The 54,566-nt window shown below is 63.6% G+C and carries 56 protein-coding genes (2 of these 56 running past the window's edge); 30 read left to right on the top strand and 26 right to left on the bottom strand.

The genetic code is table 11. The features are described from left to right. Positions 1 to 54: the 5' end (the start) of a hypothetical protein gene (locus AC1RTA_RS01790; RefSeq protein WP_152089177.1), read on the bottom strand. 321 nt of this gene lie to the left of the window's left edge; the window shows 54 of its 375 coding nt (coding positions 1–54); the start codon lies at positions 52 to 54; the stop codon falls past the left edge of the window. A 145-nt stretch (positions 55 to 199) separates the two neighbouring features. Here AC1RTA_RS01790 and AC1RTA_RS01795 point away from each other — a divergent pair, with 145 nt between their 5' ends. Together AC1RTA_RS01795 and AC1RTA_RS01800 are read left to right on the top strand one after the other, a co-directional pair. After that, positions 200 to 883 carry a heavy metal response regulator transcription factor gene (locus AC1RTA_RS01795; protein ID WP_152089176.1) on the top strand — a complete coding sequence of 228 codons (684 nt, stop codon included), beginning with the start codon at positions 200 to 202 and terminating at the stop codon, positions 881 to 883. Between the two features lie 10 nt (positions 884 to 893). Then, a complete protein-coding gene (locus AC1RTA_RS01800; protein ID WP_152089175.1) occupies positions 894 to 2,210 on the top strand; it encodes a heavy metal sensor histidine kinase in 1,317 nt (438 codons plus the stop codon). A gap of 31 nt (positions 2,211 to 2,241) precedes the next feature. Here the strand turns inward: AC1RTA_RS01800 and AC1RTA_RS01805 are convergent, their stop codons facing one another. Further along, positions 2,242 to 4,482, bottom strand: coding sequence for a heavy metal translocating P-type ATPase (locus AC1RTA_RS01805; protein ID WP_172974687.1), 2,241 nt, complete (start codon positions 4,480 to 4,482; stop codon positions 2,242 to 2,244). 88 nt (positions 4,483 to 4,570) lie between these two features. Between AC1RTA_RS01805 and AC1RTA_RS01810 the strand changes: the two genes are divergently transcribed. The 6 genes from AC1RTA_RS01810 to AC1RTA_RS01835 all read left to right on the top strand — a co-directional run bounded on the left by AC1RTA_RS01810 (position 4,571) and on the right by AC1RTA_RS01835 (position 10,619). Continuing rightward, positions 4,571 to 4,906, top strand: a complete 336-nt coding sequence (locus AC1RTA_RS01810) for a YnfA family protein (protein WP_109041809.1) — start codon at positions 4,571 to 4,573, stop codon at positions 4,904 to 4,906. 22 nt (positions 4,907 to 4,928) lie between these two features. Beyond that, positions 4,929 to 5,393, top strand: a complete 465-nt coding sequence (gene cadR, locus AC1RTA_RS01815) for a Cd(II)/Pb(II)-responsive transcriptional regulator (RefSeq protein WP_109041810.1) — start codon at positions 4,929 to 4,931, stop codon at positions 5,391 to 5,393. A gap of 4 nt (positions 5,394 to 5,397) precedes the next feature. After that, complete coding sequence (locus AC1RTA_RS01820) at positions 5,398 to 6,681, top strand: site-specific integrase (RefSeq protein ID WP_152089174.1); 1,284 nt, start codon at positions 5,398 to 5,400, stop codon at positions 6,679 to 6,681. Between the two features lie 6 nt (positions 6,682 to 6,687). After that, on the top strand, positions 6,688 to 9,690 hold the full coding sequence (locus tag AC1RTA_RS01825; protein ID WP_109041812.1) for a Tn3 family transposase: 3,003 nt from the start codon (positions 6,688 to 6,690) through the stop codon (positions 9,688 to 9,690). Positions 9,691 to 9,765: 75 nt separating this feature from the next. Then, positions 9,766 to 10,098, top strand: coding sequence for a hypothetical protein (locus AC1RTA_RS01830; RefSeq protein WP_152089173.1), 333 nt, complete (start codon positions 9,766 to 9,768; stop codon positions 10,096 to 10,098). Positions 10,099 to 10,298: 200 nt separating this feature from the next. Beyond that, on the top strand, positions 10,299 to 10,619 hold the full coding sequence (locus AC1RTA_RS01835) for a hypothetical protein (RefSeq protein WP_014237695.1): 321 nt from the start codon (positions 10,299 to 10,301) through the stop codon (positions 10,617 to 10,619). Positions 10,620 to 10,626: 7 nt separating this feature from the next. Here the strand turns inward: AC1RTA_RS01835 and AC1RTA_RS01840 are convergent, their stop codons facing one another. Then, on the bottom strand, positions 10,627 to 10,770 hold the full coding sequence (locus tag AC1RTA_RS01840; RefSeq protein WP_492783808.1) for a hypothetical protein: 144 nt from the start codon (positions 10,768 to 10,770) through the stop codon (positions 10,627 to 10,629). Positions 10,771 to 10,833: 63 nt separating this feature from the next. Further along, the gene (locus AC1RTA_RS01845; protein WP_492783809.1) at positions 10,834 to 11,733 is read right to left on the bottom strand and encodes a class I SAM-dependent methyltransferase; all 900 of its coding nucleotides are present in this window, start codon (positions 11,731 to 11,733) and stop codon (positions 10,834 to 10,836) included. Positions 11,734 to 11,872: 139 nt separating this feature from the next. Here AC1RTA_RS01845 and tadA point away from each other — a divergent pair, with 139 nt between their 5' ends. Next, a complete protein-coding gene (gene tadA / locus AC1RTA_RS01850; RefSeq protein WP_014237692.1) occupies positions 11,873 to 12,334 on the top strand; it encodes a tRNA adenosine(34) deaminase TadA in 462 nt (153 codons plus the stop codon). Further along, the gene (locus AC1RTA_RS01855; RefSeq protein WP_492783810.1) at positions 12,331 to 12,813 is read left to right on the top strand and encodes a L,D-transpeptidase family protein; all 483 of its coding nucleotides are present in this window, start codon (positions 12,331 to 12,333) and stop codon (positions 12,811 to 12,813) included. Before tadA ends, AC1RTA_RS01855 begins: the two co-directional genes overlap by 4 nt. A gap of 114 nt (positions 12,814 to 12,927) precedes the next feature. On the opposite strand, the gene AC1RTA_RS01860 is transcribed toward AC1RTA_RS01855, so the two are convergent. The 3 genes from AC1RTA_RS01860 to ygfZ form a co-directional block, all read right to left on the bottom strand. After that, a complete protein-coding gene (locus AC1RTA_RS01860) occupies positions 12,928 to 13,131 on the bottom strand; it encodes a cold-shock protein (protein ID WP_014237690.1) in 204 nt (67 codons plus the stop codon). A gap of 330 nt (positions 13,132 to 13,461) precedes the next feature. Next, complete coding sequence (locus AC1RTA_RS01865) at positions 13,462 to 14,211, bottom strand: NRDE family protein (RefSeq protein ID WP_492783811.1); 750 nt, start codon at positions 14,209 to 14,211, stop codon at positions 13,462 to 13,464. 136 nt (positions 14,212 to 14,347) lie between these two features. Beyond that, entirely contained in the window at positions 14,348 to 15,367 is a 1,020-nt protein-coding gene (gene ygfZ, locus AC1RTA_RS01870) for a CAF17-like 4Fe-4S cluster assembly/insertion protein YgfZ (protein WP_492783812.1), read from the bottom strand. Between the two features lie 234 nt (positions 15,368 to 15,601). Here ygfZ and mltG point away from each other — a divergent pair, with 234 nt between their 5' ends. The 9 genes from mltG (at position 15,602) to AC1RTA_RS01915 (ending at position 22,517) form a co-directional block, all read left to right on the top strand. Continuing rightward, the gene (mltG, locus tag AC1RTA_RS01875) at positions 15,602 to 16,597 is read left to right on the top strand and encodes an endolytic transglycosylase MltG (protein WP_492783813.1); all 996 of its coding nucleotides are present in this window, start codon (positions 15,602 to 15,604) and stop codon (positions 16,595 to 16,597) included. 13 nt (positions 16,598 to 16,610) lie between these two features. Further along, complete coding sequence (tmk, locus tag AC1RTA_RS01880) at positions 16,611 to 17,222, top strand: dTMP kinase (protein ID WP_014237686.1); 612 nt, start codon at positions 16,611 to 16,613, stop codon at positions 17,220 to 17,222. Then, a complete protein-coding gene (holB, locus tag AC1RTA_RS01885; protein WP_130458528.1) occupies positions 17,219 to 18,244 on the top strand; it encodes a DNA polymerase III subunit delta' in 1,026 nt (341 codons plus the stop codon). Before tmk ends, holB begins: the two co-directional genes overlap by 4 nt. Positions 18,245 to 18,260: 16 nt before the next feature. Further along, complete coding sequence (locus tag AC1RTA_RS01890; RefSeq protein ID WP_014237684.1) at positions 18,261 to 18,647, top strand: PilZ domain-containing protein; 387 nt, start codon at positions 18,261 to 18,263, stop codon at positions 18,645 to 18,647. A 30-nt stretch (positions 18,648 to 18,677) separates the two neighbouring features. Then, the gene (locus tag AC1RTA_RS01895) at positions 18,678 to 19,460 is read left to right on the top strand and encodes a TatD family hydrolase (RefSeq protein ID WP_492783814.1); all 783 of its coding nucleotides are present in this window, start codon (positions 18,678 to 18,680) and stop codon (positions 19,458 to 19,460) included. A gap of 16 nt (positions 19,461 to 19,476) precedes the next feature. Beyond that, complete coding sequence (locus AC1RTA_RS01900; protein WP_152089170.1) at positions 19,477 to 20,121, top strand: ankyrin repeat domain-containing protein; 645 nt, start codon at positions 19,477 to 19,479, stop codon at positions 20,119 to 20,121. 68 nt (positions 20,122 to 20,189) lie between these two features. After that, entirely contained in the window at positions 20,190 to 21,275 is a 1,086-nt protein-coding gene (locus AC1RTA_RS01905; RefSeq protein WP_287874722.1) for a TRAP transporter substrate-binding protein, read from the top strand. Between the two features lie 8 nt (positions 21,276 to 21,283). Beyond that, positions 21,284 to 22,066 (top strand): hypothetical protein, encoded by a 783-nt coding sequence (locus AC1RTA_RS01910; protein WP_130458524.1) that lies wholly within the window; start codon positions 21,284 to 21,286, stop codon positions 22,064 to 22,066. A 1-nt stretch (position 22,067) separates the two neighbouring features. Further along, on the top strand, positions 22,068 to 22,517 hold the full coding sequence (locus tag AC1RTA_RS01915) for a ribonuclease HI family protein (protein WP_207222156.1): 450 nt from the start codon (positions 22,068 to 22,070) through the stop codon (positions 22,515 to 22,517). A gap of 47 nt (positions 22,518 to 22,564) precedes the next feature. Here the strand turns inward: AC1RTA_RS01915 and ccoG are convergent, their stop codons facing one another. Beyond that, positions 22,565 to 23,971 (bottom strand): cytochrome c oxidase accessory protein CcoG, encoded by a 1,407-nt coding sequence (gene ccoG / locus AC1RTA_RS01920; RefSeq protein ID WP_130458522.1) that lies wholly within the window; start codon positions 23,969 to 23,971, stop codon positions 22,565 to 22,567. Positions 23,972 to 24,107: 136 nt separating this feature from the next. Between ccoG and AC1RTA_RS01925 the strand changes: the two genes are divergently transcribed. Then, positions 24,108 to 24,554, top strand: a complete 447-nt coding sequence (locus AC1RTA_RS01925; protein WP_492783815.1) for an RrF2 family transcriptional regulator — start codon at positions 24,108 to 24,110, stop codon at positions 24,552 to 24,554. 170 nt (positions 24,555 to 24,724) lie between these two features. Here the strand turns inward: AC1RTA_RS01925 and fliW are convergent, their stop codons facing one another. Together fliW and AC1RTA_RS01935 are read right to left on the bottom strand one after the other, a co-directional pair. Next, positions 24,725 to 25,171: a flagellar assembly protein FliW gene (fliW, locus tag AC1RTA_RS01930; protein ID WP_492783816.1), complete on the bottom strand. Its 447-nt coding sequence runs from the start codon at positions 25,169 to 25,171 to the stop codon at positions 24,725 to 24,727. A 56-nt stretch (positions 25,172 to 25,227) separates the two neighbouring features. Next, on the bottom strand, positions 25,228 to 27,897 hold the full coding sequence (locus AC1RTA_RS01935) for a bifunctional diguanylate cyclase/phosphodiesterase (RefSeq protein ID WP_014237581.1): 2,670 nt from the start codon (positions 27,895 to 27,897) through the stop codon (positions 25,228 to 25,230). Positions 27,898 to 28,147: 250 nt separating this feature from the next. Here AC1RTA_RS01935 and AC1RTA_RS01940 point away from each other — a divergent pair, with 250 nt between their 5' ends. The 4 genes from AC1RTA_RS01940 (at position 28,148) to AC1RTA_RS01955 (ending at position 32,067) form a co-directional block, all read left to right on the top strand. After that, complete coding sequence (locus AC1RTA_RS01940) at positions 28,148 to 30,463, top strand: Tex family protein (RefSeq protein WP_152089188.1); 2,316 nt, start codon at positions 28,148 to 28,150, stop codon at positions 30,461 to 30,463. Between the two features lie 27 nt (positions 30,464 to 30,490). Beyond that, positions 30,491 to 30,838 carry an arsenate reductase gene (locus AC1RTA_RS01945; RefSeq protein ID WP_492783817.1) on the top strand — a complete coding sequence of 116 codons (348 nt, stop codon included), beginning with the start codon at positions 30,491 to 30,493 and terminating at the stop codon, positions 30,836 to 30,838. Positions 30,839 to 30,852: 14 nt separating this feature from the next. After that, positions 30,853 to 31,710 (top strand): Hsp33 family molecular chaperone HslO, encoded by an 858-nt coding sequence (hslO, locus tag AC1RTA_RS01950; protein WP_207222154.1) that lies wholly within the window; start codon positions 30,853 to 30,855, stop codon positions 31,708 to 31,710. Positions 31,711 to 31,863: 153 nt separating this feature from the next. After that, complete coding sequence (locus tag AC1RTA_RS01955) at positions 31,864 to 32,067, top strand: hypothetical protein (RefSeq protein ID WP_152089190.1); 204 nt, start codon at positions 31,864 to 31,866, stop codon at positions 32,065 to 32,067. Position 32,068: 1 nt separating this feature from the next. Here AC1RTA_RS01955 and AC1RTA_RS01960 read toward each other — a convergent pair whose 3' ends face one another. The 6 genes from AC1RTA_RS01960 to phaC form a co-directional block, all read right to left on the bottom strand. After that, complete coding sequence (locus tag AC1RTA_RS01960; RefSeq protein ID WP_492783818.1) at positions 32,069 to 33,475, bottom strand: FAD-binding oxidoreductase; 1,407 nt, start codon at positions 33,473 to 33,475, stop codon at positions 32,069 to 32,071. Further along, positions 33,472 to 34,341 carry a patatin-like phospholipase RssA gene (rssA, locus tag AC1RTA_RS01965; protein WP_492783819.1) on the bottom strand — a complete coding sequence of 290 codons (870 nt, stop codon included), beginning with the start codon at positions 34,339 to 34,341 and terminating at the stop codon, positions 33,472 to 33,474. The genes AC1RTA_RS01960 and rssA overlap by 4 nt, the downstream gene beginning before the upstream one ends. After that, positions 34,338 to 35,681, bottom strand: coding sequence for a 30S ribosomal protein S12 methylthiotransferase RimO (gene rimO / locus AC1RTA_RS01970; RefSeq protein ID WP_014237574.1), 1,344 nt, complete (start codon positions 35,679 to 35,681; stop codon positions 34,338 to 34,340). The genes rssA and rimO overlap by 4 nt, the downstream gene beginning before the upstream one ends. A 24-nt stretch (positions 35,682 to 35,705) precedes the next feature. Then, on the bottom strand, positions 35,706 to 36,269 hold the full coding sequence (phaR, locus tag AC1RTA_RS01975; RefSeq protein WP_014237573.1) for a polyhydroxyalkanoate synthesis repressor PhaR: 564 nt from the start codon (positions 36,267 to 36,269) through the stop codon (positions 35,706 to 35,708). Positions 36,270 to 36,422: 153 nt separating this feature from the next. After that, entirely contained in the window at positions 36,423 to 37,163 is a 741-nt protein-coding gene (locus tag AC1RTA_RS01980) for a beta-ketoacyl-ACP reductase (RefSeq protein ID WP_014237572.1), read from the bottom strand. A 108-nt stretch (positions 37,164 to 37,271) separates the two neighbouring features. Continuing rightward, positions 37,272 to 39,011 (bottom strand): class I poly(R)-hydroxyalkanoic acid synthase, encoded by a 1,740-nt coding sequence (gene phaC, locus AC1RTA_RS01985; RefSeq protein WP_492783820.1) that lies wholly within the window; start codon positions 39,009 to 39,011, stop codon positions 37,272 to 37,274. A gap of 223 nt (positions 39,012 to 39,234) precedes the next feature. On the opposite strand from phaC, the gene AC1RTA_RS01990 reads away from it, so the two are divergent. Next, a complete protein-coding gene (locus AC1RTA_RS01990; protein WP_492783821.1) occupies positions 39,235 to 39,528 on the top strand; it encodes a hypothetical protein in 294 nt (97 codons plus the stop codon). Here the strand turns inward: AC1RTA_RS01990 and AC1RTA_RS01995 are convergent. The 6 genes from AC1RTA_RS01995 to rluD all read right to left on the bottom strand — a co-directional run bounded on the left by AC1RTA_RS01995 (position 39,463) and on the right by rluD (position 45,049). Further along, complete coding sequence (locus tag AC1RTA_RS01995; RefSeq protein WP_014237569.1) at positions 39,463 to 40,236, bottom strand: ZIP family metal transporter; 774 nt, start codon at positions 40,234 to 40,236, stop codon at positions 39,463 to 39,465. The genes AC1RTA_RS01990 and AC1RTA_RS01995 overlap by 66 nt on opposite strands. Before the next feature lie 75 nt (positions 40,237 to 40,311). Further along, entirely contained in the window at positions 40,312 to 41,601 is a 1,290-nt protein-coding gene (locus AC1RTA_RS02000; RefSeq protein ID WP_152089192.1) for a TRAP transporter large permease, read from the bottom strand. After that, positions 41,598 to 42,083 carry a TRAP transporter small permease gene (locus AC1RTA_RS02005; protein WP_492783822.1) on the bottom strand — a complete coding sequence of 162 codons (486 nt, stop codon included), beginning with the start codon at positions 42,081 to 42,083 and terminating at the stop codon, positions 41,598 to 41,600. The genes AC1RTA_RS02000 and AC1RTA_RS02005 overlap by 4 nt, the downstream gene beginning before the upstream one ends. A 70-nt stretch (positions 42,084 to 42,153) precedes the next feature. Next, the gene (locus AC1RTA_RS02010) at positions 42,154 to 43,179 is read right to left on the bottom strand and encodes a DctP family TRAP transporter solute-binding subunit (protein WP_014237566.1); all 1,026 of its coding nucleotides are present in this window, start codon (positions 43,177 to 43,179) and stop codon (positions 42,154 to 42,156) included. A gap of 93 nt (positions 43,180 to 43,272) precedes the next feature. Next, positions 43,273 to 44,022, bottom strand: a complete 750-nt coding sequence (gene pgeF, locus AC1RTA_RS02015) for a peptidoglycan editing factor PgeF (RefSeq protein ID WP_492783823.1) — start codon at positions 44,020 to 44,022, stop codon at positions 43,273 to 43,275. Continuing rightward, positions 44,003 to 45,049 (bottom strand): 23S rRNA pseudouridine(1911/1915/1917) synthase RluD, encoded by a 1,047-nt coding sequence (gene rluD, locus AC1RTA_RS02020; RefSeq protein ID WP_492783824.1) that lies wholly within the window; start codon positions 45,047 to 45,049, stop codon positions 44,003 to 44,005. The genes pgeF and rluD overlap by 20 nt, the downstream gene beginning before the upstream one ends. Positions 45,050 to 45,185: 136 nt before the next feature. Between rluD and AC1RTA_RS02025 the strand changes: the two genes are divergently transcribed. Next, positions 45,186 to 45,983 carry an outer membrane protein assembly factor BamD gene (locus AC1RTA_RS02025; protein WP_492783825.1) on the top strand — a complete coding sequence of 266 codons (798 nt, stop codon included), beginning with the start codon at positions 45,186 to 45,188 and terminating at the stop codon, positions 45,981 to 45,983. A 70-nt stretch (positions 45,984 to 46,053) separates the two neighbouring features. Here AC1RTA_RS02025 and AC1RTA_RS02030 read toward each other — a convergent pair whose 3' ends face one another. Beyond that, on the bottom strand, positions 46,054 to 48,444 hold the full coding sequence (locus tag AC1RTA_RS02030) for a protein kinase domain-containing protein (protein ID WP_492783826.1): 2,391 nt from the start codon (positions 48,442 to 48,444) through the stop codon (positions 46,054 to 46,056). A gap of 168 nt (positions 48,445 to 48,612) precedes the next feature. Here AC1RTA_RS02030 and AC1RTA_RS02035 point away from each other — a divergent pair, with 168 nt between their 5' ends. Beyond that, a complete protein-coding gene (locus AC1RTA_RS02035; protein ID WP_492783827.1) occupies positions 48,613 to 49,833 on the top strand; it encodes a polyhydroxyalkanoate depolymerase in 1,221 nt (406 codons plus the stop codon). Positions 49,834 to 49,839: 6 nt separating this feature from the next. On the opposite strand, the gene AC1RTA_RS02040 is transcribed toward AC1RTA_RS02035, so the two are convergent. After that, a complete protein-coding gene (locus tag AC1RTA_RS02040) occupies positions 49,840 to 50,322 on the bottom strand; it encodes a DUF3293 domain-containing protein (RefSeq protein WP_492783828.1) in 483 nt (160 codons plus the stop codon). 7 nt (positions 50,323 to 50,329) lie between these two features. Continuing rightward, entirely contained in the window at positions 50,330 to 51,838 is a 1,509-nt protein-coding gene (locus AC1RTA_RS02045; protein ID WP_492783829.1) for a DNA recombination protein RmuC, read from the bottom strand. A gap of 159 nt (positions 51,839 to 51,997) precedes the next feature. Here AC1RTA_RS02045 and AC1RTA_RS02050 point away from each other — a divergent pair, with 159 nt between their 5' ends. Beyond that, positions 51,998 to 52,960, top strand: coding sequence for a diguanylate cyclase domain-containing protein (locus AC1RTA_RS02050; protein ID WP_492783830.1), 963 nt, complete (start codon positions 51,998 to 52,000; stop codon positions 52,958 to 52,960). After that, a complete protein-coding gene (locus tag AC1RTA_RS02055; protein ID WP_014237532.1) occupies positions 52,957 to 53,322 on the top strand; it encodes a response regulator transcription factor in 366 nt (121 codons plus the stop codon). Before AC1RTA_RS02050 ends, AC1RTA_RS02055 begins: the two co-directional genes overlap by 4 nt. Before the next feature lie 33 nt (positions 53,323 to 53,355). Here AC1RTA_RS02055 and gloB read toward each other — a convergent pair whose 3' ends face one another. Continuing rightward, positions 53,356 to 54,159, bottom strand: a complete 804-nt coding sequence (gloB, locus tag AC1RTA_RS02060) for a hydroxyacylglutathione hydrolase (RefSeq protein ID WP_492783831.1) — start codon at positions 54,157 to 54,159, stop codon at positions 53,356 to 53,358. A 28-nt stretch (positions 54,160 to 54,187) separates the two neighbouring features. Here gloB and AC1RTA_RS02065 point away from each other — a divergent pair, with 28 nt between their 5' ends. Further along, positions 54,188 to 54,566, top strand: the 5' portion of a protein-coding gene (locus tag AC1RTA_RS02065) for a class I SAM-dependent methyltransferase (protein ID WP_492783832.1). 350 nt of this gene lie beyond the right edge of the window; only the first 379 of its 729 coding nucleotides appear in the window; the start codon lies at positions 54,188 to 54,190; the stop codon falls past the right edge of the window.

Below are 54,566 nucleotides of genomic sequence, written 5' to 3' on the forward strand. Positions count from 1 at the left end.
TGCGCCAAAGCCGGCGCAAAGAATGGTGATGGAAAGTACTTGTTTGGTTTTCATGTCAGGTCTCCTTTTACCAAATGTCGTTTCAATAGATTTTTGCCATGCCAGTCAGTTAGCTGGCATGGCTCAACTATATGAAATGACCTCTGACAGAAGCCCAACAGGAAGTTTACAAAATTGACATCATTCGATTCGTGAAGAAATGAAACTACTGGTTATCGAAGATGAGAAAAAGCTTGCCCAGTATCTGCAGAAGGGATTGAGTACCGCCGGCTTCGTCGTGGACCTTGCTCACGATGGCATTACTGGGCTTCACATGAGTCTAGAGTTCGATTACGCGGCCATCATCCTCGACTCCATGCTACCCGGCATGGATGGGCTTTCAATATTGGCCGCTTTACGCACCAAGAAACAAACACCGGTCTTGATGCTGACCGCGCTGGGTAAAGTGGAAGACCGGGTTACCGGTTTGCAGGCCGGTGCCGATGATTATCTGGTTAAGCCATTTGCCTTTTCTGAGCTGATTGCCCGAATCCAGGGGCTGCTACGCCGGTCTGCGCCGCAGCAGCCGGACGCCCAGTCGAACCGTCTGATATTGCACGATCTTGAAATGGACCTGGTTCGTCGTAAGGTTCTCAGGAACGGTCAGCGTATCGACCTGAGCGCCAAGGAGTTTCTGCTGCTTTCTCTATTTCTCAGGAAACAAGGCGAGGTGCTGTCGCGAACCGAGATTGCCGAGCAGGTTTGGGATATGAATTTTGACAGCAACACCAACGTAGTCGAAGTTTCAATCAAGCGACTTCGCGCCAAAATGGATACACCTTTCGAGACGCCGTTGCTGCACACCGTACGCGGCATGGGTTACATCCTCGAACTACGCGAATGAGACTAAAAGGATGAGCAACCCAACGCTGAGTGGTCGCCTCATACGCTGGCTCGCTTCGCTGAGTTTGGGGGTCCTGGGATGTTTGTGCCTCGGCGTTTATTTCTCGGTCAAAGCCAACCTTGAAGCACAACAGGATCTGCGTCTTGAAAAGCTAAGTACGGCGATTCATCACCTGTTTGAAGAAACACCGGCACACCGGCAACCAGGGGCGCTTGAGCACGGCCTAGAAGACCTTCTGAAAATCAATCGGGACTCCCATCTCAAGTTAATCGATCGGCAGGGTGGGGCCCGCTTCATTTCGATGCCGAGTGCATGGCCATCAAAAGCTCGTTTTTATTCGCTTGCGCTCCCCGACAAAGCCCAGAGGACAAATTTCTCTGTTGCCGAGTTGGCGCTCGATATCGCACCCGATGAGGCGATTCTGGATCGCCTCGCAGCCATCCTCTGGGGTGCTGCATTAATCGGAAGTACCGCAATCACACTAGGTGGCTACCTGATCGTTTATTTGGGACTGGCCCCCATTCGGACGCTGGCTGAGCAAACGCACAGCCTCGCGGTCCTTTCCCTCGACAAGCGGCTAGAGACAGAAGGGATTCCTGCCGAGCTACAAATCCTCGTCGATCAATTCAACGATTTGCTGAACCGATTGGAAAAAGCTTATCAACAGCTTGAAGGGTTCAATGCCGATGTGGCGCACGAATTGAGAACCCCATTGGCGAACATCATCGCCAGTAGCGAGTTGGCCTTGCGTGGCAACGACAAGGACGAGCACCTGCGCGATTGCATCGGTTCGAATCTCGAAGAAATGCACAGGCTGTCGGGCATCGTAAATGACATGCTATTCCTGTCACATGCCGACCGGGGTGCCAAAGCCCGGCGGGTTCCTGTTCCAAGCCTTGCCCAACTCTGCACCGAAGTAGCTGACTACTACGAAGCCGTACTGCTCGATTCCGACCTCAAATGGTCTATCGAAGGTGATGCATCAGGACAGTACGACACGGCACTGCTGCGGCGAGTTGTATCCAATCTTCTGAATAATGCGGCCCGGCATGCCGATCACGGAAGTTCAATCGTGATTCGTATTGCTATGGAAAATAACGGACAGGTCAAGCTCTCGGTGATCAACCGAGGTGAGCCAATTCCAGCTATGAGCCTGGCTCATATCTTTGATCGTTTTTTCCGCGTAGATGCATCGCGTAGCCAAGGCCATCAGAATCATGGACTGGGCCTCTCCATCGTTAGCGCAATTGCCCGGATGCATGATGGGAAGGCTTTTGCAGAATCCTCCCACGGCAAGACTGAAATAGGCGTACGGCTGGCCTGCTAATGGGATCCCGCTGTCGACCACCAAAGGGGCTTTAGTCTTTGGTTTGCGGCACTGAGGTTCGTAACATACGTAAACCGTTCGCAACGACCAGTAGGCTGGCTCCCATGTCGGCAAACACAGCCATCCACATGGTTGCACTTCCAAAGAGTGCCAATCCCAGAAATACAACCTTGATTCCTAACGCCAAGGAGATGTTCTGCCAGAGTACGGCATGCGTACGTCGCGACAACCGAATCGTTTCCGGAATCCGCCGCAAATCGTCATTCATGATCACCACGTCGGCAGCTTCCATGGCCGTATCCGTTCCGGCGGCCCCCATGGCAACACCGATATCGGCTCGAGCCAAGGCGGGCGCATCGTTGATACCGTCGCCGGTCATCGCAGTCGGCCCAAGGCGGACCTGCAGTTCCTCAATCGCGGCCAGCTTGTCTTCCGGAAGCAGATTTCCTCGTGCATCATCGATGCCAGCCTGGCGGGCAATACTGGCCGCAGTCGCCACGTTGTCGCCGGTGAGCATGACCGATGTGACACCAAGGCGATGCAGATCAGTGATCGCTTCCCGAGAACTCTCCTTGATGGTGTCGGCTACCGCAAAGATGGCCAGGACCCGATCCTCGGTAGCCAGCAGGGTAGCCGTTCGCCCTTGGTTTTCATGAACGGCTAGACGCGCCTCAATCTCCGGGCTGCACAACCCGCGATCCTCGATAAGACGGTGGTTGCCCAGTATCAAGGTATATCCATCCAGGCGGGCTTCTATGCCGCGCCCGGGAAGAGCTGTGAAGTCAGTAAGGCCATTTTCGGGCAGCTTTAGGCCGGCAGCGATAGCCTTTGACACAGGATGATCCGAATGACCAGCCAAGCTGGCGGCCCAGGAAAGAACCTTCATCTCCGGTTCAGAGGAGGTCAGCACCTCCTTAGCCACTAGCCGAGGCTTGCCTTCAGTGATAGTGCCTGTCTTGTCGAGAGCGATTGCACGCAGTTTGCGGGCCTCTTCCAGATAGACGCCACCTTTGATCAGGATACCGCGCTGAGCGGCTGCGGCTAGTCCGCCGACAACTGTAACCGGCGTAGCGATGACCAGCGCACAGGGACAGGCAATCACCAGGAGAACCAGCGCTTTGTAGAGCGCCTGTGTCCACGTCCAGTCGAGCAGCCAGGGACCTCCGGTGGCCACTGCTACGGCTATCACAAAGATTGTCGGCGTATAGATGGCGGCAAAGCGATCAACAAATCTCTGGGTGGGGGCCCGCGTGCCCTGAGCTGCCTCCACGGCATGGATGATGCGTGCCAATGTTGTGTTATTGGCGGCAGCCGTCACCTCAAATTCCAGCGTGCCGGTCTCGTTGATGGTGCCGGCAAAAACAGGATCGCCGGTGGACTTGTCCACCGGAATGCTCTCGCCGGTAACCGGTGCCTGATTGACTGCGCTACTGCCTCCTGTTACCCGTCCATCCAGCGGGATGCGGGCACCAGGCTTTACCCGTGCCAGCGCTCCGATGACAACCTTGTCGGCCGGAGCTTCCAGCCAGGAGCCGTCGCTCTGGCGAATCTCAGCGGTTTCCGGAGTCAAGGCGAGCAGCCCTTTGATGGCGTTGCGTGCCCGATCAACGGAACGGGCCTCGATCAATTCGGCGATGGCGTAGAGCGCCATGACCATGGCAGCCTCCGGCCATTGGCCGATCAGGAAAGCACCGGTCACAGCGACGCCCATCAGGGCGTTCATGTTCAACTGGCCCCGACGTAATGCGGCCAGTCCTTTGCGATAGGTGGAAAATCCGGAGAAAGTGATGGCAGCCGCGGCCAACGCCATACCCAGCCCCTTGAACGGCAGGGTATCGGGTGCGAAGAAATCCAACGCCTCGGCTCCGATGGCCAATGCCAAGGCGATCAGCGCCTTGCTGATCTCGCCGAGACCCGTTGGTGTTTCAGCCTTCTGTTCCATTCCGATGGGCTGCACTTCAAAACCAAGCTGGCGAATGGCCTGTAGGGCGCTTTCCAGGGGAGGCTGCTCTCCGTCGATGGTCAGGGTCCGGGCCGCCAGTTCGAAGCGTAGTGACCGAATCCCCTCGATTCCTGCTAATACCTTACGGATATCGTTTTCTTCGTTCGGGCAGTCCATGGCGGGAATCCGAAAAGCTCGCGTATTCCCCAAGGAGGTGGATATGGCGACATCCGACATATCCTGAATGGAGGTTGTGCCGGCCGCACAGTTACCTGAACATGTGCAACGTTCAGATTCATTGGATCGGTGTTTTTCAGCATGGGTGAGCATGACAATCTCCTGGTTGTTGATGCCATTAAAAACCCTTGAGTCACTTCAAGGTCAAGCGGCTACAATAGAAAGGGCCAAGGAGAAGGGCATGTTGGAGTTCCTGAAGATATTGAGTCTTTTCATCGTCACCGCGCTGGCTGAAATCGTCGGTTGCTACTTGCCCTGGTTGGTGCTGACGCAGGGGCGACAGCGTTGGCTTCTGATCCCGGCTGCCGTGTCACTGGCTTTATTTGCTTGGCTCCTTACATTGCATCCAGGCGCCGCTGGTCGCATCTACGCTGCTTATGGCGGCGTCTATGTTGCGATCGCCTTGCTGTGGCTATGGCGGGTTGATGGAATCCCCCTGACACGTTGGGACCTGCTGGGCAGTGCCATATGCCTCGGCGGCATGGCTATCATCGCGCTACAGCCGAGCAGGGCTTGATAGGCGAACTAGGGAGGCTGCAATGAAAATTGGCGAACTGGCGCGTTTGGCGAGAAGTAATGTGGACACAATCCGCTACTATGAGCGCGAAGGATTGTTGCCGGAGCCTGGGCGGAGCGAGGGGAATTACCGTATCTATGGGTCAATGCACCTGGAGCGACTGACGTTCATTCGGCATTGTCGTGGCTTGGACATGACACTTGATGAGATTCGAACACTGCTGCACTTCAAGGAATCGCCAGAAGAAAACTGTGGTGAGGTAAACCGCTTACTGGATGAGCATATCGGGCATGTCGTCCGTCGAATTGGTGAACTCCAAGTGCTGGAAAAGCAGCTTCTTGAGCTACGCAGCCGTTGTCCCGACGACCGTCGCCCCTCAACTTGCGGGATTCTTGAAGGACTGTCTCAATCAGGAATCGGCGTGGAGCCGACGGGAAATCACATTTCCGGCGTACACGGCACCGCATTAAAGTCCCCCAAGGTATAGAGGGATGAGTCAGGTCGATCTCTACCTTGGCGCGGCCGAACGGGCCAATACCCGGCGCAGCTATGCATCAGCCATCCAGCACTTCGAGATTGAGTGGGGAGGCTTGTTACCGGCAACTATCGACTCGATTGCCCGCTACCTGGCTGCGTATGCCGAATCACTGTCACTGAACACACTGAAGCACCGCCTTGCGGCGCTGTCCCGCTGGCACCAGGATCATGGCTTTCCAGACCCGACCAAGGCTCCGAAGATTCGGCAACTCTTGAAGGGCATTCGGACCCTGCATCCGGCCCAGGAAAAGCGGGCCAAGCCGCTGGAACTGGAAATCCTCCACGGTGTTACCGACTGGCTGACGACGGCCACGGCTGCAGCTGTCCGCCAAGGAGATACTGCCGGCACCCTGCGACTTAAGCGGGATCGGGCCCTGGTTCTCCTCGGGTTCTGGCGCGGCTTCCGCTCCGATGAACTGGCCAACCTTCGCATTGAATTCATCGAAATCAAACCCGGTGAGGGGCTGACCTGCTTTTTGCCCCGCAGCAAGGGGGATCGCAACCTGGAAGGCCGGAGCTACTCTTGCCCAGCCTTGTCCCGGCTGTGTCCAGTCGAGGCGGTCGAAGACTGGCTGGCCTTGTCCCAACTGACAGCAGGGCCGCTATTCCGCAAGATTGATCGCTGGGGGCACCTATCCGAGGCCGAACTGACCCCGAGCAGCATCATTCCTATACTTCGAAGGTTATTGAGCCAGGCAGGTGTGGCCGATGCCGACGCCTTCAGCAGCCACTCGCTGCGCCGTGGCTTCGCCCAGTGGGCGGGCATGAGCGGCTGGGACCTCCGGGAGCTGATGAATTACGTGGGCTGGCGTGATGTGAAGGCTGCCATGCGCTATCTGGATGGGGTCAGCACCGATCAGAAGGTGCGTTTCGAGCAGGGCTTGGATCGGGTGCTCCCAGAAAAGCAGCCTGTTTTGCCCCCGCAACTGCCAAGCCTGCCCAAGGTCGCCCTCACAACGATCGAGGTTTCCATCGATCTGTCCGCCTTCAACGGCGGTCGACGCGGTGTCGCCAATGCCTTACGGGACATGGCGAGTACCTGCCTTGCCCGATTTCAGGCGCAACCGCTGGACCAGGATGGTCGTCGATATCAAATCTCCGTCCCGACCCCATCGACAGATGTCCTGGACGATCATCTCTACGCATTGCTCGATGAACTCCATCGTATTGCCGACACCCGTGAGTGCTTTCTGGAGGTAGTCTGCCGCGATCCGGCCACTGGCAGGCACTGGGATTGATGCTACATGACCCAGCTTCACGAGACCGCATATCCCCGCTTGAAAGCTGATCCATCGGCACAGGATCTCGCCGAGATTTATACCCTGACGCCCGATGAAATCGCTTTCATCGACAAGACCGTAAAGCGGCCCGTTGCCCGCGCAGCAGTCTTCATCTACCTGAAACTGTTTCAGCGCCTTGGGTACTTTGTCCATATCAAGGATGTGCCGGCGGCGATTCGCCAGCATATTGTGGCCCAAACGGGGCACCGACCAGCAAGGTTTGACGAACTCCGACAGTTCGACCGTACGACAACGCGCACGGCATTGATCGCAGCACTTCGACGCTACCTGAATGTTCGTCCTCTGGACGACCAAGGGCGTGCCTGGTTGCGGCATATCGCTGAAACAGCAGCAGACAGCCGGCATGTTGTAGCAGACATCGTCAACGTAATGCTTGAAGAACTGGTTCATCATCGCTACGAATTACCTGGTTTCTCCACGCTTGATCGGCTAGCCATCCAGGCCCGGGAGAAAATCCACGATGTCCATTTTGCGAGTATTACCGATCAACTTGATGCCAAGGTAAAAGCCTTGATCGACAGCCTGTTCAAGGTCAAGTCGGGCGATACCAGCAGCACCTGGAATCTACTCAAGCGAGAACCGAAGAAACCGACCAATAAGGAAACCCGCTCCTACCTTCAGCATATCCGTCGGCTCCAGCTACTGGTCGACCAACTGCCAAAACCGGATATCCCCGTCCCAAAGCTCAAGCAGTATCGCTATATCGCCCGCTCGTTGGATGCGACGGAAATGGCGGAACTGAGGCCACAGAAACGCTACGCACTGGCCGTCATCTATATCCGTTCGCAATTTGCCCAGACGCTCGACGATGCTGCCGACCTATTCGTCCGTATGCTTCAGAACCTGGATAACCAGGCACGCAACAAGCTAGGCGAATACCAGCAGGAACACCAGCAGCGGACCGACCGCCTGATCGGGCAATTGAAAGAGATGTTGCTGGCCTATCGGATCGACGGTACGGATCATCAACGCGTGGAGGCCATCGGTGGCAGCCTGATAGCCAATGTCGATGACCTGGTAGCCATCTGTGATGAGCACATGGCTTATGCGGGGCGTAATCATCTGCCGTTCCTCGTCCAACCCTATAAGGTTGTTCGTGCCCAGTTGCTAAACTGCATCGAGATCGTCAATCCCCAGAGCAGCAGCGAGGATGACACCTTGATCCGGATGATGGCAGCGTTGCAGGCGCTGCGTGGCACCCGCCATGAAATCGTCCCACTGTCCTTAGTTGGGCTGAATGCTGAGGAAGATTTCCTATGGCTACCTACGGCTTGGCGAAAACTGGTCGTCTCTGAACGTGCCGATGGACAGATCGTTGCCCTCAACCGCCGTTACTTTGAGCTGGCGGTCCTGTATGCGATCCGTGATGAATTGAAATCGGGTGATCTGTTCATCCAGCATGGCGAGCGCTACGACGACTACCGGGAGCAGCTGGTTGACGACGATACTCTGAATTCTGAGTTGGCCCAGTACGGCGAAGTGACCGGTGTCGAAACCGACCCCAGAGCCTTTACGGAGACCTTGAAGGCGGCTTTGTTGGAGACCGCCGAAGCCGTCGATGCAGAGTTTCCGGACAACGCCTATGCCGAAATCGTCGATGGCCGGCTAATCCTGAAGAAGCCACCAGCCAGCGAACTACCGCCTGGCATCAGGACAATCGACCTGCTGATCACTGAGCATCTGGAGAACATCAGCATTGTTGACGTACTGATCGACACGGAGCGCTGGCTGCAACTGCACAAGCTATTCCGTCCCTTGATGGGAACAGAGAGTCGGATCGAGGAATTGCGTCCAAGAGTAATCAGTACCTTGTTCTGTTATGGCTGTAACCTTGGGCCCACTCAGACGGCACGTTCAATTCGAGGGATGAGCCGCAAGCAGATTGCCTGGCTCAACATCAAGTACATCACGGAAGAGGTACTGGAAAAGGCCATCGTCAAGGTTATCAACGCCTATAACAAGTTCGAATTGCCCAGCTACTGGGGTTCAGGCAAGCATGCCTCGGCCGACGGCACGAAATGGAACCTCTACGAGCAGAACCTGATTTCCGAGCACCACATCCGCTACGGCGGCTATGGCGGCATCGGCTACTACCATGTCTCCGACAAGTTCATCGCGCTGTTCAGTCACTTCATTTCCTGCGGCACCTACGAGGGTACGCACATCCTCGATGGGTTGATGACCAACACCTCGGATGTCCGGCCGGATACCATCCATGGCGACACCCAGGCCCAGAGCTACACGGTGTTTGCGCTTTCCCATCTCTTAGGCATTAAGCTGATGCCGCGCATCCGTGGCATCAAGGATCTGGTGTTTCATCGGCCCGAGAGTAACAAGAGGTTCGTCCATATCGATCGTCTTTTCAGCGACGACATCAACTGGCAGATGATCGAAACCCATTTGCCAGACATGCTGCGCGTGGCTGTCTCGATCAAGCTTGGAAAGATTTCAGCATCGGCTATCCTGCGCCGCCTCGGTACTTACAGCCGAAAGAACAAGCTGTATTTCGCCTTTAAGGAACTCGGCAAGGTAGTCCGAACCATGTTCCTGCTGAAATATGTTGGTGACGTTGAACTGCGCCGGCTCATCCACGCAGAAACCAACAAGTCGGAGCAATTCAATGGCTTTGCGAAAAAACTCTTCTTCGGTGGAGAAGGGGAGATCGCCGAAAACCTGCGCCACGAACAGCGCAAGGTCATTAAATACAACCATCTGATCGCCAACATGGTCATTTTGCACAATGTGGTGGGGATGAGTCGGGTCCTAAAGCAACTACGAGCCGAAGGTTCTCTGATCAACCAGGAAGTATTGGCTGGCCTGGCGCCATACCGGCTGGAGCACATCAATCGTTTTGGTGACTATGTGCTGGACTTCCGACGTAAGGCCGCGGTACTAGATGACGGGTTCCGGATTTTGGAGGCTGAATCAGCAAACCAAGGTCAATGACTATTGATTTCTTCAGGAAAAATCCCAATATCATGAATTGCCATGCACGTGCGTGGTTACTTTTGGGAGATGCTCATGAGCAAGACACTGACCACCAATGGTTCCGTTACGATGAAGAATCTTAATGGGACCTCGGACAAGGACTGTAAGTGCGGATCTTGGTTGGACCACTGGAAGGTCTTCACCAAGGTTTCCTCAACGCCAACATGTCATGTAGCGGGGTGCAATTCACTGGCGGAGGTAGGGGCGCACGTGATACTGCCGAAGCTTGATAATGAAGCACTTCGAAAACTCAACTACATTGCACCGATGTGCAAGTCGCACAACGGCCAGCCAGACACAGAGTTCAGATCCAAGCCCGACAGCGTTTTCGTCAGCGCAAATAAGGCGCTGACCTGCGGAACCTAAGCCTCAATTGATGAGAAGAGGGTAAGGCCAGTGAAAACTGGCCTTACCCTAAACCAAGTTATTTTCCCTTCACGAACAATAAGTTAAGTTGTTTTTTTGAGGATTTCGCACGATTCCCGGCCAACCCTCGGTTACGCCCCGGGGCGGCTTTTTTGCGCCCATCGTCTATAATTTAGATAACGTTATCAAAATTAACTGCCATGGACGACGCCAATCCGGAACAACGCCCCAGCCGGGGACGGCCCCGTAGCCGCTATGCGGAACGCAGTGAGCAGGTGAAGCAGAACATGCGCCTCTACCGGGCCCGCCAGGCGGCAGAACAGGCGGCCCTGGGGCGGGCCCTGGAAGGCTTGCTGCAAGCGGTTTCCAGCGGCGACCTGCAGAGTAGCTTCGCCGCCGGCGCCGCCGTGGCCGGCATCTGGCAGGAAAGCCTGATGCGCTCCCGCTTCCTGGGGGAGGGCAAAAACAAATCGCCGAAGCGCCGGAAAAATCCGGACGGTTCGGCGACTGGGGCGGCGTGAAGCCAGATCAGGCGGTGGGCACGGCAGGCGGGGCGTCGTCGTTGGCGGCGCCTTCGCTGCCCTCAGCCGGCTCCTGATTTTCCGGAGTGTCGTCCGGCAGGCCTTCCTGCTTGCGGCGCAGCTTTTCCTCCTTTTTCCTTTTCTTGGCCAATTCCCTCTGGCGTTTTTCAAACTGAAAATTGGTTTTGGCCAACTGGATTCCTTCGCGGGTCTACTACGTTGATGATTCGGAATGTGCCGTCCGGTCGGGCACAGCGGTGAAGAAGCGGGACTGCATCTCTTCCAGTCCCAGGCTTTGCAGCAGTTCGTTGAGGCGCTCGGCGGGCTTGCGCCGGGGCAGGTTCTTGTAGGTGGCGATGATCAGCTCGTTTTTCATGGAATGCTCCCAGCCCACCAGTTCGGTCACCCGGACCTGGTAGCCGTGGGCCTCCAACTGCAGGCAGCGCAGCACGTTGGTCAGCTGGCTGCCGAATTCCCGGGTGTGGATGGGGTGGCGCCAGATTTCCGTCAGCACCGTCTGGCCCAGGGACTTGCCCTTGTTCTTGTTCAGCACCGCCGCCACTTCCGCTTGGCAGCAGGGCACCAGGACGATGAAACGGGCCTGCTTTTCCAGGGCGAAGCGGATGGCGTCGTCCGTGGCCGTGTTGCACGCATGCAGGGCCGTGACCATGTCCACCCGGGGCGGCAGCAGGGGCGAGGTGATGGAGTCGGCCACCGACAGATTGTGGAATTCCATGCCGGGAAAGCCCAGCCGTTGGGCCAGTTCCCGGGATTTGCCCACCAGTTCGTCCCGGGTCTCGATGCCGACGATGCGGGCCAGGGGGGCGCCAGACTTGAAGAACAGGTCGTACAGAATGAAGCCCAGGTAGCTCTTGCCGGCGCCGTGGTCCACCAGGGTGAATTCCGGCTTGTCCTGCAGCAGCTCGAGCAGCAGGGGCTCGATGAACTGGTACAGGTGGTAGACCTGCTTCAGCTTGCGCCGGCTGTCCTGGTTCATCTTGCCGTCCCGGGTCAGGATGTGCAGTTCCTTGAGCAGCTCGAGGGACTGGCCGGGGCGGATTTCCGGCATGGAGGCGGCGGCAGGGGCGGGCGTGGCTTTGGCTTTTGCAGGCATGGCGAAACGGGCGGCAGCATGAGGCGAAGGGGCGATTATAGGCGCTGGGCCCGCAGGCCATGAGGTAAACTATGGGCCTGCTTCGATTCGCTGCCGCCTTTTTCCCTTATTTCGCCTCTTTGCCGTCCTTTTTCCGCCCATGACCGACGAATTTTTCATGCGTGAAGCCCTGTCCCAGGCCGTGGCCGCCGGCTGCCTGGGGGAGGTGCCGGTGGGTGCCGTCGTCGTGCGGGAGGGCGTCATCGTCGGCCGGGGTTTCAATTCGCCCATCGGCGACAGCGATCCCACGGCCCACGCCGAAGTGGCGGCCCTGCGGGATGCGGCCCGCAACCTGGGCAATTACCGGCTGCCCGGCTGCGAGCTGTTCGTCACCCTGGAACCCTGCGCCATGTGCGCCGGCGCCATTATGCATTCCCGCATCGCCCGGGTGGTCTATGGCGCCCGGGACCCCAAGACCGGCGTGCACGCCAGCGTGCTCGACCTGTTCGCGGTGGACCAGCTCAACCACCACACGGAAATCGTCGGCGGCGTCCTGGCCGACGAATGCGGCCAGCTGCTCTCCCGTTTCTTTGCCGAACGGCGCAAGGCGGCCAAGGCATGAAACTGCGTATCTCCCTCGGGCGCCAGGTCCTGGAACTGCTGGACGACCAGGGCCGGGTGCTGCGCGCCTATCCCGTCTCCACCTCGGCCAGGGGCGCGGGGGAGGAGAGCGGCAGCTTCTGTACCCCCCGGGGCCGCCATTACGTGCGGGCCAAGATCGGAGAGGGCCTGCCGGCCCATGCCGTATTTCGCGGCCGCCGCTTCACCGGTGAAATCTGCACGCCGGAACTGGCTGCCGCCACGCCGGAGCGGGACTGGATCCTCTCCCGCATTCTCTGGCTCTGTGGCCGGGAGCCAGGCTTCAACCGGCTCGGCCCGGTGGATACCATGGCCCGCTACATCTACATCCATGGCACGGCGGACGAGGCCGCCCTGGGCACGCCGGCGTCCCACGGCTGCATCCGCATGGGCAATGCGGACATCGTGGATCTTTTCGAGCGGGTCCCGGCGTTTACGGAAGTGGATATCGTCGAGGATTGAGCTTTGGGGACTGGGGCCGTGCAGATGGAAATTCCAAAAGCGGTGCCACGGCCGGCGCCATGAAAAAAGCCCCGCAGTGCGGGGCTTTTTTTACAACCGTTCAGCGAACCTGGATTACAGGGGCTGAATGTTGGTTGCCTGGGGGCCCTTTTGGCCTTGACCGGCGACGAAGTTAACCTTCTGGCCTTCGCTCAGGGACTTGAAGCCGTCAGCCTTGATTTCGGAGAAGTGGGCGAACAGATCGGGGCCGCCATTGTCCGGGGTGATGAAGCCGAAGCCCTTAGCGTCGTTGAACCACTTAACGGTACCAGTTTCCATTTTGTATTCCTTAAAAACAGCTTAAAAAATGAGCAGATGCTCGAGGCGCGCAATAATCAAGGGAGACCACATGGAACAATGGAGTACCACTATGCAGAGGGACAACGATGAACTTGAATCTGGAACTTGAAGATTTAGCCCGATCCGTTATACGCACCCCCCAGGGGGCTGTCAAACGATTCTTGGAAAAATGCCGATTTATTTGATGTCGAGGCACGTCGGCATCGGCAATCGCCATCGTGGCTGCCGATGGCCCGGTGGATGGCGCCGCGCCACCAAAGGCCTTCAGCCGGCGGCGGCGGCCCCCCTTAACAAGGCGCCCGGATCATCCTAGTCAGCCTGGAAGCGCCGCTGCACTTCGCCGCTGGGGCCGGCGGCGTTGAAACTGCGCTCCGTCAGGCAGACCTCTCCCTGCCGATCCACCGTCAGGACGGTGGAGGCCCGGGTGCCGTATGCCGGTGACTGGACGAAGATGGCGGAGAGCATCCTTTCCCATTCCAGGGAGACGCCGGTATCCGGCAGGTGCTCGTCGGGCCAGCGGGTGGGATCTGCCAGCAGATGGAACAGGGGTTCGGTCTCCGGCAGGGCCTGCAGGGCCTCGCTGAAACGGGCCTTGGCCGCCACCAGCTTGGGCCAGGGGGTTTCCAGGAGATGGTTGGAAAGGCCGTAGATGCCGGGCGGAAGTTCCTGGATGCGGCCCTGCCGGTTGGAGTAGTAACAGAGGCTGTCCCGGTCGGCGAGAAACAGGTTGAAGCTGCCGTAGGCCCCGCCGTCCAGTCCGGAGAGGAAGTCCCGGGGCGAGAGGTCGCCGGCCAGATAGTCCCGGGTCAGGTCGCCCCGGGAACGCTGGCCTTCGGGAGCCTTGGGGTCCCGGTAGTTGGTGACGGCGGCAAAGCGCCGGCGCCGGTCGATGCCGAGCCAGGTGCCGCCGGCCTGCAGGTCCCTTCCGGCCAGGATGCCGGGCTGGTCGCTCCAGAAATCGGCGGCCAGGGTGGGGCGCGCATGGAATTCATCCCGGTTGGCACAAACCGCCAGGGGGTAATCCGGATGGGTCTGCCAGGCGAGGAGGATGAGACACATGGGAAACCTATAGCCACAGAGGGCACAGAGATCTCAGAGAAAAGACAGGAAGGCCGTAGGCGCCCGTAGTACGGCTATGACGGTGAAACCGTGACAGTTTCCCCTGCTGGTCTCTGTGTCCGCTGTGGCACTAGTTTTAGTAGGGCAGGGGCAGCAGTTCCAGCACCGGGCCGTCCGGGCCGCCGGCATGCACCGGGCCGCCGCTGGCGCAGTTTTCCGGAATCACCGCCAGCAGCTCCCAGCTGCCGTCGGCTGCCGGTGCCCCATTGACCACGGTGCCGCCGTGGTTCTCGTCGGCCAGGGTGGAGAAGAGGGCGTCGCCGGCCTTTACCGGGGCGGCCACCCTGGCGCGGAAGAGGGAGCGCTTGACCTTGCCCAGGTACTGGGTGCGGGCGACGATTTCCTGGCCCGGGTAGCAGCCCTTGTGGAAGCTGACGCCGCCGATGCGTTCGAAATTGGCCATCTGGGGCACGAAGGCTTCCTGGGTGGGGCCGCTGATGTGGGGAATGCCGGCCTGGATCTGCAGCCATTGCCATACCGGCGTGCCCACGGGGCGGGCACCGGCGGCCAGGGCTGCCCACAGGCTGGGTGCGGCGGCCACGGCCACGGCGATTTCGAAGCGCTCGTTGCCTTCCAGGCGGATCACCTTGCCCGCCGGCGCCTCCTGGGCTTCCAGGGGCTGGGCCGGCACCGGCAAACCTGCCTGGGCCAGCAGGGCGGCGCTGCCCGGTCCGGCCAAGCCGATCAGGGCCACTTCGTCGCTGCGACTGGTGATCTGCACCTTGGCCCGCAGCACGAACATCTGCAGGCGCTTCTGGATGGCGGGCTGCAGTTCGGCAGCCAGCTGCACCTGGTAGGCGTCGCCTTCCTTCCACAGCAGGAAGCTGGCCAGCATGCGGCCCTTGGCGGTGCACCAGGCGGAATGCTGGGCCGCTTCGGCTTTCAGGTGGTTCACATCGCTGGTCACCTGGTTGTGCAGGAAGGACTTGGCGTCTTCGCCGCCGACGGCGATCAGGCCCAGGTGGGAAAGGGGAGCCAGCACCGGTCCGTTGAGGGCGGCCTGGCGTTCGCCGGCGGCATCGCCGAAATCGGTGACCAGATCGGCGTCGAACTTGGCGCCAGCCGTTTCCAGGGTGGTTTTCCAGAGAGCGTTCATGGGGATTTCCGTGGCAATTGGGGGAAAGTTAAGGGTTTTCGTGAGTCGCTTGTCGGAAACGGTCGGCCATCGGGGGCCGGCTCGTACAGCAGGTCCGCGTCGTCATTGGCCGGCGCGGGCGTCAATAGCTGGGGAGAATACAGGGCTTGGGCTATTATATCGCCTCCTTTTACCCCGAATTCTCGGCAACGGCCAGGCCGGTGGCGGCAGCCGTTCCCCTAGACCCGCTTTCCTATGCGCTTGTTCCGCAGACTGTTGTCCCTGCTGATCCTCGCGGCCCTGCTGAGCGGCGGCGGCCTGGCCTGGCTGGCCCTGAGCCCGGTCCGCCTCAATGCCTCGCCTCTGGACTTCCAGGTGCAGCCCGGCAGCAGTGCCCGCGCAGCCGCCCGGCAGATGGTGGAGGCGGGCATCGATCTCAATCCCTGGGCCTTCGAGGCCCTGGCCCGGGCCAGCCGCAGCGCGGCTGCCCTCAAGGCGGGCAGCTACGAGGTGGAGCAGGGCATCACCCTCTGGGCCCTGCTGCAGAAGCTGACCCGGGGCGACGTCAGCCAGAGCGAACTGGCCATCATCGAGGGCTGGAATTTCCGCCAGCTGCGGGACAAGCTCAACGCCCACCCCGACCTGCGCCATGACGGCGCCGGCTTGTCGGACCGGGAACTGCTGAAGCGCATCGGGGCCGCCGAAAGCCATCCGGAAGGACTGTTCTTTCCCGACACCTATCTCTTCAGCAAGCAGTCCAGCGACCTGGACCTGCTGGCCCGGGCCTACCGGGCCATGCAGAAGCGCCTCCAGGCCGAATGGGCGGCCCGGGTCCCGGGCCTGCCCCTGCAGCATCCCTACCAGGCCCTGATCCTTGCTTCCATCGTGGAAAAGGAAACGGGTCGGGCCGCGGACCGGCCCCACATCGCCGCAGTCTTCGTCAATCGCCTGCGCCAGGGCATGCTGCTGCAGACCGACCCCACGGTCATCTACGGCATGGGTGAGCGCTTCGACGGCAACCTGCGGCGCCAGGACCTGCTCACCGATACGCCCTACAATACCTACACCCGGGGCGGCCTGCCGCCCACGCCCATCGCCATGCCCGGCCAGGCGGCCCTGCAGGCGGCGCTCCATCCCGCTGCCAGCCCGGCCCTTTATTTCGTCGCCCGGGGCGACGGCAGCAGCCATTTTTCCTCCTCCCTGGACGAGCACAACCGGGCGGTAAACAAATACCAGCGGGGCGGACGCTGATTACAGGATGACCATGCGCGGAAAATTCATCACCTTCGAAGGTATCGACGGGGCCGGCAAGAGCACCCACATCCAGTGGCTGGCGGACCAGCTCACGGCCCGGGGCAAGACCGTGGTCACCACCCGGGAGCCCGGCGGCACGCCCCTGGGGGAAAAGCTGCGGGCCCTGCTGCTGGCCGAGCCCATGCACCTGGAAACCGAGGCCCTGCTGATGTTCGCCGCCCGCCGGGAGCACCTGGCCGAGGTCATCGAGCCGGCCCTGGCGGCCGGCACCTGGGTCATCTCGGACCGTTTCACCGATGCCACCGTGGCCTACCAGGGCGGCGGCCGGGGGCTCTCCCTGGACAAGCTGAAAGTCCTGGAGGACTGGGTCCACGGCCACCTGCAGCCGGACCTGACCCTGCTTTTCGATCTGCCCCTGGCGGTGGCCCAGGCCCGCATCGGCAAGGAGCGCATCCTCGACCGCTTCGAGCAGGAAGAGGCTGACTTCCACGAGCGGGTGCGCCAGTGCTATCTGCAACGGGCCGGCCAGTCCAACGGTCGCATCCGGGTGGTACAGGCCGACCGGACCGTGGATGAAATCAAGAAATCAATTGAAGAATTGATTTCAACTATTTGTTTATGAATATATTTCAATTACAGGAATCGGCCTGGCAACGGCTCCAGGGGCGGCGTGCCCAGCTTCCCCACGCCCTCCTGCTGATCGGCCAGCGCGGCGTCGGCAAGTTCGAACTGGCCCGGGCCTTCGCCGCCGGCCTGCTCTGCGAGGCGCCGGGCATGGACGGCCATGCCTGCGGCCAGTGTTCCGCCTGCAACTGGCTGGGGCAGGGCAACCACCCGGATTTCCGGCTGGTGCAACCGGCGGCCATGAGCGACGAAGAGGCCGAGGCCGACGAGGAAACGGGCAAGAAGAAGCCCAGCCAGCAGATCACCATCGACCAGGTGCGGGGGCTGGACGACTTCCTCCATGTCGGCACCCACCGTCAGGGGGTGCGCATCGTGCTGCTGCATCCGGCGGAGGCCATGAACCGCAACACCGCCAACGCGCTGTTGAAGAGCCTGGAAGAACCCCGGCCCGACACCCTGTTCCTGCTGGTGTCCAGCGAGGCCGACCGGCTCCTGCCGACCATCCGCAGCCGCTGCCAGACCGTGGAAGTACCCCTGCCGTCGCCCCAGGCGGCCACCGCCTGGCTGGCGGCGCAGAAGGTCAGCGACGGCGGGCGCTGGCTGGCCCTGGCCGGCGGGGCGCCGCGCCTGGCGGCGGAACTGGCCGGCAGCGGCCAGCGCGGCCTGCTCGATGCCCTGCTCGGACAGTTGCAGAAGGGACGCCAGCTGGATCCCATTGCCGCTGCCGCCCTGATCGAGAAAACCCTCAAGGCGGACAAGTCCGGCGCCCTCACCATGAAGCGGACGGTGGAATGGCTGCAGAAATGGAGTGCTGACCTGGCCTTGGTGGCAGAGGGGCTGCCGCCGCGCTACTTCCAGGCCGATGGCGCTACAATAGGGCAGCTGGCGGCTTCATCAAGCACTATTAAAATTATAAATTTCAATAGATTGCTGATTAAATTTAAAGCTCAATCTGAGCATCCGTTGAACCTGCGCCTGGTACTGGAAGAACTCTTCTTCGCCTACCGGGCCCTGTACTGAAAGACGCGAGGACCCCATGTCGGACACCAATGCCGCAAGTTCTGCCGCTCCTGCCGCCGCCGGAGCCCGCCCCAGCGTTCTCTCCCTCAACATCAATTCCAAGTCGGCCCTTTACGCCGCCTACATGCCCCACCTGAAAAACGGCGGCATCTTCATCCCCACCAACCGTCGCTACACCCTGGGTGACGAAGTTTTCATGCTGCTCTCCCTGATGGAGGACCCGACCAAGCTGCCCATCGCCGGCACCGTGGTCTGGGTGACCCCGGCCGGGGCCCAGAACAGCAAGGCCCAGGGCATCGGCATCCATTTCAACAACGACGAGAGCGGCATCGAGGCACGACGCAAGATCGAAGGCCTGCTCGGCGGCCTGCTCCAGTCCAGCCGCGCCACCCATACCATCTGAGGGCCCCTGGCGGCCCCGCGTAGAGAAACCATGCTTGTCGATTCCCACTGCCACCTGGACTTTCCCGACCTGGCCGCCCGGCTGCCGGAAATCCTGGCCAAGATGGCAGCCAACCAGGTCCAGGCCGCCGTCTGCATCGGCGTCAATCTGGAGGACTTTCCCCGGGTCCTGGCCCTGGCCGAGGCCCATCCCCAGTTGCTGGCCAGCGTCGGTGTCCATCCAGAACACACGGAAGGGGCCGAGCCCACGGTGGAGCAGCTGGTGGCCCTGGCCGCCCATCCTCGGGTCGTCGCCATCGGCGAAACCGGGCTGGATTACTACTGGCACAAGGACAAGCCGGAGTGGCAGCGGCAGCGCTTCCGCACCCACATCGCCGCCGCCAAGGCCTGCGGCAAGCCCCTGGTGATCCATACCCGGGACTCGGCCGCCGACACCATCCGCCTCATGGCGGAGGAGGGGGCCGGAGCGGTGGGCGGAGTCATGCACTGCTTCACCGAGGACTGGGAAGTGGCCAAACAGGTCCTGGACCTGGGCTTCTACATTTCCTTCTCCGGCATCGTCACCTTCAAGAACGCCAAGGTGGTCAAGGAAGTGGCCGCCAAGGTGCCCCTGGAGCGCATCCTGGTGGAGACCGACTCACCCTACCTGGCGCCCACGCCCTTCCGGGGCAAGACCAACGAACCGGCCTACGTGCGCCACGTGGCCGAGGAAATCGCCACCCTGCGCGGTCTCACCCTGCAGGAGGTGGCCGCCGCCACCACCGCCAATTTCTTCCGCTGTTTCCCTGCCGCCGGCACCGCCCTGGCCGCCTGACCCTCGAGGAACCACCATGCGCAAGCTCCTGGCAGCCCTGCTGCTCTCCCTGGCTTTCCCCCTTGCCCAGCCGGCCCTGGCCGGCATTTACGACGACACCCTCAAGGCCGTGCTGGAAAACCACACGGAGGAGGCGGTGGCCCTGCTGGAGCGGGGCATCGATCCCAATACCGCCGATGCCGAAGGCAGCACCCTGCTCATGCTGGCGGCCCGCAACGGCAATGCGGAGCTGGTGGACCAGCTGATCCTGCGCCGGGCCAAGGTCACTGCCCGCAATCGTTTCGGCGACGACGCCCTGCTGCTGGCCAGCTTCCGCGGCCATCTGCCGGTGGTGAAGCTGCTCCTGGCCGGCGGCGCCCCGGTGAACCGCAGCGAAGGCTGGCCGCCCCTGGCCTATGCGGCCTTCAACAACCAGCTGGAGGTGATGGAATACCTGCTGGCCCACGGCGCCGACATCAACGGCACCAGCGACAACGGCACCACCGCCCTCATGGTGGCGGCCCGCAATGCCCATATCGAAGCGGTGCGCCTGCTGCTCAAGCACAAGCCGGATGTGGACAAGATCAACGAGGCCGGCGGCACCGCCCTGAAGTGGGCCGTGGCCGCCAACAATACGGAAATCGCCGACCTGCTGCGCCAGGCCGGCGCCGTCCTGGAGTAAGCGGGAACGCGGGTTTCGGCCGCTCCCGATTTTTCCTGCAGTAACCTGGTTTCGGGAGGAACACTGCCATGCAACGACGTGACTTCCTGCTCGGCGCCGGCGCTTCGGCGGCCCTGGGCGCGGCTACGGCCCGGGCGGCCGACGGCCAGCCGGTGGTGCGCTGGCGCCTGGCCTCCAGCTATCCGAAGAGCCTGGATACCCTCTACGGCGCCAGCGAAGTGCTGGCCAACCGGGTGGCGGCCCTGACCGAGGGACGCTTCCAGATCCGCCCCTTCGCCGCGGGCGAAATCGTCCCCGGTCTGCAGACCCTGGATGCGGTGCAGCAGGGCACCGTGGAGTGCGGCCACACCCTGGGCTCCTTCTACGTCGGCAAGAACCGGGCATTCGCCTTCGACAGCGTCCTGCCCTTCGGCCTCACCACCCGCCAGCAGACGGCCTGGATGCATTTCGGCAACGGCCTGACCCTGCTGCGGGAGCTGTACCGGGACTACGGCGTCATCAACTTCCCCGGCGGCAACACCGGCGCCCAGATGGGGGGCTGGTTCCGCAAGGAACTGCAGGGCCTGGCCGACCTCAAGGGCCTGAAGATGCGCATTCCAGGCCTGGGCGGGGAAATCATGGCGCGCCTGGGGGCGGTGCCACAGACCATTCCCGGGGCCGATGTCTATCCGGCCCTGGAAAAGGGCGCCATCGACGCTGCCGAATGGTCCGGCCCCTACGATGACGAGAAGCTGGGCTTCTTCAAGGTGGCCCGCTACTACTACCATCCGGGCTGGTGGGAACCCAGTGCCCAGCTGAGTTTCCTGGTCAATGCCCGGGAATGGGAAAAGCTGCCCAAGGCCTACCAGCAGGCCTTCGAGGTGGCGGCGGCAGAAGCCCATCTGCTCACCACCGCCGAATACGACGCCAAGAATCCGCCGGCCCTGACGCGCCTGCTGGCCCAGGGCGTCAAGCTGCGCCGTTTTCCGGATGACGTGATGAAGGCTGCCTACAAGGCCGCCTTTGCCTTCTACGACGAGGAGGCCGAGCGCAATCCGGTGTTCCGCAAGATCTATAACGACTGGCAGCGTTTCCGCAGCCAGCAACAGGCCTGGTTCCGCATCGGCGAAACCGGCATCGAAAACTTCATGTATTCGCAGAACCTGCAGAAATAAGAGTCCCCATGGAAGAACAGACCCTGAACGACCCCGTCGCCGACCTGGCGCCCCACGCCCTGCAACGGGAAGCCGCCCGCCTGGCCCAGGAGGCCTTTGCCCTGGCTTTCCGCCAGACCCTGGAGGGCAAGGGGGAAGAGCGGCCCCAGATCATCGCCCAGATCGTCCAGCGCCTCATGGGCTGGGCCAACGACAAGCGGGAAGGGGAGGCGGGCGACCACCATGCCGGTCGCCACCTGCGCCAGGCCATGCTGCTCAGCGGCCTGGATCAGTGGGGCCTGGCCTATGCCCAGGTCTACGGTCCCAGCGCCATGACCGGCCTCTCGGCCATGGTGGCCGGCCTGCGCGCCGGCCTGGACGGGGCCGGGGAGAGCGAAGGCTACCAGGCCTTCTTCGAGCGCCTGGTGAACGAGGAAACGGCAGCCTTCAGCTTCAAGTCCGACCTGCGCCAGGCCATCCACATGGCCCTCTGGCACACCATGATCGCCACGGAAAACCGGGGTGAAGCCCTGCAACTCCTGCAGCAGCTGGGCGGCATGATGCTGGCCTTGCCCCAGGCCATGCCGCAGCACGGCTGGATGATCCTGGCCAACACCCTGGCCGACATCCAGATCCGCTGCCTGGCCCACGCCCTGGCGGCGGAAGGCCTGGGCCAGGAAATGACCCAGGAGCTATTCGGCGCCCTGGCCAAGCAGTTGCCGGGGGAACTGCGTTCCCAGGTGATGGGCAATGCGGCCCGCACGGTGCTGGAATGGCAGCAGACCAACCGGGCCCAGGGCACGGTGCATTAGGGTGGAGGCAGGGGAGGGCTGGCAGGCCTGGTTCGACGGCGCGGCAGCCCCCAATCCGGGACGCATCGGCCTGGGCGGCCTGCTGCTGTCGCCCGGCGGTGTCCGGCAGGAGCTTTCCCTGCGCCCGGGGCAGCTGGGCTGCAATAACGAGGCGGAACTGCTGGCCCTGGCCGAGGTGCTGGATCTGGCCTGGGCTGCGGGGGCGCGGCGCCTGACGGTGCGTGGTGACAGCGATTTTGCGGTACGCCACCTGCAGGGACAGGCCCATACCGCGGTGCCCCATCTGGCCGAACTGTTGCAGACCGTGCTGGCCAAGGCGGCCCGTTTCGAGGCGGTGCAGTTTCTCTGGGTGCCGCGGCACCGCAACGGCGAGGCCGATCGTCTATCCCGTCAGGCCCTGGGGCTGACGACGGAACCGGTGCAACGCCCCATCAGCAGACGCCGCCGTTAGGCCATCCTGGCCGGGGCAGGGCGGAGAAGACCGCCCCTGGCCGATCTTCAGGGCATCCAGAATTTGGTTTTTTCCGTCACCCGGATGGTGGCGTCAGCCTCGTCCTGCACCGTCAGGGTGATGGGATGGGCGCCCTTGTCCGCGCTCCCCGCATCCACCCGGATTTGCAGCGTCAAAGTGCCGGTGGACGCCGCTGCCAGGGACACCTGGGCCGGCTGGCTGAGGCGAATGCCCTCGAGGCCAGCCACCTGCACGGTATAGCGCCGAGGCTGCTCGCTGGCATTGACCAGCTGCAGCTGGTAGTTGTTTTCGATGCTGCCGTCGTCCGCCTCCCGGGCCAGGGTGCTGCGGTCCCGCAGCACGTCCACCTTGAGGGGCACCCGGGTGGCCAGGGACCAGGCCGTGGCCCCGGTCAGGAGGAAGAACACCGAGGCATAGACGATGGTGCGCGGACGCAGGGCGCGGCGGATGATCTCGCTGCGGCCGAAGTGCTGCTTGACGGCGTTTTCCGTGGAATAGCGGATCAGGCCCCGGGGGTATTCCATCTTGTCCATCACCTGGTCGCAGGCATCGATGCAGGCGGCGCAGCCGATGCATTCGTTCTGCAGGCCGTCCCGGATGTCGATGCCGGTGGGGCACACCTGGACGCAGATGCCGCAATCGACGCAATCGCCCAGGCCCTTTTCCTTGGCATCGGCGCCTTTCTTGCGGGTGCCCCGGGGATCGCCCCGCTCGGCGTCGTAGGTGATGATCAGGGTGTCCGGATCGAACATGACAAACTGGAAGCGGGCGTAGGGGCAGATGTACTTGCACATCTGCTCCCGCAGGAAGCCGGCATTGCCGTAGGTGGCAAAGCCATAGAAGGCGACCCAGAAAGCCTCGTTGAGGGTTGGCCGCAGCTGCCACAGGTCCGCCACCAGTTCCCGGATGGGGACGAAATAGCCGACGAAGGTGATGCCGGTCCAGAAGGAAAAGGCCAGCCAGGCGCCATGCTTGGCCGTCTTGATACCCACCTTGCGGGCATCCCAGGGCGCTGCGTCCAGCTTCATGCGCTTGGGCCGGTCACCCTCGATCACCTTTTCGATCCACAGGAAAATTTCCGTATAGACGGTCTGGGGACAGCTGTAGCCGCACCACAGGCGGCCGGCCAGGGTGGTGAAGAGGAACAGGGCGAGGGCGGAGAGGACCAGCAGGATGGCCAGGTAGATGGTGTCCTGGGGCCACAACACCAGGTCGAAAATGTAGAAACGGCGGGCATCAAGATCGAACTGCACCGCCGGACGGCCGTTCCAGGGCAGCCAGCAGAGGCCGAAATAGACCGCCTGGGTCAGCCACACCAGGGCCCAGCGCCAGTTGGCGAACCAGCCCGAGATGGAGCGCGGATACACCTTCGCGTCGGACTGGAACATCGGTTGAATCGGGATGACTTTGGGCGCTTTGGGAGGCTGGGACATGGGGAAAACGCATGGACATGGGCGGTTGGAGAAAAGCGTCCGTCACCAAAAAGATTGAAATTTCGTATATCTTTAATGTAACAGGCGCATCAACCTAAATCAATACAACAAATATATCTTTACGGTGTGAACAGTCATGAAGCTCAGTACCTTCTCCGATTACAGCCTGCGGGTGCTCATCTACCTGGGCCTGCACCCCGAACGCCTGGCCACCGTGGCCGAAATCACGGCCGCCTTCGGCATCTCCCGCGGGCACCTGATGAAGGTGGTGCACCAACTGGGCAAGGCCGGCTATCTGGAAACGGTACGGGGCAAAGGCGGCGGCATGCGGCTGGGCCTGGCTCCCGAGCAGATCGTCCTGGGGCGGGTGATCCGCCATACGGAAGGCGACATCAGCCTGGTGGAATGCTTCGGCAGCGACTCGGACTGCCGCATCCAGCCAGCCTGCCGCCTCAAGGCCGTGCTGGCCGAAGCCCTGGCGGGGATGTTCCTGGTCCTGGACAGCTACACCCTCGCCGATTTGCTGCAGCAACCCCAGGCTCTGGAAGCATTGATCGGCTGCGACAGTCAGGTTGCGGTCTGAGGAGATGCCGATGCCGCAGTTGGAGCTGTATCAGCAGATCGGTGGCGGCACCGGGAAAGAACGCCGATGTCACTTCATTCCGCTTAACCTATAACTCGCATAATTTGTATTATGTTAAATATGATGCGCGCTTTGAAAAGTGGGGGGCGCACTCGAGTCCCCCCATTTTCTTACTTGCTGATGGCAGAACTCAGATTGCTCATGGTGATGCGCGGTCGTGCGTTGCTGCCAATGGATTTCTGCAATCCCAGACGAGTTTTAACATTGATCAGCAACGGAGCTCGCACATTGGCGTTGATCTGGTTCTCGCCCTCTTGCTTAAACAGGAGCAGCATTACTGCCACGTCTTCAGGCTTATCTGCCTGCAACGTGCGACACTCGTCATCGCTTAGTTCCAGTTCATACTGAAAACCGATGGCACTAGGATCAATGATTTGGAATGCAACAGCAGGATTATCTAAAGATTGCAGAGTGAAACTGACTGGCTCCCCTTCGGTACTCTCATGAATTAGCTTGAATCTGGTATCCCCAGCAAAACCGGTCAGTCCTGCGGGGAAAGAAATAACGGTATTAGGGTCAACTTCAATAGTGCCGAACAGATGGGTTTTTACTTGCATGGCGAGCTCCTCTCAGAATCGTTTTGGTTGGCGGGATTGGCGATAGTCTTGGCCGATTATGCCATTGGCGCCGGGGCCCGGGTGGCCGAATTGAAGAAGCGGCAAACCTCGGCGGCCGGTACCGGCGGGCTGAACAGATAACCCTGGACTTCGCCGCACTGGTGCAGGGCCAGGTAGTCCAGCTGGGATTGGTTTTCCACCCCTTCGGCAATGACGCCCAGTTCCAGCTTGGCGGCAATGGCGATGATGGCCTGGATGATGGCGGCGTCGCCCGAATCCTTGATCATGTCGCGCACGAAGGACTGGTCGATCTTGATCTTGTCCAGGGGGAAACGCTTCAGGTAGCTGAGGCTGGAATAGCCGGTGCCGAAATCGTCCAGGGACAGGCGGATGCCCAGGGACTTCAGCTCGTGCAGCACCTCGACGGCCCGTTCGGTGTCGTCCATGAGCAGGCTTTCGGTGATTTCCAGCTCCAGCTGGGCGGCCGGCAGGCCCGTTTCGGCCAGCACCCGCTGCACCAGGGAGACCAGATTGCGCTGCCGGAACTGCACCGGGGAAAGATTCACTGCCACCGTGGTGGCCGGCTGCCCTGCCCTCTGCCAGGCCATCTGCTGCCGGCAGGCCTCGGCCAGGACCCATTCGCCGATGGGCAGGATCAGGTTGGTTTCCTCGGCGATGGGAATGAAGCGGGCCGGCGGCACCAGGCCCAGTTCGGGATGACGCCAGCGCAAGAGGGCCTCGAAACCGATGGGATCGCCGCCGCCGACCCGGTATTGGGGCTGGTAGTAGAGCATCAGTTCCTGGCGCGGCAGGGCCTTGCGCAGGCTGTTTTCCAGGGACAGGCGTTCGAATACCCTAGCGTTCATTTCCGGCGTGAAGAACTGGTAGGTATTGCGACCGGCAGCCTTGGCCGAATACATGGCGGCATCGGCGTTCTTCAGCAGGGCGCCGAGGTCGGTGCCGTCGTGGGGATACATGCTGATGCCGACTGAGGCTGACAGCACCAGTTCGTGCCCGTCCACATTGAAAGGCTGGGCCATGGTTTCCAGCAGGCGCTGGGCGATGCGCCCGATCATGGGGGCACCGCTGCATTCGGTGAGGAGGATGGCGAATTCGTCGCCGCCGGAACGGCTCAGGGTGTCCGCCGCGTCCAGGGTGTGGCGCAGGCGCTCCGCCGCCAGTTGGAGCAGCTTGTCGCCGACCTCGTGGCCGAGGGAGTCGTTGATGTTCTTGAAATGATCCAGATCCAGGAGCAGCAGGGCCATGGGCGCCTGGCTGCCGACCGAGCGGTTGATGGCATCGGCCATGCGGGAACTGAGCAGGCTGCGGTTGGGCAGGTCGGTCAGGGCGTCGTGCTCCGCCAGATGGCGGATGCGGGCTTCGGCTTCCTTGCGCTCCGTGATGTCCCGGGCGATGCCGGCCATGCCGACGACCTCGCCCTCCTCGTTGTGCACCGGCACCCGGATGTAGTCCAGGGTACGCGGCTGCCCTTCCCCATTGGTTACCAGGACTTCGAAGTGGCCCGGCTTGCCGCTGGCCAGCACGGCTTCGTCGTGATTCTGGAAGGTCCGCGCCAGGGCTTCGGGCCAGACCTGGAACACGGTCTTGCCGACGATTTCCTCAGCCGGCTTGCCGCACATGCGGGCGTAGGCCTCGTTGACGGCGTGGAAGCGGAAGGCGTTGTCCTTGATCCAGGCCAGGTCGGGAATGCTGTCCAGCAGGGCCCGGATGCGGGAGGAGCTTTCGTCGTAGGCATTGGTCATGGTGTGGGCCATGGACACCGCCCGCACGTAACTGCGCTGCCACACCAGGATCAGGCCCAGCAGGGCCAGGGCCAGCACCACGGCAGTGGCGCCGTAATAGGTGAGCTTGCGATACCACTCGGACAGCACCTCGTCCCGGGAGAGGCCGACGAAAACCACGAAGGGCAGGTTTTCCAGGCGCCGGAAGCCGAACACGCGGCGAATGCCGTCCTGATGCGAGAGGGCCTCGAAGGCCCCCTTCTCCCGGCTGCGGATGTTGTCGCTGATTTCCGTGTTGAGGATGCTCTTGCCCAGCCGGTTGGGCAGGGGCGGGGTGCGGGCGATGAGGCGCAGTTCGGCGTCGTACAGGGCCACCACGCCACCCTCCCCCACGTTCAGGGTCTGGAAGTGCTGCTGCAGGCTGTCCGCATTGACGGCGGCCTGGACCAGGCCGAGGAAGCGCCCGTCCTTGTCCCGCAGGCTGCGGCTGAGGGTGATGACCCAGTTCTGGGTGATGCGGGCGAAAATCGGCTCGGAAAAGACCAGGCCCGCCTTGGGATCGTTCTTGTTGCGCTGGAAATAGGCCCGGTCGCCGATGCTCTGGCTGGAGATCTTGCCGCTGGCGTCGTAGCGGAAGGTGCCGGTGGCATCGGCCACCCGCAGGCTCTGGGACTCGGGAATGCGGGAGAGCAGTCGGGCCAGTTCCGCATTGACGGCCTGGGGCGAAACGGGGCCCTTGGCCAGGCGCTGCTGCATGGAATACTGGACTTCCAGCAGCACCAGGTCGATCTTCTCCACAGCGCCCCGGGTGCGGCCTTCCAGGCTGTCCGCCAGGTTTTCCACATTGCGCCGGGCGAAGGCCATTTCCGTGTCGTAGGAATGGTTCAGTTCCAGACCCAGCAAGGCGCAAAAGCCCGCCAAGGCCAGCAAGGCGATGACGACATAGACGAACTGTCGCGAGGAAATGCCGTTTTGCTTGGTCAAAAAGGGTGTCTCGGCGTTGGGTTCCGGGGCATGGCAGCCGCCAAGTCCCGCCAGGCAAGGATGAATCGGGGCTGTCGCTGAAAAACCGCGCCAGCATTCATTCTCAGCCCGACAGAACGGGAAAAGTGTCATCTTACCTCAGTTGCGCCGGCACTTATATGCCATATCCCCGAGCGGGCCCCGCTGCCTTGTCTTATGCGGCGGCTTTGGTGCATAGTTCGCCCTCTTTTTCCCCTTTCCCCCGAGTCTCATGCTGCCTCCCATCGAACATCGCATCGCCGAGGAACTGGGCGCCCGCCCGCAACAGGTCATGGCCGCCGTGGCCCTGCTGGACGAAGGCGCCACCGTGCCCTTCATCGCCCGCTACCGGAAGGAAGTCACCGGCGGCCTGGACGACACCCAGCTGCGCAACCTGGAAGAGCGCCTGACCTATCTGCGGGAACTGGAAGACCGCCGCGCCGCCGTCCTCGCCAGCATCGACGAACAGGGCAAGCTGACCCCCGAGCTGAAGGCCGCCGTGGACATGGCGGACACCAAGCAGCGCCTGGAAGACCTCTACCTGCCCTACAAGCAGAAGCGCCGCACCAAGGCCCAGATCGCCCGGGAAGCAGGCCTGCAGCCCCTGGCCGACGCCCTGCTGGCCGATCCGACCCTGGTGCCGGAAAGCGAGGCGGAAAAATACTTCAACGCCGAAGCCGGCTTCGCCGACACCAAGGCCGTGCTGGACGGCGCCCGCCAGATCCTCATGGAGCAGTTCGCCGAGGACGCGGAGCTGCTGGGCAGCCTGCGCACCTACCTGGACGAACACGGCATTCTCAAATCCACCCTGATCGCCGGCCAGGAAGAAGCCGGCGCCAAGTTCCGCGACTATTTCGAATACTCGGAAGCCATCAGCGACATTCCCTCCCACCGGGCCCTGGCCCTCTTCCGCGGCCGCAACGAGGGCGCCATTTCCCTGGCCCTGGTGCTCGATTCCGAACTGGACGAGGAGAACAAGCCCCTCGGCCCCAATCCCTGCGAACTGCGCATCGCCAAGCGCTTCGGCATCAAGGACCAGGGCCGTCCCGCCGACAAGTGGCTGGCCGACACGGTGCGCTGGGCCTGGCGGGTGAAAATGGCCCTGCACCTGGAAACCGAACTGATGACCGTGTTGCGGGAAAAGGCCGAGGAAGAAGCCATCCGCGTCTTCGGCCGCAACCTGAAGGACCTCCTGCTGGCGGCCCCGGCCGGCCAGAAAGCCACCATGGGCCTGGATCCGGGCCTGCGCACCGGGGTCAAGGTGGCCGTGGTGGACCAGACCGGCAAGCTGCTGGACACCGCCACCATCTATCCCCACGAGCCCCGACGCGACTGGGAAGGCTCCCTGCACACCCTGGCCGTGCTGGCCCAGAAACACAATGTGAACCTGATCGCCATCGGCAACGGCACCGCTTCCCGGGAAACGGACAAGCTGGCCGCCGACCTGATCCGCATCGCCTCGCCCCACATGGCCCTGGCCAAGGTAGTGGTGTCCGAAGCCGGCGCCTCGGTCTATTCCGCCTCCGAATTCGCAGCCCGGGAATTCCCGGAACTGGACGTCTCCCTGCGCGGCGCCGTTTCCATCGCCCGCCGCCTGCAGGACCCTCTGGCCGAACTGGTGAAAATCGAGCCCAAGTCCATCGGTGTCGGCCAGTACCAGCATGACGTCTCCCAGACGAAGCTGGCTCGGGCCCTGGACGGGGTGGTGGAAGACTGCGTGAACGCCGTCGGCGTCGATGTGAACACCGCCTCCATTCCCCTCCTCGCCCGCATTTCCGGCCTCAACCAGACCCTGGCGGCCAACATCGTCGCCTACCGGGACCAGCACGGCCCCTTCCCCAACCGTCTGGCCCTGAAGAACGTACCCCGCCTGGGCGACAAGACCTTCGAGCAGGCCGCCGGCTTTCTGCGGGTGCCCAGCAGCGACAACCCCCTGGACGCCTCCGCCGTGCACCCGGAAGCCTATCCGGTGGTGGAGCGCATCCTGGCCGACATCAAGAAGGGCATCAAGGAAGTGATCGGCGACGCCCGCCTGGTGAAGAGCCTGCAGCCCGTCAAATACACCGACGAGAAGTTCGGCCTGCCGACGGTGCAGGACATCCTCAAGGAACTGGAAAAGCCGGGCCGGGACCCCCGCCCCGAGTTCAAGACCGCCGTCTTCAAGGACGGCGTCGAGGAAATGCGCGACCTGCAGCCCGGCATGATCCTGGAAGGCGTGGTCACCAACGTGGCCGCCTTCGGCGCCTTCGTGGACATCGGCGTGCACCAGGACGGCCTGGTGCACGTTTCTGCCCTGTCCACCAAGTTCGTCAAGGACCCCCACGAGGTGGTGAAGGCCGGCGACATCGTCAAGGTCAAGGTGCTGGAAGTGGACATGGCCCGCAAGCGCATCGCCCTCACCATGCGGCTGGACGATGCCTTCGGCAAGGGCACCGGCGGCGGCAAGCCGGCCGGCGCCCCCATGACCGCCAAGGCCCGCCAGCGGGAAGATGCCCAGCCCGCCGGCCAGAACGCCATGGCCGCCGCCTTCGCCAAGCTGAAGCGGTAAAATGGCGTTTTGAATTAGGAAGTTGCCATGCTCAAGGTATACGGCATCAAGAACTGCGACACCATGAAGAAGGCCTTCGTCTGGCTGGAAGCCAACGGTGTCGCCTACGAATTCATCGACTACAAGAAGGCCGGCGTGGCGGCGGGCAAGCTGCCCGAGTGGTGCAGCAAGGCCGGCTGGCAGGTCCTGCTCAACACCCGGGGCCTGATGTGGAAAAAGCTCAGCGAGGCCCAGCGGGCCGACGTGGATGAGGCCAAGGCCATCGCCCTCATGGGTGAGTATCCGAGCCTGATCAAGCGCCCCCTCATCGAACACGGCGACCAGGTCAGCGTGGGTTTCGATGCGGAACGCTTCGCCCAAACCTTCAAGTCATAAGGCCTCCCCGTCCCATGCAAGATTCCGTACAACGCCTGCTTTTCGAAGACCTGGACATCCGCGGCGCCATCGTCCGCCTCGGTCCCTCCTGGCAGGCCATGCAGGCCGGCCGCGGCTATCCGGAGGCGGTGGCCCGCCTGCTGGGCGAGATGACCGCCGTCACCACCATCATTGCGGCCCAGCTGAAGCAGCCGGGCCGGCTGACCTTCCAGTTGCGGGGCGACGGCCCCCTTTCCCTGCTGGTGATCGACTGCAACGAAAACCTGGAATTCCGTGGCATGGCCCGGGCCGACGGCCTGGCAGCCGGCGACCTGCCCCTGGAGCGCCTGTGGGGCCATGGCCAGCTGATGCTGACCCTGGACCTGCCCCAGGCCAAGGACCCGTACCAGAGCTTCGTGCCCCTGGAAGGCAATACCATCGCCGAGGTCTTCGAGCATTACCTGCAGCAGTCCGAACAGCAGCCCTCCCGCCTCTATCTGGCGGCTTCCGAGCAGGGCGTCACCGGCCTCTTCCTGCAAACCCTGCCGGGCGCCCACGACAAGGACGCTGACGGCTGGAACCGCCTGCAGCAGCTGGCCGCCACCCTGCGCCCGGAAGAACTGCTGGGTCTGGAAACGGAAGTGCTGCTGTCCCGGGTCTTTGCCGAGGAAACCCTGCGCCTCTATCCGCCCCGGAGCGTGACCTACTCCTGCCCCGAGGACTGGGAAAAGGTGCGCAGCATGCTGCGGGCCGTCGGACGGGAAGAGGCCGAATCCATCCTGCAGGAGCACGGCGAAATTCTCATCCGGGACGACATCTGCAACCGGGAATACCGCTTCGATGCGGCCGCCGTGGCCGAGCTGTTCTCCGCCAATCCGCCGACGCTGCACTGAGTCTTTGGCGGGGGACGCAATGTCCCCCGTCTTGCCCCGTGCCCCAGTCATATGATCTTGGGCATAGGCCGGGCGGATTTAGCACCTTTGGCCGATTCCAGCGGCTGGTGCGGTGCAGCATAATGGGATTCACCCAAGCCCGGGAGGACTCCCATGCAACCCCATCCCCTCTCTGCCGTTGTCGGCGACATCGACCGTCAATACCTGGCCAACATCCATCACCTGCGGCACAAGATTGCCCGGGTGCAGCACGACCAACGGGAAATAAGCCTATGCCTGGAGCGCATCCGCAGCAGGGTGCGGTTGCTTATCGTGGAAATGCAGCGGGTGCGGCCAGCGGCCGGTTACCGTAGCTGAATCAGAGTATTTTTCCCGGATTCATCAGGCCCCGGGGGTCCAGACTGGACTTGATGCAGCGCATCAAATCCAGCCCCACCGGGTCCTTGTAACGCACCAACTCCTCCCGCTTCAACTGGCCGATGCCGTGCTCCGCCGAGATGGAACCGCCCAGGCGGGCCACCAGGTCGTGCACGATGCGGTTGGCCTGGGGCGTGGCGGCGATGAAGGCGTCGTTGTCCTGGCGTTGCGCCTTGGACAGGTTGTAATGCAGGTTGCCGTCCCCGGCATGGCCGAAGGCCACCACCCGCACGCCGGGAAAGGCGGCGGCCAGCGCCGTGCCAGCCAGGTCGAGAAATTCCGGGATGCGGGAGACGGGCACCGAGATGTCGTGCTTGATGCTGAGGCCCTCGATTTTCTGGGCCTCGGAGATATTTTCCCGCAGGGCCCACAACTGCCGCGCCTGGGTTTCGTTCTGGGCCAGCACTCCGTCCTGGACTCGTCCGTCCGCCATTTCCCCGCCGATGAAATCTTCCAGGTCGGCCTGCAGGTCCGCCCATGCGCCGCCGTCGGCAAGCTCCAGCAAGACCTGCCAGGGGGCCGGAGCCGCCAGGGGCTGGCGACTGCCGGGAATATGCTGCAGCACCAGATCGAGGGACTGCCGTGAAATCAGCTCGAAGGCCGTCAAACGGGCATCGAAGCGGGCCTGGGCCCGCCCCAGCAAGGCAATGGCGGCGGCCCCGTCGGCCACCGCCAGCCAGGCCGTGACCACCGCCCGGGGACGGGGAAAAAGCTTGAGCACGGCGGCGGTGATGATGCCCAGGGTGCCTTCGGCGCCGATGAATAGGTCCTTCAGGTCGTAACCCGTGTTGTCCTTGCGCAGGGCGGTGAGACCGTTCCACAGGCGCCCGTCGGGCAGCACCACTTCCAGCCCCAGGGTCAGTTCCCGGGTGTTGCCGTAGCGCAGCACCTGGACCCCGCCCGCATTGGTGGAGAGATTGCCGCCGATCTGGCACGAGCCTTCCGAGGCCAGGGCCAGGGGAAAGAGGCGCCCTGCCGCGGCGGCCGCTTCCTGCACCTGGGCCAGGAGGCAGCCGGCTTCCACCGTGATGGCATTGTTGGCGGCATCGATCTGGCGGATGCGGTTGAGGCGGGAGAGATTGACCAGCACCGAGCGCCCGCCCTGGTCCGGCGTGGCGGCCCCGCACAGGCTGGTGTTGCCGCCCTGGGGCACCATGGGCACGCCGGCGGCGGCGCAGGCCCGCACCACGGCGGCGACCTCGTCCGTCGAGCCGGGCTTGACCAGGGCCAGGGCACGGCCCCGGTAGCGGCCGCGCCAGTCGGTCAGATAGGGCGCCAGATCGGCCTCTCCGGTCAGTACGTGGGCCGGGCCGACGATGGCGGCCAGTTGCTGCTGCAGGTCGTTCATGCCGGCATTTCCAGGACGCTGCGCAACATGGGCAGCATCAGTTCGGTGGCCACCCGGCCTTCGGCGATGGCCTCGTCGGCGCGGTGGAAATCCAGCAGGCCCAGATCGGCCACCCGGGGGGAAATCAGGGTGTCGGCGGGTTCGCCGGCAAGCCGGCTGCGGGCGATGCGCACCTGCATGATGTTGATGCTGCTGGCCATGACGTCGAGCATGGACGGGCTGTTGCCGCCCTCCTCCACCCCCAGCCAGCGCTTCAGGGTGCCGCGCCAGCCGTCCACGGAAGGCGGCGTCTCGCCCCGGTTGCGCAGGCGCCGGCCCAGCATGTCGGAGCCCAGGTCCACGGCGATGACGATATCGGCTCCCATGGCCCGGCACAGGGACACCGGCACCGGATTGACCAGTCCCCCATCCACCAGAAAGCCGCCATCCCGGGGGATCGGGGCGAACAGGCCAGGCAGGGCAATGGAGGCCCGCACCGCATGGGCCACGCTGCCTTCCTTGAGCCAGATTTCTCGGCCGCTGCCCAGGTCGGTGGCGACGCAGGCGAAAGGCAGGGGCAGGTCGTGGAAGTCCCGGTCGGTGAAGTGCCGGGTGAAGAATTCGAGGAGCTTTTCGCCCTTGATCAGGCCGCCGTTGAGGCCCACGTCGAAGAAGCCCAGGACTTCCTTCCAGGACAGGCTGCGCACCCAGTGCTCCAGCTTGTCCAGGTCGCCGCAGGCGGTGGCGGCGCCGACGAAGGCGCCGATGGAGGAACCGCAGATGATGTCGGGCTCGATGCCGGCATCCCGCAAGGCGCGGATGACGCCGATGTGGGCCCAGCCCCGGGCGGAGCCGCTGCCGAAGGCGAGCCCGATCCTAGGTTTCACACCCGCTCGGCGTAAAGGTCGTGGGCGTCGCTGTCCACCACCCGGACCTTGACGAAGTCGCCCGGCTCCACGTCGAAGACGCCGTCCAGATAGACGACGCCGTCGATTTCCGGCGCATCGGCGCTGGAGCGGGCGATGGCGCCCTCTTCGTCCACCGCGTCCACCAGGACCGTGATTTCCTTGTCGATCTTGGCGGCCAGGAGGTCGGCGGAAATGTCTTCCTGCAGCTCCATGACGTAGCGGCGGCGCTCCTCCCGCACCTCATCCGGCAGGGCGCCGGGCAGGTCGTTGGCGGTGGCACCGTCCACCGGGGAGTAGGCGAAGCAGCCGACCCGGTCCAGACGGGCCTCTTCCAGGAACTGCAGCAGCTCCTCGAATTCGGCCTCGGTCTCGCCGGGGAAGCCGGCGATGAAGGTGGAACGGATGGTGATGTCCGGGCAGATGGCGCGCCAGGCACGGATCCGCTCCAGGTTGTTCTCGGCGCTGGCCGGGCGCTTCATGGCCTTGAGGATGCGCGGGCTGGCGTGCTGGAAAGGTACATCCAGGTAGGGCAGGATCTTGCCCTCGGCCATCAGGGGAATCAGGTCGTCCACGCTGGGATAGGGATAGACGTAGTGCAGACGCACCCAGATGCCGAACTCGGCCAGGGCCTCGCACAACTCCTTGAGCCGGGTCTTGACCGGGCGGCCGCCGACGAAGCCGGTGCGGTATTTCAGATCCACGCCGTAGGCGCTGGTGTCCTGGGAAATGACCAGCAGTTCCTTGACGCCGGCCTCGGCCAGGGCCTTGGCTTCCTGCAGCACGTCGCCGATGGGGCGGGAGACCAGGGGGCCGCGCAGGCTGGGAATGATGCAGAAGGTGCAACTGTGGTTGCAGCCTTCGGAAATCTTCAGGTAGGCGAAATGCTGGGGCGTCAGGCGGATGCCGGCCTCCGGCACCAGGTCCATGAAGGGGTCGTGGGGCTTGGGCAGGTGGCTGTGCACATGGCCCATCACCTCCTCCGCCGCATGGGGGCCGGTGACGGCCAGCACGGACGGGTGGGTGCTCTGGACGATGTCGCCCTTGGCACCCAGGCAGCCGGTGACGATGACCTTGCCGTTTTCGGTGAGGGCCTCGCCGATGGCGTCCAGGGATTCCTCCACCGCGGCGTCGATGAAGCCGCAGGTATTGACGATGACCAGATCGGCGCCGTCGTAGGAGGAGGAGATTTCATAGCCTTCTGCCCGCAGCTGGGTCAGGATGCGCTCCGCATCGGAAGAGGCTTTGGGGCAACCCAGACTGACGAAGCCGACAGTCGGGGTTTGCAGGGGGCTACGGGTGGGAGTATTGCCGGATGACACTTAAGCTTGCTTTCCTTGATCGATTCACTCGCCCTTCCGGTCGTCCGGCTGGGCGCCGGGGAACTGGAAGCCGGTGAACATGTTGCGGGTCTGGCTCTGCAGTTGGTCCTGCATCTGCTGGAACATCTTTTTGCTCTGGTCCACATAGGCGGACATCATGCTTTGCATGGCCGGCCCCTGGAAATTCAGGAACTGGGCCCACAGGTCCGTCTGGGCCTGAACCTGGTTGGCTTCGCCGTAGAGGGAGCGGGACTGCTCCTGCAGCTTGGCCTGCACGTCGGCGAAGGCCTTGATGTTGGTTTCCAGGTACTTGCCCAGCATGCCCTGCATGGCATTGCCGTAGTAACGGATGATCTGGGCCAGCAGTTCGGAGGAGAACAGGGGCATGCCGCCGGATTCCTCTTCCAGGATGATCTGCAGCAGGATGCTGCGGGTCAGGTCCTCGCCGCTCTTGGCATCCACCACCTTGAAGTCTTCGAAGCGCAGCACCAGTTCCTTCACATCCGCCAGGGTGATGTAGGCACTGGTTTTGGTGTCGTAGAGTCGGCGGTTGGGATACTTCTTGATGAGGCGGGCTGGTTCCGTCATGGGGCGGGCTCCGGTGCGTTGAGTGCCAAAAAGAGGTCTGGCCGATATTTTTATATTCAACCCGGGCGTCCCGGATCGGCTATCTGGCGGATTATACAGAAAAAACAAGCCCCGCCGGGGCGGGGCTCCAGGTGCAGCCTTGCGGCCAGCCGATTACTGGTAGTACAGGCCGCCGTTGATGTTGAGGGTGGCACCGGTGACGAAGCCGGCCAGTTCGGAGGTCAGGTACACCACGGCGGCGCCGATTTCCTCGGGCTTGGCCAGGCGCTTCATGGGCACGGAGTCGATGATGCCCTTGAGGATGTCCTCGCGGATGGCGGTCACCATCTTGGTGGCCACGTAGCCCGGGGCGATGGCGTTCACGGTGACGCCCTTGGCGGCGAATTCCTGGGCCAGGGCCTTGGTGAAGCCGATGACGCCGGCCTTGGCGGCGGAATAGTTGGTCTGGCCAGCCTGACCCTTGACGCCGTTCACGGAGGAAATGTTCACGATGCGGCCCCAGCCCCGCTCGCCCATCTTGGCGGCGACGTGGTGGGTGACGTTGAACAGGCTGTTCAGGTTGGTGTTGATGACCGCATCCCACTGGCCCTTGTCCATCTTGACGAAGAACTTGTCACGGGTGATGCCGGCGTTGTTCACCAGGATGTCGATGGGACCGGCCTTGGCTTCGGCTTCGGCGATCATGGCCTTGGCGGACTCATAATCGGAAACGTCGCCCGGCACCAGGACGAAGTCCTTGAAGCCGGCTGCTTCCTGCTCGGCCAGCCACTCTTCCTTTTTGTCGAATTCGGGGTGGTAGGCGGCAACGACCTTGTAGCCTTCCTTGGCCAGGGCCTGGCTGATGGCGGTACCCAGGCCGCCCAGGGCGCCGGTGACGAGTGCAACTTTGCTCATAGCTCATCCTTCCTTGTAGTCATGGGGTAAAAGTTGTCAGGACGGGAGCCCCCTCCCCCGCCCCGCTGCATTTCCTGCGGTTGTATCAGATGTAGGTGTCAGGCCGCCTCAGACGGCCTTTTCCTTGACGTAACGGCCGGGGGCCGGTTCCAGCGGCTTGTAGCGGGCATTGCCCAGCTTGCTGCGGGCCGCCACCTCGCCGCCGGCGAACTGCTGCAGCCAGGCGCTCCAGTCGGACCACCAGCTGCCCTTGTGTTCGGTGGCGGCGGCCAGCCAGGAATCCGCATCCAGCTTCTGGTCGCTGCCGCTCCAGAAACTGCGCTTGTTCTTGGCGGCCGGATTGACGACGCCGGCGATATGGCCGGAGGCGCCGAGAACGAAGCGGGACTGGCCGCCCAGCAGGCGGGTGGATTGGTAGGCGGTCTGCCAGGGCACGATGTGGTCTTCCCGGGCTGCCAGGATGTAGCTGGGCATGGCCACCCGGCCCAGGTCCACGCGCACACCGCACATTTCCAGCTTGCCCGGGATGCGCAGGCTGTTGTTCTGGTACAGGTTGCGCATGTACCAGCAGGCGAAGGGGCCCGGCAGATTGGTGCTGTCGCAGTTCCAATACAGCAGGTCGAAGGCGTCCGGCTTCTTGCCCTTCAGGTAGTTGTTGGCGACGTAGTTCCACACCAGGTCGTTGGCGCGCAGGGCGGAGAAGGTGGAGGACAGCTCCTTGGCCGACAGCAGGCCACCCTGGCCGATCTGGCTTTCCTTCAGGGCGAGGAAGTTGTCGTCGATGAGCAGGCCGATCTCGCCCGTGTCGGAAAAATCCAGCAAGGTGGTGAGCAGGGTCAGGCTGGCCACCGGGTCCTCGCCGCGGGCGGCCAGCACCGCCAGGGCGCTGGAGAGGATGGTGCCGCCGACGCAGAAGCCCAGGGCATTGATCTGGTCCACCTTGCAGACGCTGCGCACGACCTCGATGGCGGTGATGGCGGCCTTCTCCAGGTAGTCCTCCCAGGTGTATTTCTCCAGGTCGGCCTTGGGGTTGCGCCAGGAAACGAGGAACACCGTGTTGCCCTGCTCCACCGCATAGCGGACCAGGGAATTCTCCGGCTGCAGGTCGAGGATGTAGAACTTGTTGATGCAGGGCGGCACGATCAGCAGGGGCCGCTTGGCCACCTTGGGCGTCAGGGGCTCGTACTGGATCAGCTGCATCAGCTCGTTTTCAAAGATCACCTGGCCGGCGCTGGTGGCAATGTTCTTGCCGACTTCGAAGACGCTTTCGTCGGTCATGGAGATACGGCCCTTCTCCATGTCGGCGATCAGGTTCTGGATGCCGGCGGTGATGCTCTGGCCCTTGCTTTCCACGGCCTGCTTGATGAATTCCGGATTGGTGGCGGCAAAATTGGCGGGAGAGAGGGCGTCGATGTACTGGCGGGCCATGAAGCGCAGGCGGTTCTTGGCCTTGTCGTCCTCCTCCGGCACCGCTTCGACCACCTGGCGCAGGAAGCTGGAATTGAGCAGGTAGGCCTGGCGGATGTAATCGAACATCGGCGTTTCCGACCACTCGGGGGCATTGAAGCGGCGGTCGCCCGGCTCCGGCTGGACGGCGAAGCCGGGTTCCTGGCCCTGGCGTTTGGCCAGCATGGCGGCCCACAGGGCGGCATGCTGCTTCAGGTATTCCTGGTGCAGGGCCTGCATTTCCTCGGGGCTGGGCAGCTTGAGGGGCGGCAGGGTGCCGGCGGGCGGCGGCGTCATGCCGGGTTGTTTCGCCAGGAAGGCGAAGAAATTCTGGGCCAGGGTCTGTCCGGCAGAAACGAAATTTTGCATCGCAGGAAGGAGGTTTTCCGGCTGGCTGACCATCTTGTATGAAACTCCTGAGGGGCGCGGAATGGCTCGGCGCGCGGAGGACGGGGAAGGAGCGTTTGATTCTGCTTGGCTGCCTGGTCCCTGTCAATGACCAGGGGATAGCGAGGATCGCGGGAGGGCTTCCGGGAGAAGTTAAGCCCCCGCGCTGACAGGCGACTTACAGACAGATGAAGGATTGGTTGCAGCGGGCCGGGAAGCGATGGCCGGGCCCGCTATAATGGCGCCCATGTACATCATCGCCATTGGCTGGCTCTACGTCATTTTCATGATGGCCCTCACCGAGGCCAGCATCGTGGCGGGAGTCGCAACCTTCTTTTTCTACGGGCTGCTGCCCACCGCCCTCATCCTCTATCTGGGCGGCTCCAAGGTCAGGCGGCAGCGCCGGGCCTGGCAGGAGTTGCAGGAGGCAAAGCGCCAGGAGGCCCTGGCCGGGCAGCCGTCCGCCTTAGGCGTGGCCGGCGATCAGCTCCCGGGCCAGCCAGATGGAAAGGATGCCCAGGCCGATCAGTGACACCTGCTGCAGGGTGGCCTTGAGTTCGGGCCGCTTGTGCAGGCCGGGAATGAGGTCGGCCACGGCCACATAGAGCATGCTGGCGGCAGCCAGGCCGAGCAGGGACGGCACCCACTCCTGCAGGGACGACAGGGCGAAGTAGGCCAGCAGGGCCCCCACCAGGGTGGCCAGGCTGGACAGCAGGTTGAAGGCCAGGGCCTTGGCCCGGGAATAACCGGAATGCAGCAGCACCAGGAAATCACCCAGCTCCTGGGGAATTTCATGGGCGATGATGGCCAGGGCGGTGACGATGCCCAGTTGGGTGTCTTCCAGGAAGGCGGCGGCGATGAGGATGCCGTCCACGAAATTGTGGAAGGTGTCGCCGATCAGGATCAGCAGGCCGGAACGGCCGTGATCGTGGGCCGGCGGATGGGCGTCGTGGGCTTCGCAGTGATGGTCATGGCAGTGGCGCCACAGCACCAGTTTTTCCAGGACGAAGAAAATCAGGATGCCGCCTAGGATGGTGGCCGCCATGGTGTGGGGATCGCCATGTTCCAGGGCATGGGGCAGGATTTCCAGGAACACCGCCCCCAGCAGGGCGCCGATGGCGTAGGAAATCAGGTGGGAGACGCTGCCTGCCCCCAGGGTGAAGGTCACCAGACCGGCGGCAATGACGCTGAGGGCGCCGCCGAGGAAGCTGGCGGTGATGATCCAGCCAAGGGTACTCATGGTTTTCCAGGCAAGGGAAGAAGGTGGGGAAAATTCGCGGAGGGGCGGATTATACGCCCTCCCCTCCGCCGAATCTTATTGATACCCCAGATATCGGGGAATGCCGGTGGCCAGTTCGGGAACAAAGGTCACCAGCAGCAGGGCCGAGAGCATTGCTCCCACCATCCACAGCACCCAGGGCACCGTATCCTCGATGCGGATGCCGGCAATGCGGCTGGTGACCATCAGGTTGATGGCCATGGGCGGCGTGAACTGGCCGATGGCTACGTTCATGGTGAGGATGACGCCGAACCACACCGGGTCCCAGCCAAAGTGCAGGATCACCGGCAGCAGGAAGGGCACGAAAATGAAGAGGATGGAAACGGCATCGAGGAACATGCCGGCGATCAGCAACAACAGGGTCACCGCCAGCAGGATGGCCGTCTCGTTGCCGGAAAGCCCCACCAGCCAGCCGCCCAGGGCCTCGAAGGTGCCCAGGGTGCTGCCGGCCCAGGCGAAGACGCTGGCCAGGGCGATGATGAGCATGACCACGGCGGAAACCTCGGCCGACTCCACCAGCACTTCGTAGATGTTCTTCCAGTTGAGGGTGCGGTAGATCACCAGGCCGACGAACAGGCCGTAGAACACCGCCACCACCGCCGCTTCCGTCGGCGTGAAGGCACCGGAACGCATGCCGCCGAGAATGATCACCGGGGCCAGCAGGCCCCAGCTGGCCTCCTTCAGGGCCGACCAGAAGGACTGGCGCTCCTCTCCGTCCTGCAGGCCGGCGACGCCGAAGCCGTGGCGCACCGACAGCCACCAGGCCGGCAGCATCAGGGCCAGGCCGGCCAGGAGGCCCGGGATCAGGCCGGCGGCGAAGAGGGCCGGCACCGAGGCCTGGGGCACCAGGACGCTGTAGAGGATGAAGACGATGGAAGGCGGGATGAGAATGGCCGTGGAGCCGGCCGCAGCAATGACGCTGGCGGAAAAGGCGGCCGGGTAGCCGGCCCGGGCCATGCTGGGAATCATCACCGTGGCCACCGCCGCCGCATCCGCCGGGCCGGAGCCGGAAATGCCGCCCAGCACCATGCACACCAGGATGGCGGCCAGGGCCAGGCCGCCGCGCCGCTGGCCCACCAGGGCCACGGCAAAACGCACCAGGCGCAGGGCCACGCCGGAGCGCTCGAAAATCATCCCGGCCAGCACGAAGACGGGAATGGCCAGCAGCGGATATTTGGCGATGCCGGTATAGACGCTGGTGGGCAGGGACATCAGGCCCAGGTCGCCGAAGAACACCACCGCCAGGCCCGCCAGGCCCATGGCCGTGCCCAGGGGCACGCCCAGGAGCATCAGGGCAAAGAAGGAAAGAAAGAGCAGCCAGCTCATGCCCGCCCTCCCCGCCGGCGCCACAGCAAGAGGAACAGGCGCAGCACGATCAGGGCCGACAGCAGGGGCAGCCAGACGCTGTACCACCACTGGGGCAGGCCCAGGCCGGGAGAGGTGACCTCGAATTCGAAATCGTCGTAGGCCATGCCGTAACCCAGCCAGGCCAGGAGGCCGAACATGGCCACATTGGCCAGCCATTCCAGGGCCGAACTAAGCCGGCGTCCGTTGGCGGAAAGCCTGTCCACCAGCAGGGTGATGCGGATATGGCGGCCGTCGGCAAAGGCGCCGGCCGAACCGAGTAGGGTCAGGGCCAGCAGCAGGAAGACGGAAAACTCCTCGGTGAAGGCGAAGGAGGCGTTGGTCAGGTAGCGCACCAGCACATTGGCGAAGGTGATCAGGCACAGCAGGGCCATGCAGCCCGCCGCCAGGGCCCGTTCAATGCGGGCAGTGGGGCGGGAGGGGGGATTCTGTTGGTCATCCATCTTGTTGTTCTCGTCAAAAACAAGATCGCCGGCCCGGGCCGGCGATCTTGCAGTCGCAGGGGAAAAGGGCCTACTTGCCGGCAGCGATGGCGGCCTCGGCCTTTTTCACCAGATCCTTGCCCACGGTTTCGGCCCACTTGTCGTACACCGGACGGGTCAGGTCCTTGAAGGCCTTGCGCTGCTCGGCCGTCAGCCGGGTGATGGTGACGCCGTTCTTCTCGATGTCCTTGAGCAGGGCATCGTCGCCGGGGCTGACGCCCTTGCGTGCCGCCACCAGGTTCTCCGCCGCCGCCTGTTCCGCCGCCTCGCGCACCGCCTTGCGGTCCGCTTCGCTCCAGTTGTTCCAGACGTTGCGGTTCACCACGAAAATCAGGGGGTCCGTCATGTAGCCCCACAGGGTCAGGTGTTGCTGGCCCAGGGTGTGCAGCTTGGCCGCATTGAACACGGAGAGGGGATTTTCCTGGCCGTCCACGGCCTTGGTGGCCAGGGCCGGCTGGGCATCGGCCCAGCTCATCTGGGTGGGATTGGCTCCGAGGGCGGAGAAGGCATCGATGAAAATGGGGGAACCGACGACGCGGATCTTCATGCCCTTCAGGTCCGCCGGGGTGCGGATGGGATGCCGGGAATTGGAAAGCTCGCGGAAGCCGTTCTCGCCGTAGGCCAGGGGCACCACGCCCTGCTTTTCCAGCACGGCGAAGAGGTCTTTGCCCACCGGCCCCTTGATCAGGGCGTCCAGGCTCTTTTCATCGGGCGTGAGGAACGGCAGGGAGAACAGGTTGAGCTGCTTCACCTGGGGCGACCAGTTGATGGAGGAGCCGATGGCCAGGTCGATGACCCCCTGGCGAATGGCGGAAAACTCCCGGGTCTGGTCGCCGCCCACCAGGCTGGTGCCCGGGTAGAGCTTGATGTTGATGCGGCCTTCGGTCTTCTGCTTGACCAGTTCGGCCCAGCGTTCGCCGGCCTTGCCCCAGGGAAAGGCGGGACCGAGGACGGTGGACAGGCGGTATTCGGACTTGTAATCGGCGGCGTGGGCGACGCTGTGCCCCAGGGGCAGCAGGGCCAGGGCCAGGGATGCGGCGGCGACGAGTTTTTTCATTGTTCCTCCGGTAGTTTTTATGATGATGCAGCGGAGGCAGTGTAGGGAGCGTTGTTCGCCACGGTCAAGGTGCAACGCACCAAGGCCCCCGGCTCAGGGCTCCAGCCAGATGAGGGAGGCCATGCGGCCGCAGACCCGGTCGCGACGGTAGGAAAAGTAGCTGGCGGCGTCGCCGACCGTGCACAGGCCGCCGCCGTGGATCTCACGGACGCCGGCTGCCTGCAGGCGCAGGCGGGCCAGAGCGCAGATGTCGGCCAGATACTTGCCGGTGGAGGCGCCGGGGACGAAGGCCTGGGACGCCCGTGGATCGGCCTTCTCGAAGGCACCCCTCACCTCAGGCCCGACTTCAAAGGCTTGGGGGCCGATGGCCGGCCCGAGCCAGGCCAGGAGCCGCTCCGGGGCCACCCCCATGGCAGCCACCGTGTTTTCCAGGACACCGGCCGCCAGGCCGCGCCAGCCGGCATGGGCAGCGCCCACCACGGTACCGTCCCGGTCGCAGAGCAATACCGGCAGGCAGTCGGCAGTCATGATGGCGCAGACGCTGCCGGGGCGCCGGGCCACCACCCCGTCGGCCTCCCGCCCGGTGGTGGCGCTATCGGCGTCGGCCACCCGGGTGCCGTGCACCTGCTGCAGCCACAGGGGCTCGCCCGGCAGGCAGGCCCGCAGCAGGGCCCGGTTGACCGCCACATGGACCGGCGCATCGCCCACGTGATCCCCCAGGTTGAGGCTGGCATAGGGGGCTGGACTGACACCGCCGCTGCGGGTGGTTTGCAGGCTGCGCACCCGGGACGGGGCGGGCCAGTCGGGAACGAAGCCGGGCAGGCTATTCGTCGGCTTCGTCATCGAAGTCTTCCTCTTCCAGGAGTTCGGCGCCCTCTGCTTCCAGCACCTCGACCTCCTCCTCGTCCTCCCAGTCGTCGCCCCACTCCTCCGCCCAGGCTTCTTCCTGGCGCTGGCGGCGCAGGGTCTTGATCTCGTCCCATTCGCTGCGCAGCGTCTTGAGCAGGGCCGCCATGTCGTCGGGCACCGGGGCGTCCCACTGCATGGGTTCCCGGGTCAGGGGGTGGATCAGACCGAGGCGGTAGGCATGGAGCGCCTGGCGGGGGAAACGGACCCCGGCGGTCTTGCCCTTGTTGTAAACCGCATCGCCCACCAGGGGGAAGCCCAGGGCCGCCATGTGCACCCGGATCTGGTGGGTGCGGCCCGTCTCCAGGCGGCACTGCACCAGGGTGCAACGCTCGAAATGCTCCAGCACCGTGTAATGGGTGCGGGCCTCCCGGCCATTGTGCTGGACCACGGCCATCTTGGTGCGCTGGGTGGGATGGCGGCCGATGGGCGCATCCACCGTGCCGTTGCGGTTGAGATAGCCGACCAGCAGGGCCCGGTATTCCCGCTTCACGGTGCGGGCCTGGAGCTGGCGCACCAGGTCGGTCTGGGCCTCCAGGGTCTTGGCCACCACCATGAGGCCGGAGGTGTCCTTGTCCAGGCGGTGCACGATGCCGGCCCGGGGCACCTGGGCCAGCTGGGGCGTGTGGTGCAGCAGGGCGTTGAGCAGGGTGCCGCTCCAGTTGCCGCTGCCCGGATGCACCACCAGGCCGGCCGGCTTGTTGATGATGAGGATGGCTTCATCCTCGTACACCACAGGAAAAGGAATGTCTTCCGGCGTCTCGGCCGCCAGCTTCTCGTCCTGGACTTCCTCCAGGTTGAGGAACTCGCCGCCCAGCAGTTTGTGCTTGGGCTCCTGCACCGGCTGCCCGTTGAGGGAGACCCGGCCTTCCCGGATCCAGGTTTGCAGGCGATTGCGCGAATACTGGGGCAGCAGTTCGGCCAGCACCTGATCCAGGCGGCGGCCGCCGGCATCGAGGGGCACGAATATGGGCGACCCGGCGCCGCAAGCGGGGGATGGAGACGGAGATGACATGGGCTTTGCGCTATAATCGGCCGCACTCATTTCGGCGGGCGCCTCACTTCGGCGCGCCTTGGCTTTCGTTTTTGGACTGTTCATCATGCGTAGTTTACCGGCTTTAGCTCTGATTTTCGCCGCTTTGCTCTCCCTTTCCGGTTGCGGCCTGCTGCCGGAAGTTAAGGATGAGACGACCGGTTGGTCTGCCAACAAGCTTTATACCGAGGCAAAGGAGGCCATGAATGAAGGTGTATGGGACAAGGCTGTAAAGTATTTTGAGAAGCTGGAATCCCGTTATCCCTATGGTCGCTACGCTCAACAAGCACAGATAGAAGTTGCTTACGCATATTACAAATCAGGCGAACAAGCCTCAGCTATCGCAGCCTGTGATCGCTTCATCAAGCTGCATCCGGACCATCCCAATGTTGATTATGTGTATTACTTGAAGGGGTTGGTTACCTTCAACGAGGATCTTGGCATGATGGGCCACGTCAGCATGCAGGACCAAACAGAAAGAGATCCCAAAGGCATGCGTGAGTCTTTCGATGCTTTTAAGTCACTGACAGCTAGATTTCCAGATAGTAAGTACACTCCAGATTCCGTACAGCGCATGAAGTATCTGGTTAATGCCATGGCTTCCAACGAGGTGCATGTGGCCCGCTACTACATGAAGCGCAAGGCCTATGTGGCCGCTGCCAACCGGGCCCAGAGCGCCATCAAGAACTACCCGGACGCTCCGGCCATCGAGGAGGCCCTCTTCATCATGGTCAAGGCCTACGACGAAATGGGCATGATCGACCTGCGCGACGATGCGGAGCGGGTGATGCGCAAGAACTACCCCAACAGCGTCTATTACACCCGGGGCCTGAACCGGGTCGAACCCTGGTGGAAGCTCTGGTAAGCCATCGCTGAAAACGAAAAGGCCGGGAATTCCCGGCCTTTTTTATTGCCGTCTGAGGGCGCCCGCCCCCTTAAATGGACTGCTTGATCGCCAGCAGGGCCTGGTTGCGCAGGGTGCGCAGCAGGGACAGCTCCTTTTCCGGGATGACGATGTCCCCGGCACCGTCCTTGTCGGCATAGATCATGGCCACCGGATTGCCCTTGATGGTCAGGGGGAAGAGGACAAAGGTTTCCGAGGTCAGCACCTTGCGGAACCAGTCCGGGATGCGGGGCTTGATCTTGGGGTCGTTGGTGTCGCTGATGAGGATGTCCACACCCTTGGAAATGGCGGCGTGGAAGATGTCCGGCGAAAAGCTCAGGGGAAAGCGGAACTGCCGGGCGATCTCCGTGGCGTCCGGACCGAAGCCGAAACGGCCCTGCATGGTGTTGTGGCGAGCATCCTTGATGCACAGGATGACCCGCTTGAAGCCCATGGCCCGGTACATGGTCTCCAGGATGATGCGCAGGATGTCGTTGAGCTTGTATTCCTCCACCAGGGTGTTGGAAATGTCCTGGATACCGGCGGTGAGGATGGCCTGGGCCGTCGCCGAATCCGGCGCCTGCCCCTCGCCCACCACCGCGGCGGGCAGCAACTCGCCACCCAGCTGTTCGCTGAGGATGGTGCCGGCCATGCTGGAATCGTCCTCGCCGGCAGCCGAGGCGGCCGGCTTCTCCCCCATCCATTCCCGCAATTGCCGGCCGAAGGCGGTCTGCTGCAGGTTGAGGCGGATGATGCTGGCGAATTCCTTGACCTGTTCGATGGACTTCTCGATGGTGCTGCGCAGGTCCCGCTCTTCCACCTTGACGCTGTCGCCGAAGCGGGCCGCCAGCTTCTTCAGTTCCCGGGCCCGCTCGTCGGGGCCGGCCTGGGCGATGATCAGGCACAGCTCGTTGGCATAGGCCGCCAGCACCCGCAGCTTGTCCTCCGGGGTGCTGGGCAGGCGCACATTGCCGCCAGGCAGCTTGCGCATGCTGTTGACGATCAGGGGCGGGAAGCCCCAGGTACGGGCGACGCCGATGCCCAGTTCCTCGTAGGACATGCCCAGCACCTGCAGGGAGGCGGCCTCCTCGCCGATCTCCTTCTGCCCCATGAGCTTCTTCACTTCCTCGCTTTCCTCGGGGAAGTAGTACTGGCACAGCAGGCGCCCCAGATTGTGGAACATGGCGCAGATGAAGGCCTGCTCCACATCCCGGGTGCTGGTCAGGGTGCCGATGTCCTTGGCCAGGATGCCGGCCAGATTGGCCCGCAAGAACTCGTCCTTGAGCTGGGCCGCGTTGGACTTGTTCTGCAGGTGCTCGAAGAGGAGCACGGTGATGGCGATATTGCGCACCGCATCGAAGCCGAGCACGATCACCGCCCGGGACACGGTGCTGATGTTGCCGCCGCCGGCCTGCCGGTAATAGGCCGAATTGACCAGGCGCAGGATCTTGTTGGTGAGGGCGAAGTCCTTGAGGATGGTCATGGACAGCCGGGCGATGCTCTCCGTCTCGGAAGTGGCGATCTTGTTGATGGCGCTGACCGATTCGGAGAGGGCGGGGAAATCGCTCTTGTGCCGCATGCGCCGCAGCAGGAAGTCCAGGGTGCTCTGCTTGCCGCCAGTGGCGGCGCCCTCCTCCTCCACCGGGTCCAGGTAGCTATCCAGGGCCTGCAGGAATTGGGCGACGGATTCGTAGCGGTTGAGGGGATTGCGCGCCGTGGCCTTGTACAGCACGTCCACGATGCGCTCATCCAGGCTGACCTCGCTTGGCAGGCGCAGATCCTCCTGGGTGATGCGCCGCATCACCTGGAAGGGATCGCTGCCCTGGATGGCGCGGCGGCCGGTCAGCAGCTCGTAGAGCACCAGGCCGGCGGCGAAGATGTCGCCCCGCACTCCCACCGTACGCGATTCGATGTACTCGGGCGCCATGTAGGCCGGGGTGCCGGTGAAGTCGCCCTGCTTGCTGTCCAGGTCCTCGATGCGGGCGGCAATGCCGAAGTCCATGACCTGGGGAATGCCGTCCTCGTCCAGGAGGATGTTGGAAGGCTTCAGGTCCCGGTGGATAATGCCCTGTTCGTGGGCACAAGCCACCGCCTCCAGGATGGAGCGCATCAGGGTGACGGCCTTGACCGGGGAGAGGGCCCCCGCATCCTTCAGGTACTGGGCCAGGTTCTTGCCGGGCACATACTGGAAAACCAGGTAAAGATCGCCGTCTTCTTCGCCCGCCTCGAAAATCGGTACGATATTGGCATGTCGCAACTGGCTGACGGTACGCGCTTCCCCCAGCAGGGCGGCATTCTGGGCCGCGTCGGGACGGGAAAAGTGCAAGGTTTTGATGGCGATCTCGCGTTCCAGCTGCGGGTCATACGCCAGGTAAACCACACTTTGGGCTCCCCTACCCAGTTCGCGCCGGATTTCGAAACGTCCGATCTTTTGCAGTGCCATGTCGGCCCCCTTGATGTTTGTCGGCCATTCTAGCCGCTCCGTTGCCTCCCGGACATGGACTAATTCACTGCGGCGCCCGGCCCGGTCATCCAACTGACGGATTTTTCATTAGAATCCGGCCATGTCCGGGAATTCCCGGTACGACAATAATCATAGGTTACTCCCCCCATGCTCTACGACCTGCACGAATTCCAGCACTCCATGCTGACCCCCCTGCGCCTGTGGGCCGAAACCACCCAGCAGCTCTTCGCCAACCCCTTCTCCGCCCTCTCCTACCTGCCGGAAAGCTCCCGCATCGCCGCCGGTTCCGAGCTGATGGCGCGCCTCATCCGCCGCTACGACAAGCCCGCCTTCGGCCTCGACCGCACCACGGTGGAGGGCCGGGAGGTGGCGGTCAGCGAAGCGGTGGCCGTGCACAAGCCCTTCTGCAATCTGCTCCATTTCGTCCGCCAGAGCGGCCAGGCGGCGCCCAGGGTGCTGCTCTGCGCGCCCCTCTCCGGCCATTACGCCACCCTGCTGCGGGACACGGTGCGGGCCCTGCTGCCGGACCACGACGTTTATGTCACCGACTGGATCGACGCCCGCCAGGTCTCCCTGGCCCACGGCCCCTTCCGCTTCGACGACTACGTCAGCTATATCCAGGACTTCATCCGCCACCTGGGGCCGGAGCTCCATGTCATCTCCGTCTGCCAGCCCACCGTGCCGGTGCTGGCGGCCATTTCCCTGCTGGCCGCCGCCGACGATCCCTGCCAGCCCCGCTCCATGACCATGATGGGCGGCCCCATCGACACCAGCATCAATCCCACGGCGGTGAACGACTACGCCAAGAAGCACACCCGGCTGTGGTTCGAGACCAAGGTCATCACCCGGGTGCCGACCAAGTACCCGGGCGCCCTGCGCCGGGTCTATCCGGGCTTCCTGCAGCACGCCGGCTTCGTTTCCATGAACCAGGACCGGCACGTGGACGCCCACCTGGACTTCTACAACCACCTGATCGAGGGCGACGGCGATTCGGCCGAGGCCCACCGCAAGTTCTACGACGAATACAACGCGGTGATGGACCTGCCGGCCGAGTACTACCTGGAAACCCTGGAACGGGTCTTCCTCAACCACTACCTGCCGGAAGGGCGCCTCGTGGTGCACGGCCGGACGGTGGACCCGGCGGCCATCCGCCACACCGCCCTGATGACCGTGGAGGGGGAACTGGACGACATTTCCGCTCCCGGCCAGACCCATGCCGCCCACGACCTGTGCGCCTCCCTGGAGGCGGCCCAGCGGGCCCACTTCCTCTGCCCCGGCGTCGGTCACTACGGCATTTTCAGCGGCCGCCGCTGGCGCGAAGTGATCTATCCCCAGGTGCGCGACTTCATCCGCCGCCACCAGGGCTGAGCCAGCCTAGCCCGCCGCTCCGGGCGGGGCCACCTCCCGGCACCACAGCAGTTCCGGGGTAGTGTCCGGGGTGCCGGCATCGCCTTGGGCAACGCCGAACAGGACAGCGTTCTGGCCCATGTGGCGCCCCAGGGCCAGGGCCAGTTCCCGGTCCAAGACCGGCGCCGTGACGAAAAAGCCGGCTTCCGCCGGCCATTGGCCATCGTCGGCCAGGTTTTCCGCCGCCAGGGCCGGCAGGCCCAGGCTGTGCAGCAGCCCGGCCAGGGCCCGCTGCCGGGCCAGATTGGCAGCCTCGCCGAGGGGCTCGGAGGCCGGATTGCTGGCAGTCACCACCATCCAGGCCCGTCCGCCCCGGGTCGCCACGTAGGCCGCCAGGGCGGGGCACGCCTCGCCCACCCGCAGATCGACGGCCCCCTCGGGCAGCCAAACCCGGTAGGTGGTGGCCCGATAGGCGGCCTGCAAGGCAGCAGGGACGGGGCTTTCGGCCATGCCTGCCCTACTCCTGGCCATCCTCGGGCACTTCCAGGCTCTCCAGCCCGGAAAGCAGGCCGGACGCCTCTCCCGAAGGCAGGGCCTCCACGCTCTTCAATTTGCGCTCGATCTGGCGGGTACGCACTTCGGCGGCGCCGATGCTGTTGGTGGCCTGCTCCAGCTTCTTCTTGGTGGCCGCCAGGGCCTCGCCGAACTTGCCGAACTCGGTCTTCACCGCCCCCAGCACCGACCACACCTCGGAGGAGCGCTTTTCGATGGCCAGGGTGCGGAAGCCCATCTGCAGGCTGTTGAGCATGGCCGTGAGGGTGGTGGGGCCGGAGAGGGAAACCCGGTACTCCCGCTGCAGCATCTCCGCCAGGCCCGGCCGGCGCAGGGCCTCGGCGTAGAGACCTTCGATGGGCAGGTAGAGCAGAGCAAAATCCGTGGTGTGGGGCGGCTCCACGTATTTCTCGCGGATGCTCTTGGCCTCCAGCTTGAGGCGGTTTTCCAGGGCCTTGGCGGCCTCCTCCACCCCGGCCGCGTCGGCCCGCTCCTGGGCGTCCTGCAGCTTCTGGTAATCCTCGATGGGGAACTTGGCGTCGATGGGCAGCCACACCGGCGCATCGGCCAGACCGTCGCCCTTGCCCGGCAGGCGGATGGCGAACTCCACCCGATCGTTGCTGCGGGGCCGGGTGATGACGTTGGTGGCGTACTGCTCCGGCGTCAGGATCTGCTCCAGCAGATTGGACAGCTGCACCTCGCCCCAGGAGCCCCGGGTCTTGACGTTGGTCAGCACCTTTTTCAGGTCGCCGACGCCGGCGGCCAGGGTCTGCATTTCCCCCAGGCCCCGATGCACCTGCTCCAGACGGTCCGAAACCAGCTTGAAGGATTCGCCCAGGCGCTGTTCCAGGGTGGCGTGAAGCTTTTCGTCCACGGTCTTACGCATCTCCTCCAGCTTGCCGGCGTTGTCCGCCTGCAGGGCCACCAGCCGCGCTTCCACCACCTGGCGCAGCTGCTCGAAGCGCTGGTCCAGGGCCTGGGAAACCTGGGCCAGCTGCTGGGCGAAGGCTTCCAGGTGCTGGCCCTGGGTCTGGCCGAACTGGCCCACCTGGGCGTTGAGGGATTCGGCCAGGCGGGCCAGGCCCTGGGCCTGGGCCTCCCGCCCCTGGTGGGATTCGGCGGCGGCCTCCTGGCGGCTGCGGGCCAGCTGCTGGGCGAACACTTCCAGCTGCTGGGCCTGCAACTGGCCCAGCTGGCCGACCTGGCTGCCCAGGGCCTGGGTCAGGCGCACCAGGGCCTCGCTCTGTTCCTCCCGGCCGCGCCGGGCTTCCAGGGCAGATTCCTGGCGGATGGCCGCCAGTTCCTCGCGCAGGGCCCGCTCCTGCCGGGCCAGGGCGCCGTCCACGGCGGCGAACTGGGGCGCCAGGGCCAGGGCGGCATCCTGCCGCTCGCGGCTGCGCAGGAGAAGAAGCACCAGACCGCCGAGAATCAGCAGGGCGAGGACGGTAAGAATCAGCAACAGGGTGTCGGTCATGAAGGTTCCGAAAAAATGCAGACAGGCGGGAACCGCCATTTTACTCGGCCCGGGACCAGGTTCGGGGCGAACGTGACGGAATGCGCCCCCCGGAAGCAGGCCAAAGGGATAAAATGCACCACTGATTCCACTCACCCGCCCGGGCCGTACAAAAACAATATGAAAACCCTTGTCGTCGAGGACGCCAAAACCTCACTGGCTGTGGTTTGCCACCATCTGGAAAGACTCGGCAACATTCCGGTTCCGGCGTCCTGCGGCGCCCAGGCCATCGAACTGTTCCAGTCCGAACGCCCCGACCTGGTGCTGCTCGACGTGGTCCTGCCGGACATGGACGGCTACACCGTGGCCCGGCGCATCCGGGACCTGGAAAAGCCGGGCGAATGGACCCCCATCATCTTCCTCACCGCCATGAGCGGCGACGCCGACCTGGAAAAGGGCATCGCCGCCGGCGGTGACGACTACCTGCAGAAGCCGGTCAGCGACGTGGTGCTGCGGGCCAAGATCCGCGCCATGCAGCGCATCGTGCAGATGCGCCACTCCCTGCTGGTGCTGACGCGCAAGCTGGATGCGGCCAACCAGGAGCTGAAGCGCCTCTCCGCCGTGGACGGCCTCACCGGTGTAGCCAACCGCCGCATGTTCGACGAGGCCCTGGAACGGGAATGGCGCCGCTCCATGCGCCAGGGCACGGAGCTGGCCATCGTCATGTGCGACGTGGATTTCTTCAAGAAATTCAACGACACCTACGGCCACCAGGCCGGTGACGAATGCCTGAAGAAGGTGGCTTCGGCCATGGCCAAGGCCATGGAGCGGGGCGGCGACCTCCTGGCCCGCTACGGCGGCGAGGAGTTTTCCATCATCCTGCCGGACACCAAGCTGGGCGGTGCCACCTTCGTCGCCGAGCGCATGCGCCACAGCGTGGCCCAGCTGAAGATGCCCCATGCCGGTTCCCATCACGGCCAGGTGACCATCAGCTGCGGCGTCTCGGCCTTCGTCGCCAGCCCCGAAACCAGCCCGGAAGCCCTGCTCCTGGCTGCCGACCAGGCCCTCTACCAAGCCAAGCAGGCCGGCCGCAACCAGGTCTGCCGCATGTCCACCGCCCCTGCTCCCTGCCCAGCTCCATGAGTCAGCGTCACCCGAAAATTCTCATCGTTGATGACAACGATGTCATGCGCGCCCTGCTGCGCGGCATCCTGCGCAACGAGGACTACCAGGTGGTGGGCGAGGCCCGCAACGGCATCCAGGCCCTGGAAATGGTGGAGCGCATGACGCCCGACGTGGTTTGCCTCGACGTCATCATGCCGGAAATGAATGGCCTGGAAACCCTGAAGACAATCAAGCGGGACTTCCCCCAGGTGTCGGTGATCATGATCACCGGCAACGCCAGCAAGGAAAACGTCCAGGAAGCCCTGGAACTTGGCGCCAACGGCTTCGTGGTCAAGCCCTTCAACGCCGCCAAGGTGCTCGAGGCCCTCAGCCGGGCCTGACCTCCCCCTGTCCTGCCGCCGCCCGCCGCCGGGTCAGAAGTGGTTTTTCCACTCCCGCAGGGCGGCAAACACCGCCACTTCATCCGCCAGCGCTTGGCCCGCCTGTCTCTCGGCGCTGGCCCGCACTTCCGCCTCGCCGCAACGCAGGAAAGGATTGGTCGCCAGCTCCTCCGCCAGACAGAGGGGCACGGTGGCCTGCCCGGCCTGGCGCATGACCGACACCCGCTGCACCCGGGCGGCCAGGGCCCGGTTGCCCGGTTCCACCGCCAGGGCGAAGTCCAGGTTGGCGGCCGTGTATTCGTGGGCGCAGTAGACCGCGGTCTGGGGCGGCAGTGCCGCCAGGAGGCCCAGGGAATGGGCCATCTGGGCCGGGGTGCCCTCGAACAGCCGCCCGCAGCCGGCGCCGAAGAGGGTGTCGCCACAAAAGAGTACTGGCGCCCCTTCCCACTGGCCGTAATAGGCCAGGTGACCCCGGGTATGACCTGGCACGGCGAGCACCTGCAACTGCAGACCCAGGTCGGCGAACTCCAGGCGCTCCCCACCCCGCAGCGGCTCGCCGACGCCTGTGATAGACTCCGCCGCCGGTCCCAGGACCCGCACCCCGTCGCCCGCCAGGGCGGCAACGCCGTCGCTGTGGTCGGCATGGTGGTGGGTGAGCAGGATGGCCTCCAGCCGGAGTCCTTCCCGGGCCAGGACTGCCTGCACCGGTGCGGCATCGCCCGGATCCACCACCAGGGCCCGGTCGCCGCGCTGCAGCAGCCAGATGTAGTTGTCCTTGAAGGCCGGAATGGCCGAGATGCCCCGCAGGGGCGCGCAAGCAGGTAGACTAGTTTCCATACACGCACTATTGGCGGACCGCGTTCCCATGTCAATTCCCGGACTCGATGCCTGGCTGCAATCCCCCCAGGGGAGCTACGTACTCGAATGGGAGCAGGCCAAGATCGACGCCCTGGTGGCGGACATCTTCGGCTTTCACGCCCTGCAGCTGGGCCTGCCCCAGGTGGACTACCTGCGGGACAACCGCATTCCCCTGCGCCTGAAGGCCGGCGAGTCCGACTTGGTGGATGTACGCTGCGACCTGCGCCAGTTGCCCTTCGCCAGCGCTTCCCTGGATCTGGTGGTTTTGCCCCATGTGCTGGAATTCCTGCCGGACCCGCACCAGATGCTGCGGGAGGTGGAGCGGGTGCTGATTCCCGAAGGCCAGGTGGTCATCGCCGGTTTCAACCCCCTTTCCCTGTGGGGCC

The sequence above is a fragment of the Azospira sp. MPR-E4 genome (assembly GCF_058809645.1).

Excerpts from the sequence above, each read along its gene's own strand:
- AC1RTA_RS01795 (WP_152089176.1), top strand. The coding sequence starts at position 200 with ATGAAACTACTGGTTATCGAAGATGAGAAAAAGCTTGCCCAGTATCTG.
- AC1RTA_RS01800 (WP_152089175.1), top strand. The coding sequence starts at position 894 with ATGAGCAACCCAACGCTGAGTGGTCGCCTCATACGCTGGCTCGCTTCG.
- AC1RTA_RS01805 (WP_172974687.1), bottom strand. The coding sequence starts at position 4,482 with ATGCTCACCCATGCTGAAAAACACCGATCCAATGAATCTGAACGTTGC.
- AC1RTA_RS01810 (WP_109041809.1), top strand. The coding sequence starts at position 4,571 with ATGTTGGAGTTCCTGAAGATATTGAGTCTTTTCATCGTCACCGCGCTG.
- cadR (WP_109041810.1), top strand. The coding sequence starts at position 4,929 with ATGAAAATTGGCGAACTGGCGCGTTTGGCGAGAAGTAATGTGGACACA.
- AC1RTA_RS01820 (WP_152089174.1), top strand. The coding sequence starts at position 5,398 with ATGAGTCAGGTCGATCTCTACCTTGGCGCGGCCGAACGGGCCAATACC.
- AC1RTA_RS01825 (WP_109041812.1), top strand. The coding sequence starts at position 6,688 with ATGACCCAGCTTCACGAGACCGCATATCCCCGCTTGAAAGCTGATCCA.
- AC1RTA_RS01830 (WP_152089173.1), top strand. The coding sequence starts at position 9,766 with ATGAGCAAGACACTGACCACCAATGGTTCCGTTACGATGAAGAATCTT.
- AC1RTA_RS01835 (WP_014237695.1), top strand. The coding sequence starts at position 10,299 with ATGGACGACGCCAATCCGGAACAACGCCCCAGCCGGGGACGGCCCCGT.
- AC1RTA_RS01845 (WP_492783809.1), bottom strand. The coding sequence starts at position 11,733 with ATGCCTGCAAAAGCCAAAGCCACGCCCGCCCCTGCCGCCGCCTCCATG.
- tadA (WP_014237692.1), top strand. The coding sequence starts at position 11,873 with ATGACCGACGAATTTTTCATGCGTGAAGCCCTGTCCCAGGCCGTGGCC.
- AC1RTA_RS01855 (WP_492783810.1), top strand. The coding sequence starts at position 12,331 with ATGAAACTGCGTATCTCCCTCGGGCGCCAGGTCCTGGAACTGCTGGAC.
- AC1RTA_RS01860 (WP_014237690.1), bottom strand. The coding sequence starts at position 13,131 with ATGGAAACTGGTACCGTTAAGTGGTTCAACGACGCTAAGGGCTTCGGC.
- AC1RTA_RS01865 (WP_492783811.1), bottom strand. The coding sequence starts at position 14,211 with ATGTGTCTCATCCTCCTCGCCTGGCAGACCCATCCGGATTACCCCCTG.
- ygfZ (WP_492783812.1), bottom strand. The coding sequence starts at position 15,367 with ATGAACGCTCTCTGGAAAACCACCCTGGAAACGGCTGGCGCCAAGTTC.
- mltG (WP_492783813.1), top strand. The coding sequence starts at position 15,602 with ATGCGCTTGTTCCGCAGACTGTTGTCCCTGCTGATCCTCGCGGCCCTG.
- tmk (WP_014237686.1), top strand. The coding sequence starts at position 16,611 with ATGCGCGGAAAATTCATCACCTTCGAAGGTATCGACGGGGCCGGCAAG.
- holB (WP_130458528.1), top strand. The coding sequence starts at position 17,219 with ATGAATATATTTCAATTACAGGAATCGGCCTGGCAACGGCTCCAGGGG.
- AC1RTA_RS01890 (WP_014237684.1), top strand. The coding sequence starts at position 18,261 with ATGTCGGACACCAATGCCGCAAGTTCTGCCGCTCCTGCCGCCGCCGGA.
- AC1RTA_RS01895 (WP_492783814.1), top strand. The coding sequence starts at position 18,678 with ATGCTTGTCGATTCCCACTGCCACCTGGACTTTCCCGACCTGGCCGCC.
- AC1RTA_RS01900 (WP_152089170.1), top strand. The coding sequence starts at position 19,477 with ATGCGCAAGCTCCTGGCAGCCCTGCTGCTCTCCCTGGCTTTCCCCCTT.
- AC1RTA_RS01905 (WP_287874722.1), top strand. The coding sequence starts at position 20,190 with ATGCAACGACGTGACTTCCTGCTCGGCGCCGGCGCTTCGGCGGCCCTG.
- AC1RTA_RS01910 (WP_130458524.1), top strand. The coding sequence starts at position 21,284 with ATGGAAGAACAGACCCTGAACGACCCCGTCGCCGACCTGGCGCCCCAC.
- ccoG (WP_130458522.1), bottom strand. The coding sequence starts at position 23,971 with ATGTCCCAGCCTCCCAAAGCGCCCAAAGTCATCCCGATTCAACCGATG.
- AC1RTA_RS01925 (WP_492783815.1), top strand. The coding sequence starts at position 24,108 with ATGAAGCTCAGTACCTTCTCCGATTACAGCCTGCGGGTGCTCATCTAC.
- fliW (WP_492783816.1), bottom strand. The coding sequence starts at position 25,171 with ATGCAAGTAAAAACCCATCTGTTCGGCACTATTGAAGTTGACCCTAAT.
- AC1RTA_RS01940 (WP_152089188.1), top strand. The coding sequence starts at position 28,148 with ATGCTGCCTCCCATCGAACATCGCATCGCCGAGGAACTGGGCGCCCGC.
- AC1RTA_RS01945 (WP_492783817.1), top strand. The coding sequence starts at position 30,491 with ATGCTCAAGGTATACGGCATCAAGAACTGCGACACCATGAAGAAGGCC.
- hslO (WP_207222154.1), top strand. The coding sequence starts at position 30,853 with ATGCAAGATTCCGTACAACGCCTGCTTTTCGAAGACCTGGACATCCGC.
- AC1RTA_RS01955 (WP_152089190.1), top strand. The coding sequence starts at position 31,864 with ATGCAACCCCATCCCCTCTCTGCCGTTGTCGGCGACATCGACCGTCAA.
- AC1RTA_RS01960 (WP_492783818.1), bottom strand. The coding sequence starts at position 33,475 with ATGAACGACCTGCAGCAGCAACTGGCCGCCATCGTCGGCCCGGCCCAC.
- phaR (WP_014237573.1), bottom strand. The coding sequence starts at position 36,269 with ATGACGGAACCAGCCCGCCTCATCAAGAAGTATCCCAACCGCCGACTC.
- AC1RTA_RS01980 (WP_014237572.1), bottom strand. The coding sequence starts at position 37,163 with ATGAGCAAAGTTGCACTCGTCACCGGCGCCCTGGGCGGCCTGGGTACC.
- phaC (WP_492783820.1), bottom strand. The coding sequence starts at position 39,011 with ATGGTCAGCCAGCCGGAAAACCTCCTTCCTGCGATGCAAAATTTCGTT.
- AC1RTA_RS01990 (WP_492783821.1), top strand. The coding sequence starts at position 39,235 with ATGGCGCCCATGTACATCATCGCCATTGGCTGGCTCTACGTCATTTTC.
- AC1RTA_RS01995 (WP_014237569.1), bottom strand. The coding sequence starts at position 40,236 with ATGAGTACCCTTGGCTGGATCATCACCGCCAGCTTCCTCGGCGGCGCC.
- AC1RTA_RS02000 (WP_152089192.1), bottom strand. The coding sequence starts at position 41,601 with ATGAGCTGGCTGCTCTTTCTTTCCTTCTTTGCCCTGATGCTCCTGGGC.
- AC1RTA_RS02005 (WP_492783822.1), bottom strand. The coding sequence starts at position 42,083 with ATGGATGACCAACAGAATCCCCCCTCCCGCCCCACTGCCCGCATTGAA.
- AC1RTA_RS02010 (WP_014237566.1), bottom strand. The coding sequence starts at position 43,179 with ATGAAAAAACTCGTCGCCGCCGCATCCCTGGCCCTGGCCCTGCTGCCC.
- pgeF (WP_492783823.1), bottom strand. The coding sequence starts at position 44,022 with ATGACGAAGCCGACGAATAGCCTGCCCGGCTTCGTTCCCGACTGGCCC.
- AC1RTA_RS02025 (WP_492783825.1), top strand. The coding sequence starts at position 45,186 with ATGCGTAGTTTACCGGCTTTAGCTCTGATTTTCGCCGCTTTGCTCTCC.
- AC1RTA_RS02030 (WP_492783826.1), bottom strand. The coding sequence starts at position 48,444 with ATGGCACTGCAAAAGATCGGACGTTTCGAAATCCGGCGCGAACTGGGT.
- AC1RTA_RS02035 (WP_492783827.1), top strand. The coding sequence starts at position 48,613 with ATGCTCTACGACCTGCACGAATTCCAGCACTCCATGCTGACCCCCCTG.
- AC1RTA_RS02040 (WP_492783828.1), bottom strand. The coding sequence starts at position 50,322 with ATGGCCGAAAGCCCCGTCCCTGCTGCCTTGCAGGCCGCCTATCGGGCC.
- AC1RTA_RS02045 (WP_492783829.1), bottom strand. The coding sequence starts at position 51,838 with ATGACCGACACCCTGTTGCTGATTCTTACCGTCCTCGCCCTGCTGATT.
- AC1RTA_RS02050 (WP_492783830.1), top strand. The coding sequence starts at position 51,998 with ATGAAAACCCTTGTCGTCGAGGACGCCAAAACCTCACTGGCTGTGGTT.
- AC1RTA_RS02055 (WP_014237532.1), top strand. The coding sequence starts at position 52,957 with ATGAGTCAGCGTCACCCGAAAATTCTCATCGTTGATGACAACGATGTC.
- gloB (WP_492783831.1), bottom strand. The coding sequence starts at position 54,159 with ATGGAAACTAGTCTACCTGCTTGCGCGCCCCTGCGGGGCATCTCGGCC.